Origin of the sequence: Actinomyces radicidentis (assembly GCF_001553565.1) — a bacterium.
Classification (GTDB): Bacteria; Actinomycetota; Actinomycetes; order Actinomycetales; family Actinomycetaceae; genus Actinomyces; species Actinomyces radicidentis.
In genome coordinates, this window is the sequence record NZ_CP014228.1 from 1,379,469 (window position 1) to 1,436,295 (window position 56,827).

46 protein-coding genes and 1 riboswitch (2 of these 47 only partly in view) are annotated in these 56,827 nt (G+C 73.5%); of the genes, 31 read left to right on the plus strand and 15 right to left on the minus strand.

Annotation, left to right across the window (positions count from 1 at the left end):
• The 5 genes in view from AXF14_RS05760 to AXF14_RS05780 are tightly spaced (at most 15 nt apart) and all read left to right on the plus strand, a layout consistent with a single transcriptional unit that may run on beyond the window.
• On the plus strand, positions 1-14 hold the 3' end of the coding sequence (locus AXF14_RS05760; RefSeq protein WP_067941590.1) for a TIGR03773 family transporter-associated surface protein. The gene continues 4,336 nt to the left of window position 1, outside the view; 14 of the gene's 4,350 nt are visible here — the last part of the coding sequence; the start codon falls outside the window, past its left edge; it ends in the stop codon at positions 12-14.
• A gap of 15 nt (positions 15-29) precedes the next feature.
• Positions 30-1,802 (plus strand): anchored repeat ABC transporter, substrate-binding protein, encoded by a 1,773-nt coding sequence (locus AXF14_RS05765; RefSeq protein WP_084355390.1) that lies wholly within the window; start codon positions 30-32, stop codon positions 1,800-1,802.
• The gene (locus tag AXF14_RS05770; RefSeq protein ID WP_067941592.1) at positions 1,799-2,869 is read left to right on the plus strand and encodes a choice-of-anchor M domain-containing protein; all 1,071 of its coding nucleotides are present in this window, start codon (positions 1,799-1,801) and stop codon (positions 2,867-2,869) included. Before AXF14_RS05765 ends, AXF14_RS05770 begins: the two co-directional genes overlap by 4 nt.
• The gene (locus AXF14_RS05775; protein WP_067941594.1) at positions 2,862-3,596 is read left to right on the plus strand and encodes an anchored repeat-type ABC transporter ATP-binding subunit; all 735 of its coding nucleotides are present in this window, start codon (positions 2,862-2,864) and stop codon (positions 3,594-3,596) included. The genes AXF14_RS05770 and AXF14_RS05775 overlap by 8 nt, the downstream gene beginning before the upstream one ends.
• The gene (locus tag AXF14_RS05780) at positions 3,596-4,579 is read left to right on the plus strand and encodes an anchored repeat-type ABC transporter permease subunit (protein WP_084355391.1); all 984 of its coding nucleotides are present in this window, start codon (positions 3,596-3,598) and stop codon (positions 4,577-4,579) included. Before AXF14_RS05775 ends, AXF14_RS05780 begins: the two co-directional genes overlap by 1 nt.
• Here AXF14_RS05780 and AXF14_RS05785 read toward each other — a convergent pair.
• The gene (locus AXF14_RS05785) at positions 4,573-4,926 is read right to left on the minus strand and encodes a heavy metal-binding domain-containing protein (protein ID WP_067941596.1); all 354 of its coding nucleotides are present in this window, start codon (positions 4,924-4,926) and stop codon (positions 4,573-4,575) included. The two genes, AXF14_RS05780 and AXF14_RS05785, sit on opposite strands and share 7 nt — an antisense overlap.
• Before the next feature lie 220 nt (positions 4,927-5,146).
• Between AXF14_RS05785 and AXF14_RS14430 the strand changes: the two genes are divergently transcribed.
• Complete coding sequence (locus AXF14_RS14430; RefSeq protein ID WP_236756053.1) at positions 5,147-5,479, plus strand: hypothetical protein; 333 nt, start codon at positions 5,147-5,149, stop codon at positions 5,477-5,479.
• A gap of 15 nt (positions 5,480-5,494) precedes the next feature.
• Here the strand turns inward: AXF14_RS14430 and AXF14_RS05795 are convergent, their stop codons facing one another.
• Positions 5,495-6,022: a SprT-like domain-containing protein gene (locus AXF14_RS05795; protein ID WP_067941598.1), complete on the minus strand. Its 528-nt coding sequence runs from the start codon at positions 6,020-6,022 to the stop codon at positions 5,495-5,497.
• Between the two features lie 141 nt (positions 6,023-6,163).
• Here AXF14_RS05795 and AXF14_RS05800 point away from each other — a divergent pair, with 141 nt between their 5' ends.
• From AXF14_RS05800 to AXF14_RS05810, 3 genes are all read left to right on the plus strand, one after another.
• A complete protein-coding gene (locus tag AXF14_RS05800; protein ID WP_067941600.1) occupies positions 6,164-7,078 on the plus strand; it encodes a PfkB family carbohydrate kinase in 915 nt (304 codons plus the stop codon).
• A gap of 66 nt (positions 7,079-7,144) precedes the next feature.
• The gene (locus AXF14_RS05805) at positions 7,145-8,194 is read left to right on the plus strand and encodes a hypothetical protein (RefSeq protein WP_236756055.1); all 1,050 of its coding nucleotides are present in this window, start codon (positions 7,145-7,147) and stop codon (positions 8,192-8,194) included.
• A gap of 375 nt (positions 8,195-8,569) precedes the next feature.
• Complete coding sequence (locus AXF14_RS05810; protein WP_067941602.1) at positions 8,570-10,102, plus strand: phospholipase D-like domain-containing protein; 1,533 nt, start codon at positions 8,570-8,572, stop codon at positions 10,100-10,102.
• Between the two features lie 235 nt (positions 10,103-10,337).
• Here AXF14_RS05810 and AXF14_RS05815 read toward each other — a convergent pair whose 3' ends face one another.
• A complete protein-coding gene (locus AXF14_RS05815; protein WP_084355392.1) occupies positions 10,338-15,155 on the minus strand; it encodes a DUF3418 domain-containing protein in 4,818 nt (1,605 codons plus the stop codon).
• A gap of 50 nt (positions 15,156-15,205) precedes the next feature.
• Positions 15,206-17,689, minus strand: coding sequence for a DUF4143 domain-containing protein (locus AXF14_RS05820; RefSeq protein WP_084355393.1), 2,484 nt, complete (start codon positions 17,687-17,689; stop codon positions 15,206-15,208).
• Between the two features lie 184 nt (positions 17,690-17,873).
• Between AXF14_RS05820 and AXF14_RS05825 the strand changes: the two genes are divergently transcribed.
• A complete protein-coding gene (locus AXF14_RS05825) occupies positions 17,874-19,061 on the plus strand; it encodes an endonuclease/exonuclease/phosphatase family protein (RefSeq protein WP_067941609.1) in 1,188 nt (395 codons plus the stop codon).
• A 143-nt stretch (positions 19,062-19,204) separates the two neighbouring features.
• Here AXF14_RS05825 and AXF14_RS05830 read toward each other — a convergent pair whose 3' ends face one another.
• Positions 19,205-20,029 (minus strand): alpha/beta hydrolase, encoded by an 825-nt coding sequence (locus AXF14_RS05830; RefSeq protein WP_067941610.1) that lies wholly within the window; start codon positions 20,027-20,029, stop codon positions 19,205-19,207.
• 152 nt (positions 20,030-20,181) lie between these two features.
• A riboswitch (SAM riboswitch) is annotated at positions 20,182-20,264 on the plus strand.
• Positions 20,265-20,273: 9 nt separating this feature from the next.
• On the opposite strand from AXF14_RS05830, the gene AXF14_RS05835 reads away from it, so the two are divergent.
• The gene (locus tag AXF14_RS05835) at positions 20,274-21,386 is read left to right on the plus strand and encodes a methylenetetrahydrofolate reductase (RefSeq protein ID WP_169798279.1); all 1,113 of its coding nucleotides are present in this window, start codon (positions 20,274-20,276) and stop codon (positions 21,384-21,386) included.
• A gap of 133 nt (positions 21,387-21,519) precedes the next feature.
• Entirely contained in the window at positions 21,520-24,000 is a 2,481-nt protein-coding gene (gene metE, locus AXF14_RS05840; RefSeq protein ID WP_084355394.1) for a 5-methyltetrahydropteroyltriglutamate--homocysteine S-methyltransferase, read from the plus strand.
• Between the two features lie 119 nt (positions 24,001-24,119).
• Here the strand turns inward: metE and AXF14_RS05845 are convergent, their stop codons facing one another.
• Entirely contained in the window at positions 24,120-25,040 is a 921-nt protein-coding gene (locus AXF14_RS05845) for a copper homeostasis protein CutC (protein WP_211260165.1), read from the minus strand.
• Positions 25,041-25,211: 171 nt separating this feature from the next.
• Entirely contained in the window at positions 25,212-25,505 is a 294-nt protein-coding gene (locus AXF14_RS05850) for a hypothetical protein (RefSeq protein WP_067941614.1), read from the minus strand.
• 152 nt (positions 25,506-25,657) lie between these two features.
• Here AXF14_RS05850 and AXF14_RS05855 point away from each other — a divergent pair, with 152 nt between their 5' ends.
• Together AXF14_RS05855 and AXF14_RS05860 are read left to right on the plus strand one after the other, a co-directional pair.
• Entirely contained in the window at positions 25,658-27,781 is a 2,124-nt protein-coding gene (locus tag AXF14_RS05855) for an ATP-binding cassette domain-containing protein (protein WP_067941616.1), read from the plus strand.
• Positions 27,778-29,610 (plus strand): amino acid ABC transporter ATP-binding/permease protein, encoded by a 1,833-nt coding sequence (locus AXF14_RS05860; protein ID WP_236756063.1) that lies wholly within the window; start codon positions 27,778-27,780, stop codon positions 29,608-29,610. Before AXF14_RS05855 ends, AXF14_RS05860 begins: the two co-directional genes overlap by 4 nt.
• Before the next feature lie 38 nt (positions 29,611-29,648).
• Here AXF14_RS05860 and AXF14_RS05865 read toward each other — a convergent pair whose 3' ends face one another.
• Positions 29,649-30,566 (minus strand): cation diffusion facilitator family transporter, encoded by a 918-nt coding sequence (locus AXF14_RS05865; RefSeq protein WP_067941618.1) that lies wholly within the window; start codon positions 30,564-30,566, stop codon positions 29,649-29,651.
• A gap of 181 nt (positions 30,567-30,747) precedes the next feature.
• On the opposite strand from AXF14_RS05865, the gene AXF14_RS05870 reads away from it, so the two are divergent.
• On the plus strand, positions 30,748-31,578 hold the full coding sequence (locus tag AXF14_RS05870; RefSeq protein ID WP_236756071.1) for a trimeric intracellular cation channel family protein: 831 nt from the start codon (positions 30,748-30,750) through the stop codon (positions 31,576-31,578).
• 156 nt (positions 31,579-31,734) lie between these two features.
• On the opposite strand, the gene AXF14_RS05875 is transcribed toward AXF14_RS05870, so the two are convergent.
• Positions 31,735-32,076 (minus strand): protoporphyrinogen oxidase, encoded by a 342-nt coding sequence (locus AXF14_RS05875; protein ID WP_067941620.1) that lies wholly within the window; start codon positions 32,074-32,076, stop codon positions 31,735-31,737.
• Between the two features lie 273 nt (positions 32,077-32,349).
• On the opposite strand from AXF14_RS05875, the gene AXF14_RS05880 reads away from it, so the two are divergent.
• Positions 32,350-33,237, plus strand: a complete 888-nt coding sequence (locus tag AXF14_RS05880; RefSeq protein ID WP_236756073.1) for a VIT1/CCC1 transporter family protein — start codon at positions 32,350-32,352, stop codon at positions 33,235-33,237.
• Between the two features lie 90 nt (positions 33,238-33,327).
• On the opposite strand, the gene AXF14_RS05885 is transcribed toward AXF14_RS05880, so the two are convergent.
• The 4 genes from AXF14_RS05885 to AXF14_RS05900 all read right to left on the minus strand — a co-directional run bounded on the left by AXF14_RS05885 (position 33,328) and on the right by AXF14_RS05900 (position 38,547).
• Positions 33,328-34,467, minus strand: coding sequence for an App1 family protein (locus tag AXF14_RS05885; RefSeq protein ID WP_067941622.1), 1,140 nt, complete (start codon positions 34,465-34,467; stop codon positions 33,328-33,330).
• Between the two features lie 9 nt (positions 34,468-34,476).
• Complete coding sequence (locus AXF14_RS05890) at positions 34,477-35,712, minus strand: glycosyltransferase 87 family protein (RefSeq protein WP_067944100.1); 1,236 nt, start codon at positions 35,710-35,712, stop codon at positions 34,477-34,479.
• A 277-nt stretch (positions 35,713-35,989) separates the two neighbouring features.
• Positions 35,990-37,270: an MFS transporter gene (locus tag AXF14_RS05895; RefSeq protein ID WP_067941624.1), complete on the minus strand. Its 1,281-nt coding sequence runs from the start codon at positions 37,268-37,270 to the stop codon at positions 35,990-35,992.
• A gap of 143 nt (positions 37,271-37,413) precedes the next feature.
• The gene (locus AXF14_RS05900; protein WP_067941626.1) at positions 37,414-38,547 is read right to left on the minus strand and encodes a variant leucine-rich repeat-containing protein; all 1,134 of its coding nucleotides are present in this window, start codon (positions 38,545-38,547) and stop codon (positions 37,414-37,416) included.
• A 244-nt stretch (positions 38,548-38,791) separates the two neighbouring features.
• On the opposite strand from AXF14_RS05900, the gene AXF14_RS05905 reads away from it, so the two are divergent.
• The 9 genes from AXF14_RS05905 (at position 38,792) to AXF14_RS05945 (ending at position 49,269) form a co-directional block, all read left to right on the plus strand.
• Complete coding sequence (locus tag AXF14_RS05905; RefSeq protein WP_067941629.1) at positions 38,792-39,646, plus strand: PP2C family protein-serine/threonine phosphatase; 855 nt, start codon at positions 38,792-38,794, stop codon at positions 39,644-39,646.
• Positions 39,643-40,683, plus strand: a complete 1,041-nt coding sequence (locus tag AXF14_RS13955) for an FHA domain-containing protein (protein ID WP_067941631.1) — start codon at positions 39,643-39,645, stop codon at positions 40,681-40,683. Before AXF14_RS05905 ends, AXF14_RS13955 begins: the two co-directional genes overlap by 4 nt.
• A gap of 88 nt (positions 40,684-40,771) precedes the next feature.
• Positions 40,772-41,593, plus strand: coding sequence for an FHA domain-containing protein (locus AXF14_RS05915; RefSeq protein ID WP_067941633.1), 822 nt, complete (start codon positions 40,772-40,774; stop codon positions 41,591-41,593).
• A gap of 98 nt (positions 41,594-41,691) precedes the next feature.
• Positions 41,692-42,459, plus strand: a complete 768-nt coding sequence (locus tag AXF14_RS05920; RefSeq protein WP_067941635.1) for an LmeA family phospholipid-binding protein — start codon at positions 41,692-41,694, stop codon at positions 42,457-42,459.
• Positions 42,460-42,552: 93 nt separating this feature from the next.
• The gene (hsdR, locus tag AXF14_RS05925; RefSeq protein ID WP_084355397.1) at positions 42,553-45,048 is read left to right on the plus strand and encodes an EcoAI/FtnUII family type I restriction enzme subunit R; all 2,496 of its coding nucleotides are present in this window, start codon (positions 42,553-42,555) and stop codon (positions 45,046-45,048) included.
• A gap of 75 nt (positions 45,049-45,123) precedes the next feature.
• Positions 45,124-45,750 (plus strand): type IV toxin-antitoxin system AbiEi family antitoxin domain-containing protein, encoded by a 627-nt coding sequence (locus AXF14_RS05930; protein ID WP_067941639.1) that lies wholly within the window; start codon positions 45,124-45,126, stop codon positions 45,748-45,750.
• Positions 45,747-46,622 carry a nucleotidyl transferase AbiEii/AbiGii toxin family protein gene (locus AXF14_RS05935; protein ID WP_067941641.1) on the plus strand — a complete coding sequence of 292 codons (876 nt, stop codon included), beginning with the start codon at positions 45,747-45,749 and terminating at the stop codon, positions 46,620-46,622. The genes AXF14_RS05930 and AXF14_RS05935 overlap by 4 nt, the downstream gene beginning before the upstream one ends.
• Positions 46,622-48,124 carry a class I SAM-dependent DNA methyltransferase gene (locus tag AXF14_RS05940; protein ID WP_067941643.1) on the plus strand — a complete coding sequence of 501 codons (1,503 nt, stop codon included), beginning with the start codon at positions 46,622-46,624 and terminating at the stop codon, positions 48,122-48,124. Before AXF14_RS05935 ends, AXF14_RS05940 begins: the two co-directional genes overlap by 1 nt.
• Positions 48,121-49,269, plus strand: a complete 1,149-nt coding sequence (locus tag AXF14_RS05945) for a restriction endonuclease subunit S (RefSeq protein ID WP_067941645.1) — start codon at positions 48,121-48,123, stop codon at positions 49,267-49,269. Before AXF14_RS05940 ends, AXF14_RS05945 begins: the two co-directional genes overlap by 4 nt.
• Here the strand turns inward: AXF14_RS05945 and AXF14_RS05950 are convergent.
• Entirely contained in the window at positions 49,254-49,955 is a 702-nt protein-coding gene (locus tag AXF14_RS05950; protein WP_257721781.1) for a JAB domain-containing protein, read from the minus strand. The two genes, AXF14_RS05945 and AXF14_RS05950, sit on opposite strands and share 16 nt — an antisense overlap.
• 200 nt (positions 49,956-50,155) lie before the next feature.
• Between AXF14_RS05950 and AXF14_RS05955 the strand changes: the two genes are divergently transcribed.
• From AXF14_RS05955 to AXF14_RS05980, 6 genes are read left to right on the plus strand one after another with little or no spacing between them, the layout of a single operon-like run.
• Positions 50,156-51,505: an AAA family ATPase gene (locus tag AXF14_RS05955; RefSeq protein WP_067941650.1), complete on the plus strand. Its 1,350-nt coding sequence runs from the start codon at positions 50,156-50,158 to the stop codon at positions 51,503-51,505.
• A 26-nt stretch (positions 51,506-51,531) separates the two neighbouring features.
• Positions 51,532-52,587: a DUF58 domain-containing protein gene (locus tag AXF14_RS05960; protein ID WP_084355398.1), complete on the plus strand. Its 1,056-nt coding sequence runs from the start codon at positions 51,532-51,534 to the stop codon at positions 52,585-52,587.
• 1 nt (position 52,588) lies between these two features.
• Complete coding sequence (locus AXF14_RS05965) at positions 52,589-53,110, plus strand: alpha-amylase (RefSeq protein ID WP_067941652.1); 522 nt, start codon at positions 52,589-52,591, stop codon at positions 53,108-53,110.
• Positions 53,104-54,168: a VWA domain-containing protein gene (locus tag AXF14_RS05970; RefSeq protein WP_067941654.1), complete on the plus strand. Its 1,065-nt coding sequence runs from the start codon at positions 53,104-53,106 to the stop codon at positions 54,166-54,168. The genes AXF14_RS05965 and AXF14_RS05970 overlap by 7 nt, the downstream gene beginning before the upstream one ends.
• Entirely contained in the window at positions 54,165-55,247 is a 1,083-nt protein-coding gene (locus AXF14_RS05975; protein ID WP_067941656.1) for a vWA domain-containing protein, read from the plus strand. The genes AXF14_RS05970 and AXF14_RS05975 overlap by 4 nt, the downstream gene beginning before the upstream one ends.
• Positions 55,244-56,257 carry a tetratricopeptide repeat protein gene (locus AXF14_RS05980; protein ID WP_067941657.1) on the plus strand — a complete coding sequence of 338 codons (1,014 nt, stop codon included), beginning with the start codon at positions 55,244-55,246 and terminating at the stop codon, positions 56,255-56,257. The genes AXF14_RS05975 and AXF14_RS05980 overlap by 4 nt, the downstream gene beginning before the upstream one ends.
• Before the next feature lie 110 nt (positions 56,258-56,367).
• Here AXF14_RS05980 and AXF14_RS05985 read toward each other — a convergent pair whose 3' ends face one another.
• A protein-coding gene (locus tag AXF14_RS05985) for a TetR/AcrR family transcriptional regulator (RefSeq protein WP_067941659.1) crosses the window boundary here: on the minus strand, positions 56,368-56,827 show its 3' portion. The gene runs 194 nt beyond the window's last position; 460 of the gene's 654 nt are visible here — the last part of the coding sequence; the start codon falls outside the window, past its right edge — the gene reads right to left on this strand; it ends in the stop codon at positions 56,368-56,370.

Consider the following 56,827-nt stretch of genomic DNA (forward strand, 5'->3'; position numbering starts at 1 on the left):
ACCGGGAGCAGTGAGGCAGTGACCTGCCAGTGACCTCCTGCCGCACCACTCGCCCCCGGCGGGTCGGACCCAGGGCGGCGGCGGCCCTCGCCGTCGCCGCCCTGGGCCTGGCGGGCTGCGCCGGGCCCGCCCGGCTCGGCGCCGTCGACCCCGCCCACGACGGCGAGCTCCGCGTCGTCACCACGACGGGCATCCTCGCCGACCTCACCCGCCACGTCGCCGGCGACCGCGCCACCGTCACGCAGATGGTGCCCGACGGCGCCGACCCGCACTCCTGGGAGCCGTCCCTGCGCTCCGTGCGCGACGTCGCCTACGCCGACCTCGCCGTCTCCAACTACCTGCTCCTCGAGGAGCACTCCATCATCCGCACCCTCGACGCCAACCTGCCTCCCTCCGCAGTGAGCGTCTCCGTGGCCGAGGCCGCAGCCAAGCAGGGCGCGACGATCCTGCCGCTCGTCGAGGACCGCTCCCTCGACACGATCTGGCTCGGCATGCGCGTCCTCGGCGACGGCGCCGCCCTCGGCGCCAACCGCTCCTCCACCATCGACCTCACCGCCACGAAGGTGGAGGGACCCGGCGACGCGAGCGCCTACCTCACCACCTCCTTCGGCGCCCCCGAGGTCGGCTTCTCCACCGACGACGGGCTCACCCCCGCCTCCGACGACGCCGACCCGGGCCCCGACACGACGGTCCTGCCCGCCGACGCCCACCAGCACATGAGCTGGGCCTTCACCCGGCCCGGCGTCTACCGCGTGACCTTCGCGCCGCGGCTCCACGCCGCCGACGGCACCACCAGCGAGCTGCGCCCCGCCACCGCCGTCTTCGCCGTCGGGGTCAGCGGGGACGAGGTCGCCGCCGCCGAGGGCCGCACCGTCCTCGACGCCGGCCACGCCGACGTCACCGTCGACCTCACGACCGGCGGCACGGACCTCGCCGTCGACGCCTCCTCCCTGCCCGAGGCCCTCAAGGCCGCCGCGACCCCCGTGAGCGCCGACGAGGACCCGGCCGCGCACGCCGCCGGCACGAGCACCGTCGAACTCGACGACGTCGTGCTCTCCGTCCCGCCACGGACCCTCACCCAGGTGCCCGGGACGAGCGGCTTCCGCTTCCTCGGGAAGCCCGGGGACCCCGTCTACGTCCTGCCGCAGGCGGTCCTCGGCAAGCACGTCCACGGCGACATCGACCCGCACCTGTGGCACGACGTCCACAACGCCGAGGCCTACGTCCGCGTCATCCGCGACGCCCTCATCGGCGTCGACCCCGACGGCGACGCCGAGTACCGCGCCAACACCGACTCCTACCTCGCGAGGCTCGACGCCCTGGACGCCGAGGTCACCCGCACCATCGACACGATCCCCGCCGGCCGGCGCCGCCTCGTCACGACGAACGACGCCTACGGCTACCTCGCCCACGCCTACGGCCTCGAGGTCGCCGGCTTCGTCGCGCCCAACCCGGGCGTCGAGCCCTCCGTCGCCGACCGGATCCGGCTCACCGCGACCCTCGAGGACCTGCGCATCCCCGCCGTCTTCCTCGAGCCCAACCTCGCCAGGACCCGTTCCACGCTGCGGACCGTCGCCGAGGAGTCCGGCGTCGAGGTCTGCCCCCTGTACGGCGACACCCTCGACGCCCGGGCGCCCGGGTACGAGGACATGATGCGCGCCAACGCCCGGTCCCTGGCCCGCTGCCTCGGCGGGGACCCCGACAGCCCCGGCGCCGCGCCGCCCGCCGCGACCTCCTCGGCCGCGCCCACCGCCACGGCCGACCCAGCCCCCGCCCGCCCCGACCCGATGGAGACCCCATGACCGTCCCCTCCCGCCCCGCACCGGCGGCCCGCGCCCGCTCGCGCCGCCCCGAGCGCGTCGTCGCCGTCGCGACCGCCGCCCTCCCCCTGTCCCTCGCGCTCCTCGTCGCCCTCGTCCTCCTGGCTCTGCCCGTCCCGCGGGCGGCCGCCGACGAGACCCCGGCCCCCGACCCCGCCCTCGCCCAGACCGTCACCGGCGACGAGGCCACCGCCCAGGGGCCCGCCGTCGTCGACGCCGGGCACGTCGACGTCGGCCCCCGCCTCGTCGACGGGAAGTGGCGCGTCATGGCCCGCGACGACTCCGGCTCCGAGCCCGTGTGGCGCGACCCGGACGAGCTCGTCCTGCGCGTGAGCGACGCCGCCCTCATGGACGCCCCCACCGACGAGGCCTACTCCTTCATGGGCGCCTCCGGCGGTGAGCGCTGGTACGTCATCCCCCAGACGCAGAACCAGCAGGTCGTCTGCCTGGGGTGGAACACCCAGGACCCGGGCGTCGTCGACGCCGTCGACCGCGGCGCCACCATGAGCATCGGCCCCGTCCAGGGCCCCGGCAAGAGCTGGCTCTTCCTCCAGAACGGCACCTTCGGCCAGCCCCTCCTCCTGGTCGACGGCCAGAAGGACGCCCCCCAGGACGTGTGGGTCGACGCCAACACCCACGTCCACGCCAACTGGGCCTTCACCGCCCCCGGCGTGTACACGGCACGCCTCACCTTCTCCGCCGACACCAAGGACGGGAAGCACGAGACCGCGACGACGACCCTGCGCTTCGCGGTCGGCGACGCCACCTCCACCGACGAGGCCCTCGCCGCCGCCGCGCCCGCCGCCCCGAGCGCCGCCGCGACCGGCAGCCCGACGAGCGGCTCGACGGCCGTCGCCACCGCCTCCCCGGGCAGCGCGGGCAACGCCGCGGACGGCACGGACGACGGCGCCACCGGCGTGCGCACGGCCGCCGTCACCATCGGCGTCCTCGCGCTCGCGGCCGTCCTCGGCGCCGTCCTCGTCGTCCGACGGCACCGGGTCGTCGCCGCCGAGCGCGCCCGGGCCCACGAGGAGGAGACCGGTGAGTGAGCCCGTCCTCGAGGTCGCCGGCCTCGCCGTCGACCTCGGCGGCCGTCCCGTGCTGCGCGACGTCGACCTCGCCGTCCGGCCCGGCGAGCTCGTCGGCCTCATCGGCCCCAACGGGGCCGGCAAGACGACCCTGCTGCGCTCCGTCCTCGGGCTCGTCCCGAGGTGCGCGGGCACGGTGAGGACCGCGGACCCGACCTCCCGCGTCGGCTACGTCCCCCAGCGCCACGAGCTCGCCTGGGACTTCCCGGTGAGCGTGCGCGACGCCGTCCTCGGCGCTGTCGCCCTGCGCCTGGGCCTCCTGCGCCGCCCCCGGCTCGCCGAGCAGCGGGCCGTCGAGCGCGCCCTGACCCGCACGGGCCTCCAGGACCTCGCCGACCGCCCTGTCGGCGAGCTCTCCGGCGGCCAGAGGCAGCGAGTCCTCGTCGCCAGGGCCCTGGCCCTCAGCCCCAGGCTGCTGCTCCTCGACGAGCCCTTCACGGGCCTGGACATGCCGACGCAGGAGATGCTCGGCGACCTCTTCCGGCTCCTCGCCGACGAGGGCTGCGCGGTCCTCATGACCACCCACGACCTCATCGCCGCCCGCGCCCAGTGCGACCGCCTCGTCCTCGTGTCCGGGACGGTCGTCGCCTCGGGGACGCCGGCCGAGCTGGGCGACGCCGAGCCGTGGCGCCGCACCTTCCGCGTCCGCCCCGACAACCCGCTCCTCGCCGCCCTCGGAGTCTCCTGATGCTCACCCCGATCGACTTCCTCAACGACCTGTTCAACCCCGTCCTCGCCTTCCTGCCGCGCGCCCTCCTCATGGCGGTCGTCTGCGCGGTCGTGTGCGGGGTCGTCGGCGTCCACGTCGTCCTGCGCGGCATGGCCTTCATCGGCGACGCCGTCGCCCACTCCGTCTTCCCGGGCCTCGCCGTCGCCTTCCTCGTGGGCGGCTCCCTCGTGGTCGGCGGCATGGTAGCCGGCGTGACGACGGCGGTCCTCGTGGCGCTGCTCTCCCAGAACCGGCGGCTCAAGGAGGACTCCGTCATCGGGGTGCTCTTCGTCGGGGCCTTCGCCCTCGGCGTCGTCGTCATCGCCCGGGCGCCCGGCTACTCGGGCAGCCTGGAGAGCTTCCTCTTCGGCTCCATCACGGGCGTGCCCGCCTCGGACGTTCCGGTGGCGCTGGGCGGGGGAGCGCTCGTCCTCGCCGTCCTCGCGCTCCTGCACCGGCCGCTCACCGCGGTGAGCCTGGACAGGGAGACGGCGCGGGCCGCCGGGCTGCCCGTGCTGGCGCTCGACGTCGTCCTCTACGTGGCGGTCTCGGTCTCCGTCGTCATCGCCGTCCAGACCATCGGGAACGTCCTCGTCCTCGCCCTGCTCGTCACCCCGGCGGCGACGGCGCGGCTCCTCACGGACAGGCTCACGACGATGCTCTGGCTCGCGCCCCTGCTGGGCTCCCTGGCCGGGGTCCTCGGGCTCTACCTGTCCTGGTCCGCGGACGTGCCCACCGGCGGCACGATCGTCCTCGTGCTCACCGCGGGCTTCGTCCTCGCCTGGGTCGGGGCGCCCCGGCACGGGGCGCTCGCGCGGATGAGGGCCCGCCGCCGGCCCGAGGGCGGGACGAGCGGCGTCGCGGCCGCGGCCTCCGCCCACGAGGAGCCGGAGGCCGCCGATCAGGTACCGGCGCCGGCACCGGCCGCCCTGCCGGCGGCGGCCGGCACGGCGGCTCAGTAACCGACGCTGGGCTGCTGAGCCTGCTGCTGGGAGAAGCGGACGGCGGTGCCGGAGGCGGTCACCATGAGCATGCCGTTGTCCGAGCCGAGCGTCTCGTAGTCGATGTCGACGCCGACGACGCCCTCGGCGCCGAGCTCGGCGGCGCGCTGCACCATCTCCGCCAGCGCGGTCTCGCGGGCCTGGATGAGCTCGCGCTCGTAGCCCTCGGCGCGGCCGCCGACCAGGTTGCGCAGCCCGGCGCCGATGTCCTTGAACATGTTGACCCCGGCGATCGTCTCGCCGCAGACGACGCGGAGGTACTGGGTGACGGGGTGGCCCTCGACGGTGGGGGTGGTGGTGACGATCATGGCGGGCCCTCCTGGCTCTCGGTGCTCGTCCCCGGACGGGCCGGGCGCCGCGGCGGGGCCGCCGTCGGCACGACCATCATCGGGGAGAGTGGCGGCGCGCGTCCTCGTCCTGGAGGGCGAGAGGTCCCCGACGGCGCCGACGAGCCGGGGCGCCCGCCGTCGCCTAGCCTGGCCGCACCCCTCGCGGCCGGCCGGCCGCGCCCCTCCCGAAGGCGAGACCATGACCGTCCAGAACCCCGAGCCCCAGCAGGTCCCGCAGGCACCCGCGGGCCAGTACCCCTCCGCCTACGACCGCGGCGTCTACCCCGTCGCCGTCCAGAACCCCGGCGCGACCGGCGACGGCGTCGGCTCCTGGATGCTCGCCCAGCTCATCTCCGCGATCCCGGTCGTCGGCTTCATCTACCTGCTCGTCGTCGCCTTCGGCGGCACGCCGTCGCTGTCCCGCCGCAACTGGGCCCGCGCCCTGTTCGTGTGGCAGATCATCGGCGTCGTCGTGGTCGTCGCCCTCGTGGTGGGCGGCGTGCTCAGCGCCAACGACCTCCCGCAGGGCTGACGGCCGCGCGGCGGCTCAACGGCGCCGGGCCGCCTCGCGCCGCGCCCGGCGCAGCGTCGCCGCGTAGCGCGGGCCGATCTCCTCGGGGCCCATCGCGACGCCGTCGCGCGTCCACGTGAGCAGGTGGTCGAGGCTGAAGCGCCGCGCGCACCGCGAGCAGGACAGGGGCGTGGCCGGGCGCCGCACCCGGTTGACCGTGTGCCCCGCCGGGCAGGTGCCCGTCCACCGGCCCTCGACGCGCGGCGCCTCCGCCGCGATGAGACGCCGACCGTTGGAGCCGAGGCGCCTGGCCTCGGCGGCCCACACGGCGTCGTGGCCGTGGGCGGCGCCGACGCGGGCGTGGGCGATCTCGTGGAGGACGGTCTCGCGGACCTCGGCCTCGTCGTAGAGGGCCATGAGGTGGCGGGACAGCGTGATCCGGTGACGGGTGTGGTCGGTCTGGCCCGCGCGGCGGCGCGCCCGGTCCAGACCGAGCCCCCAGTCCCCGACGCCGTGCTCGACCATGAGGGTGCGCGCCAGGTCGAGGACGTCGGGCAGGTTCATGCCGCGAGGGTAGCCGCGGCGGTCCCGGTGAGCGCACCCGGCCGGCGCCGGCTGTGGAGAGCGGCGGGCGGCCGAGGGCGCCGACGGCGCGGAGGGTGAGAGGATGGGCCCCGCACCGCCAACCGCTGCAAGGGAGCACTCGTGGGACGCGTCATCGTCGTCGGATCGATCAACCAGGACGTCACCGTGCAGGTCGACCGCCTGCCCGAGCGGGGCGAGACCCTCACGGGGCGCTCGGTGACCCACCGCCTGGGCGGCAAGGGCGCGAACCAGGCCGCCGCCGCGGCCCACGGCGGGGCCGAGACCCTCTTCGTGGGTGCGGTCGGCGGGGACGCCTCCGGGGCCGCGCTGCGCGAGGAGCTCGCCTCCCACGGGGTGGACGTCTCCCACCTGGCCGATGCCGACACCACGACCGGCACGGCCTTCATCACGGTCTCCGCGGACGGGGAGAACACGATCGTGCTCGAGGTGGGCGCCAACGGCCTGGTCGGCGGGGACGCGCTCGACGCCGTCGAGGGCCTCGGCGCCGGGGACGTGCTCGTCCTGCAGGGCGAGGTCCCTCCGGCCGCCAACGCCGCCGCCGTCGCCGCGGCCAAGGCCGCAGGCGCTCGCGTCGTGCTCAACCTGGCGCCCGTCTACGACGTCGCGGACGAGGTCCTCGCCGACGTCGACGTCCTCGTCGTCAACGAGACCGAGGCCGGCCTGACCGCCGGTGCGCCCGCTCCCGCGGGCCCTCAGGAGGCGCTGGACCTCGCCGCGACCCTCATCGGGCGCGGGCCCGCCGCCGTGCTCATCACCCTGGGCAAGCAGGGATCCGTGTGGACCGACGGCGACGAGTCCGGGGCCGTCCCGGCGATCGACCTCGGACCCGTGGTCGACACGACGGGTGCGGGCGACGCCTCGGTGGGCGTCCTGGCGGCGGCGCTGGCCGCGGGCTACCCGCTGGGCGAGGCGGTCGGGGCCGGCATGCGGGCCGGCTCCACCGCTGTGCTGGGCGCGGGTGCGGCCTCCTCGTACCGAGCCATCGAGCCGCTCGAGCCCGCGCCCGCCCGCTGAGCCCCGTACCGGCTGCGCCGTTGCCCGAGGCGGCGCCCCCGAGCACCCTGTGGCAGAGTAACGGCGATGTCACAGCGCCCGACGCCCCGCACAGGCGGGAGGCACACCGTCCCCCGGACCGCCCGCGCCGGCGGGGCGCGCGGCCACGGCGACCGCCTCGCCGCCGCCGGTCGCGGCGCGTCGAGAACCCGGGACGCTCGCGGCGCCTCGAGCCGCAGCGCCGGCGACGGGCGGTCCGCCTCCGCGCGCCGAGTCCGCGAGCAGCGCCGTCGCACCGTCCGGATCCTGCTCATCGCCTTCCTCACGACCGTCCTCGTCGGCGTGGCCGCCGTCGCGGTCCTCCATGAGGAGGAGCCCGCGAGCGTCGCCACCGCGAGCCCCACGCTCACCGCTCCCGTGCCCATCGAGCTCGACATGACCGGCTGGGACGCGACCCGCATCATCGACGACGACGTCTTCTTCGACGCCACCACCATGAACGAGGAGCAGGTCGCCGCCCTCATCGCCAAGGTCAACACCGGCTGCCGCGCCGGCCGCGGCGGCACCCCCTGCCTCGCCGACGCCACCTTCACGACCGCGGACGTCGCCGCGACCACCTACTGCCCCGGCGGCTACGAGGGCGCCCAGGACGAGCCCGCCGCCGCCGTCGTCTCGAAGGTCGCCGCCTCCTGCGACGTCAACCCGCAGGTCCTCCTCACGCTCCTGCAGAAGGAGCAGGGCCTCCTCACCGCCTCAGGGGCGCAGCTGACGGCCTCCGACTACGAGATCGCCACCGGCTACGGCTGCCCCGACGGCTCGGACTGCGACCCGCAGTACGAGGGCTTCTTCAACCAGGTCTACGGGGCCGCGAGCCTGTTCCAGCACTACCGCCTCTCGCCGGGCTCCTTCGAGGTGGTCGCCGGGCAGCCGGCCGACGTCGCCTACTCGCCGGACTCGAGCTGCGGCAGCGCCTCGCTCACCGTCCAGAACGAGGCGACCGCAGGGCTGTACAACTACACGCCCTACCAGCCCGACGCCGCGGCCGCCGACGGCGGTGACGACTGCACGAGCTGGGGCAACTGGAACTTCTACGGCTTCTTCCGGGCCCTCTTCGGCGACCCGACGCCGTCCGCCTGAGAGGCCGCGAGACGTCCGGGAGTGAGCACGGTCGCAGTTTCCAGGGTCTTCCCAGGGCGGTTCACGGGATTCTCCCAGGATCGACCGGCATACTTCTTCGTGCCGTCGGACAGCGGTGATCCTGAGGTACTGGGGAGTGCTGATGACGGATCGCCACTGAGCCCGGAGCCGCAGCCAAGGGAATGCGGACCGAGTGCCCGGCGAAGGAGTGCCAGCACCCGGCATGGGAACCGGGGCGCTGCCTCGACGCGAAGGGCCCGCCCGGATGATCCATTTCCGGTCGGGCCTTCGCCGTGCCCGGGACCCGCGCCGGATCGCCGCCTCCTTCCCCGAGCGGGCGTCCGGCCGTGGCACAACGCGTGACATCATGACCGCATGGAGCTGACGTGGGTCGAGGTCGCCACCCGGACGTGGGTGGTACTCGAGTACCTCATCAAGATCGCCGCGCTCGGCACCGTGCCCGAGAACCGGCGGCCGTCGTCGTCGACGGCGTGGCTCATGCTCATCTTCCTGCTCCCCGTCGTCGGCCTGCCCCTCTACCTCCTCCTCGGCTCCCCGTGGGTGCGCGGGCGTCGTTACCAGGAGCAGGTCACCGTCAACGAGTCCGCGCTGCGCCTCACCTCCCGGATGCCGCTCACCCCGCAGGGCGCGGACCCCTCGCCCGTCCTCGACTCGATCATCTCGATGAACCGCCGGCTCACCGGGCTGCCCTGCGTCACCGGCGAGACCATCGGCCTCCACGGCGACGCGGCCGAGACCTACGCGGCCATGGCCCGCGAGATCGACAAGGCCGAGCACCACGTCCACGTCGAGTTCTACATCCAGAGCTGGGACGAGATCACCGACGTCTTCTACTCCTCCCTCCAGCGCGCCGCCGCCCGCGGCGTCACCGTCCGGCTCCTCGTCGACCACCTCGGCTCCCGCAAGTACCCCGGTTGGCGCAGACTCGGGAAGCGATGGGACGACGCCGGCATCGAGTGGTACCTCATGATGCCCCTCCTGCCGCTCCAGGGCCGCTGGCGGCGCCCGGACCTGCGCAACCACCGCAAGATCCTCACCATCGACGGCCGCCGCGCCTTCATCGGCAGCCACAACGTCATCGACCCGACCTACAGGCTGCGCTCCAACCTCCGCGCCGGACGCACCTGGCACGACCTCTCCGTCGAGGTCACCGGAGAGGTCGTCATCGAGGCCGAGGCCGTCTTCGCCATGGACTGGTACTTCGAGTCCGGCGAGCAGCTCGAGGCCTTCGACCTCTCCGACGGCGACCTCTCCGAGCGCCTGCCCGAGATCCTCGGCGAGGCCGACGCCGTCGTCGGGGACCCCGCCCCGCAGCCCGAACGGCCCGACGCCGTCGTCAACGCCATGCAGCTCGTGCCCTCGGGCCCGGGGTACCCGACCGAGCCGAACCTGCGCATGTTCCTCGGTCTCATCCAGAACGCGACGCGGCGGGTCTCCATCACGAGCCCGTACTTCATCCCCGACGAGTCGCTCCTGTCCGCGATGACCTCGGCGTCCTACCGCGGCGTCGACGTCGAGCTCTTCGTCGGCAAGGAGTCCGACCACGTCATCGTCAACCACGCCCAGCGCTCCTACTACGGGGCGCTGCTCGCCGCGGGCGTGCGCATCTACCGCTACCCGGCCCCCACGGTCCTCCACGCCAAGTACATGACGGTCGACGACCAGGTGGGCGTCATCGGGAGCGCCAACATGGACTTCCGGTCCTTCGGGCTCAACTACGAGGTCATGCTCCTGGCCTTCGGCGGGGACCTCGACGACCTCCTGCGCCGCAACGACGACGTCTACCGCGAGACCTGCGTCGAGCTGACCGCGGAGGAGTGGGCGAAGGAGCCCTGGTACCGCCGCTACGTCGACAACGTGTGCCGCCTGGTCTCCGCGGTGCTCTGAGCGGGTCTGCGCCCGACTCACAGGCTCAGCACAGGTCAGCGCAACACCCGCTCAGACGCGGGGTGTTCTCTTGTTCCAGTGATCGGGGCGGGCGTCCCGGCGGGCAGGGAGACCCCCGCAGGAGGACGCCGGCCCCGATCTTCGCTGCTCACCGGCACCGTGCGCCGGGCAGGGGCGCCGACGGCGGTGCGGGGGCGCGACGCGAGCGGTCACCGCCCCCGGGCGGCGGGGCGCCTCAGACCTTGGCGAGGAGCTTGTTGACCCGCTGGGGGCTCACCTTGCGGCTCGTCCCGAGGGTCTGCGCGAAGAGGCTCACTCGGAGCTCCTCGATGAGCCAGCGCGCGTCCTCCAGGACCGCCTCCCGCTCCTCGTCCGCGGGCAGGGCGGCGGCGCGGGTGCGCGCCTTGTCCAGCGCCGCCTCGGCCTCGCGCACCTGGTAGGCGAGGGCAGCGTCCTGGCTCGGCGAGGACTCCGCCTTCTCGACCCGCATCGCCAGCGCCCGCAGGTACCGCGGCAGGTGGGCGAGCTCGCCCGCGGGAGTCTCCGAGACGAAGCCCGGGTGGACGAGGACCGCGACGTGCTCTCGGACCTCCTGCAGCGCGGACAGCAGCGCGAGGCTCGTGTGCGCGCCGACGGCCCGCTCCACCTCCCGCTGCGCGGCGAGGGTCTTGGCGACCGTCCGGGCGACGGCGTAGACCTCGTCCTCGAGCTCGGCGCGCATGGCGGTGACGAGCTCGCCGAAGACGCCGCGGTCGCGCACCTCCGCGAGCGGCTGCCCCGAGGAGGCCGCCCAGCGGGCCGCGACGACGCGAGCGGCGGCCAGCTCGACGTCCTCGACGAGGGCGTCCGTCGACCTGTACGGGCTGGCGGCCAGCGCCAGGGACTCCGTCGCGTTCCACCGGCTCGTCACCCGGCCCGTCGCCAGGAAGGTGCGCGCGAGTGCCAGCGCCGTGACGCCGGCGCCGTGCGAGCGGTGCTGCGCGGTCGCGTCCGGGAGGATCGTGAGGTCCGCGGTGCGCGCCGAGGCGGCGACGAGTGTCGGGTAGCCGCGCACGACCAGCCCTGCCGTCCCCGTGGACTCCACGGTCGCGGGGATCGTCGAGCCCTCCGGCTCGAGCAGCCCGGGCACCTTGCTCGGCCAGTCCGTGAGGCCCTTGCGCTCGGCCAGTCCCTTGCGGATCCCGCCGCTGCGCCCGGAGACGTCGACGCCGGCGCCCGGGACGCTGCCCGGGGTCGCGGAGGAGGCCCCGTCGCGGCCGCCCTGACGGACCTGCGCGGCGTCGTCGGATCGACCTGCGCGGCCCTTCCGGCCCTTCCTCCCGCGCTTCTTGGCACGGCTGCTCTCGCGGTCCTGGGCCTCCTGCATCGCCTGGGCGAGCGCGCCCTTGACGGCGGAGCGCACCGCCTGCTCGGTGCGACCGGACAGGCGCTTCTGCAGGGCGACGAGGTCCTTGCCGCGGCCGATCTCCCGGCCGCGGGCGTCCAGCGCCGCGAAGGAGACGCGCAGGTGGTCGGGCAGGCGCGCCTCGAGCTTCGCCCAGTCGGCGTCGGTGACCTCGACGTCCTTGAGACGGCGCACCGTCGCCGCGAAGGCCTCCTGGAAGGGGACGGCCGGGGCGGAGGCGCCCTCCGGCGTCGGGTACTCCTCGCGCATCGCCGCCCACACCTGGGCGCCGACGTCGGGAGCGGGCACGAGCTGGCGGCGCACCCGCTTGGGGAGCGACCGGATCGCGCCGACGACGAGCTCGGGGCGCATCCCGGGCACGAGCCAGTCGAAGCCACCCGGCTGCAGACGCCCCAGGACCTCGACGGGCACCTGGACGCTCACGCCGTCGTCGTGACGGCCCGGCTCGAAGACGTACTCGAGGCCGAGGGTGAGGTCGCCCTGGACCCACGTGTCCGGGTAGCCGTCAGCGTCGTCCCCGCCCGGCAGCAGCAGCTCGCGCGTGTAGTCGAACAGGTCGGGGCGGCGGCCCTTCTCCCGCTTCCACCAGGCGTCGAAGTCGTTCGCGCCGGTGACCTCCTCGGGGAGGCGCTCGTCGTAGAAGCGGAAGAGGGCCTCGTCGCCGGCGAGCAGGCCGTGCTCGCGGCGGCGGGACTCGACGTCGGAGAGCTCCTCGACGAGGTCGCGGTTGCGCTCGAGGAAGCCGTGGCGAGAGTGCCAGTCGCCCTCGACGAGCGCCGAGCGGATGAACATCTCCCGGGCGACCTCGCGGGCCGCGGGCGTGCCCACGGAGGCGAGCGTCGCCGGGCGGTCCGCGGCGAGCGTCATCCCGTAGAGGAGGACCTTCTCGTGAACCATCGCGGCGCCGGGCTTGGTCGACCAGTAGGGCTCGCCGTAGACGCGCTTGAGCAGGCCCGCGCGCTGGGCCGTCTCCTCCACCCAGCGCGGGTCCACCTTCGCCACCGTGCGGGCGAAGAGGCGGCTCGTCTCGACGAGCTCGGCGGTCATGACCCAGTCGTAGGTCTTCCTGCGCAGGCCCGAGCCCGGCCAGATGATGAACTTCGTGCCGCGGGCGCCGGCGTACTCGCGGCGCCGCTCGTCCCAGGAGCCGACGTTGGACAGGAGCCCGACGAGCAGGGAGCGGTGGATCGCGTCGGCGTCCGGGGTGTCAGCGCTGCGGCCGAGCGCGACGACGGCGGCCGCGACGTCCCCGTGGGCGATCTGCGCCGCGTGCGAGCCGGGCTCGAGCGCCTCGCCCGCGGCGCGGATGGAGCGCGCCGTCGGCAGCTCGACGGGGGAGGCGTCCAGGCCCAGCGGACGGGCCAGCTGGCGCAGCTGCTGGTGCACGTCCTGCCACTCCCGCACGCGCAGGTAGTGGAGGAACTCCGCCTTGCACATGCGGCGGAAGGCCGAGCCGGAGAGCTCGCGCTGCTGGGTGCGCAGGTAGCGCCAGAGGTTCAAGTAGGTGAGGAAGTCGCTCGTCACGTCGGCGAAGCGGCGGTGCATGGCGTCGGCCTGCTCCTGCTTGTCGGCCGGGCGCTCGCGGACGTCCTGGATGGACAGGGCGGCGACGATGACCATGACCTCGCCCGCGCAGCCGAGCTCGCCCGCCTCGAGGAGCATGCGGCCCAGTCGCGGGTCGATGGGCAGGCGCGCCAGGCGGCGGCCGACCTGCGTGAGGCGCGGACCCCGGCGCGAGGAGTGGGAGCCGCGGGACTCCGGCTCGTCGTCGTCGCGGGAGGCGCGCCGACGCCCCGAGTCCGGCTCGATGGCGCCGATCTCCGTGAGGAGCTGGACGCCGTCGCGCACGGCCCGCGGGTCGGGGGAGTCGATGAAGGGGAAGTCCTCGACGGCGCCCAGCCCGAGGCTCGCCATCTGCAGGATGACGCTCGCGAGCGAGGTGCGCAGGATCTCCGGCTCGGTGTACTCGGGGCGGGAGAGGTAGTCCGGCTCCGAGTAGAGGCGGATGGCGATGCCGTCGGCGACGCGGCCGCAGCGGCCGGCGCGCTGGTTGGCGCTGGCCTGGCTCACGGGCTCGATGGGGAGGCGCTGGACCTTCGTGCGGTTGGAGTAGCGCGAGATGCGGGCAAGGCCCGGGTCGACGACGTACCGGATCCCGGGGACCGTCAGCGAGGTCTCGGCGACGTTCGTGGCGAGCACGATGCGGCGCACGCTGTGGTGCTCGAAGACGCGGTGCTGCTCGGCGGCGGACAGGCGCGAGTACAGGGGGACGACCTCGACGGCGCCGACGCTGCGGGCCCGGCCGTCCGGGCTGTAGCGGGGACCGAGGTGGTCGATGAGCGCGGACTCGGTGTCGCGGATGTCCCGCTCGCCGGCGAGGAAGACGAGGATGTCACCCGGTCCGGCGGCCATGAGCTCGTCGCAGGCGTCGAGGATCCCGGTGACCTGGTCGTGCGGCTCGTCCTGGGGACCGGTGGAGCCGGAGCGACCGTGGCCCTTGCCGTGGGCGCCCTGGTTGCGCGGGGCGAGTGAGGCCGTGTCACGTGAGGACAGGCTGTCAGCACGCGAGCGGACCTGCTCGCGGCGGGCGCGGGCGGCGGCCCGGACGGCCGGGTCCGGGGAGGTGAGGGCCTCGAGCTCGTCGTCGGTGAGCTCGCCCGCCGGGGCGGTGCCGTGGGTGCGCTCGCGGGGCTCCGCGGATGAGGCGGAGGCGCCGCCTGCGCCGGAGGGGACGTCCTCGCCGTCGTCGGGATCGAGCGGGCGGTAGCGGATCTCGACGGGGTAGGTGCGCCCGGAGACCTCGATGACGGGGGCCGGCGCCCAGCCGGTGAGGGCGCCGCTGTCGGCGGGAGCGCTCTCGCCCGGGCCCTCGGGGGCCGCGCCGGACGCGGCGCCCGACTCAGCGCCGCGGGAGACCGGGTGGCCGAAGTGCTCGGCGAAGCGCTCGGAGTCGATCGTCGCGGAGGTGATGATGACCTTGAGGTCGGGGCGCTGGGGGAGGAGCCGCGCCAGGTAGCCCAGGATGAAGTCGATGTTGAGGCTGCGCTCGTGGGCCTCGTCCACGATGATCGTGTCGTAGCGGCGCAGCATCGGGTCGGACTGGATCTCCGCGAGCAGGATGCCGTCCGTCATGAGCTTGACGAGGGTGTTCGGGCCCGTCTCCTCGGTGAAGCGGACCTGGTAGCCGACGACGCCGTCGCGCCCGATCGGGGTGCCCAGCTCGCTCGCGATGCGCTCGGCCACGCTCCGGGCGGCGATGCGGCGGGGCTGGGTGTGCCCGATCATCCCGGTGACGCCCCGGCCGAGCCCCAGGCAGATCTTCGGCAGCTGGGTCGTCTTTCCCGAGCCGGTCTCGCCCGCGACGATGACGACCTGGTTGTCGCGGATCGCGTCGGCGATCTCCTGACGGCGCGAGGAGACCGGGAGCTCCTCGGGGTAGACGAGCGCGGGGACGCTCGCGGCGCGCTCGGCGAGCTGCTCCTCGGAGAAGCCCGACCACTCGCGGCGGCCCGAACGGCGCCCGCGTTCGGAGCGGCCCTTGCGCCCGTCGTGGCCGGACCGGCGTCCCCGGGCGCTGCCGCGGTGCTCGTCGGTGCGGCGGTCGTCCGCGGCGTCCGTGTGCGTCTCGGTGCTCGTCTCGTTGCTCATACGGCTGCCCATTCTCCCCCACGGTTGCCCGGGGAAGGATGCGGCGTCGATCAGGCGGAGAGGTTGTGGCTCCATGTCTCCGCCGACTGGCGCATTGACTGGACGGTGTTGAGCATCTTCCGCATGGTTGCCGCGGCGGGGCGGAGGGAGCGGGAGAGGACGGAGAGTTGCCCGATCTGCACGTCGAGCACCGGGATCTGGGCGTCGAGCTCGCCTAGCTTGACAGAGCCCGCGACGGCTGACACGGCCTCCAGCATCGCCGCGGTCAGTCCTGGATCCTGAGCGACGCGGGTCAGGGTCACCGCTCGCGTGAGGTCCTCGTCAAGTTGCGCCCACGCGTTTGACAGTTGGTCCGCTGCGCTGTCGGCGGCGCGGCGGCTCGGCTCGATCCGATGCGCCGCCGAGGTCAGTGCCGCGCTTGAGACCCCGTTCTGCGGAATGGATTGGATCGCCTCCTTGAAGCGTTCCATGAACGCATCGGAGGTGGAGGCGAAGGCGTCAGCACTCGCCTGGAGCGCTCGCATGTCGGGCCCCTGGAGATTTTCCATTGTCGTCACGAGGTCGGTCTGCGCAGGCGAGTCGTCCTCCTGGGTCTCGGGCGACGAGACCTCATCCGTTCTTGGAGCCTCGTCGCTCAGTGCGCGGACCCGACTCGCAAGGGCGCGAGCCACCTTCTCCGCTGTGGCGCGGAAGGCCGGAGAACCCGGCACGAGCTCGTAGAGAGGCGTGTCTGCCTCCAGCCACTGGTGAGCGGCGATCTCCTCGCGCATCTGTGTGACGACGGCGTTACCCGCGAGGTCGGGCTCATCCCACACCGGGTCGAGCACGAGGAGCGTGAGGAGGCCGTCGTACCCGGCCGCGCTCGTCGTCGTCCTGAAGGTCGTGAACTCGCGCTGGCACGCCGCTGACCGGACGTACTGAGGCGTCACCATGGCAAGGAGGAAGGCAGTGCTCGCGACCTCACGGTCCAAGCGCTCCTGCCACCGTTCCCCCCACCCCAGCGCGTCATGGTCGATAAAGAGTTCGATCGGACTGCCGAGGAACCTGCACGCGCTCTCGACCTGCCGTGCGAAGGCGGTCAGGAGCCCGTCAAGATACTCGTCGTCGTCGTGCACGTAGCTCAAGAAGACCCTAGGGCGCTCCAGTGGTGCGGGTGAGACGGGGGCTTCGCGGTGCGGTGCGGCTGGGCTTGGTAGTTCCTGTGAGGCTGGGGTGGTCTTGGGGCTCGCTGGTGCAGATGGTGGTGTCATGATGGTCTCCAATGTTGTGGCGCGTATCAGAGCGGACATGGGTAGGGCCCAGATGTTGTCGCCAAGTTGCTTGAGTGTGCTGCCGGTGTAGACGACGAAGCCGCGTTCCAATCCGCCGTGCTCACGGGCGGCCCGCAGCCCTCGAAGGTCAGACGGAGACACCGATGAGGCGAGCTTGACCTCGAAGCCGACACGACGATCGCGGTCGTCCCGGAGGACGAGGTCGACCTCTCTCTGGGACTTGGCGTCCCTCCAGTAGAAGGCTTCCGTTCGTAGGCTCGCCCAGTCCTGTGCTGCAACAATCTGGTTGACGACCCAGCTCTCGAGCACCTGGCCGAGGAGCTCGGTTTCGGCGCCCACGTTATGTCCAGCCCGGTCGAGCGACTCGCACGAGCTCGACGTGTCCACGGGGTGGATCTTGGGTGGATGCTTGGTCGTCCGTGAAGCTCCGGCACGGAGGTTCGGTAGCTCGTGCACGAGAAAGCGTCGTCGAAGGACATCGACGTATCGGCGTGCCGTCCCTGTGTCGATCGCGAGGTCTTGGGCGACGCGCGTGTAGTTGAGGATCCCGCCTGGCGTGCGCAGGACGTCGTCGAGGACTCTGAGTGCGAGGCCGGCGTCGACGCGCCCGTCCGAGGGGAGGACCTGGTCGCCCAAGATGGCGAGATGGTCGGATGTGATCCTGGCGTAGAGCGCTCGCGTGTCCAGGGGGAGTGACGGCAGGGCGTACGAGGGGACCCCTCCGGTCCGGAGGGCTTGAATGATCGTAGTGCGCGGTGTTGGCTCGACGTCGCCCGGGTGGAGCACTCCGTCGAAGCAGAGGTCGACGAAACTCGGAACGGGCTGACCTGCTGGAGTGGTGAGCTCGACTGAGCTGAAAGGGTGTAGCCGGAGTCGCGATGAACGACCAGCTAAGGGGTCGCTGCCTGCCATGGTGCCCCGCCCGACTGAGGCGGAGCCGGTGAGGAGGAGGTGGTGTCCTTCTGGGAGCTGGTCGACGAGGTCCTTGGCGGCGATGCTGACCTCGGGAACGACCTGTGCCTCGTCAATGACGGCTGGGAGGCTGAGCCCCTCTAGCCAGCCTGCAGGATCAGCTTCGGCCTGTCGACGTGTGCTGGGGTCGGTCAAGGTCTCGTACGAGGCGTAGACACCTTCGTGCTGAAGGTGACGAGCGAGGGAGGACTTGCCGACGGCGCGCCGCCCTTCAAGGATCACGACCTGGTTGTTAGCGCGCAGGGACAGGGTCTGTTCGATGGCGCGGGGGCGGTAAGAAAACGACGACATGATCGATAGGATAGCTTATCGATAGGGAAGTTAGCGGGTTGCGGCAGCGAAAATTCGATGGCTAACACTTTGTTATGCCTTTCGCAGTAGTGAAGTACTGGGGAGTGCATCTACGATTCGGCCGGCACGCGCCGCACCGGTCGCGGTCATCCCGCTGACACGTGCCGCGGGCCAGCATGTCCCCATGAGCGCCCACGACGACGGCACCGAGCCGCTCCTCGACCTCAAGGAGGCCGCACCCGCCCCGCGCCCCACGGTGTGGCAGCGCCTGCGCCGCGGCACCGGCTGGTTCCTCGCCCTCGTCCTGTCCGCCCTCGCCGTCATCAGCCTCTGGCCCGACCTCCTCGCTCCCCGCCTCGCCCTCTCGGAGATCTACCCCCTCACCCAGGTCATCGCCCTGCGCAGCGTCATGGCGCTCGGGCTCGCCGTCCTCGGCGTCATCGTCACCGTGGCGGCCGTCGTGCGCACGGTGCGCCGGGAGGGAGGCCAGCGCACGAGCGTCGTCGGCATCGTCCTCGTCATCGTCGCCGGCATGCACCTCTGGGCCCTCGACCAGCGCGGCCTCGACCTCCACGGAGCCCTCCCCGAACGCGACGTCGCCACGGACTCCGCCTCCTGGGACGGGGAGGTCACCGTCTACTCCTTCAACACCTACAAGTCGCAGGCCGGCCTCGTCGACCTCGGCGTCTCCGTGCGCGGGACCGGCGCCGACGTCGTCGTGCTGCCGGAGACTGACGCCTCCTACGGCGTCCGCCTCGCCCAGCTCCTGGCCCAGGACGGCTACCGCTTCCGCGTCTTCAGCTCGATCGGGGACACGACCTCCGGCATCGACCCGACGACCGTGACGGACCCGAGCGCCCTCGGCTCGGACACGGTCGCGACGACGGTCCTCGTCTCCACGGGCCTGGGCGACTACGAGCGCGCCGATCGCCCGGCGGGCCTCGGCGCCGGGAACCTCGTTCTCGCCCCGGTCGGCGGCGCCGCGCTCAACGGGCGCACCCGGCCCACCATCGTCGGGATCCACACCGTCGCCCCCGCCGGGGACGGGACCCGCGCCGGCTGGCTGTCCTCCGTGAGCGCCGCCGCGGCGCAGTGCACGAAGCAGGGCAGCGCGACGATCGTCGCCGGCGACTTCAACGCCACGCTCGACCACGAGCCCATGCGCGACCTCGACGGCTGCTCCGACGTCGCCTCGGCGACCGGGACCGGGGGCCTGGCCACCTGGCCCGCGTCCTCTCGCACGGCGCTGCTCGGCGCCACGATCGACCACGTCATCGTCAACCGGACGACGTGGCTGCCCCAGTCCTCGAAGGTCCTCGACGTCGAGGGATCGGACCACCGCGCCGTCGTCGCCGTCGTCAGCCCCCGCTGACCGCGAGATCGGGACATCCTGATCCTGAGGTCGGGACATCGTCACCGTCAAGCCGGGAGCTGTGGATAACCGCCCGATCTCGAGGTCAACACGTCCCGATCTCGGCGAGGGGGAGGGGAGGGGGGTGAGTGGACGGGTGCGGCTCAGCGGAGGCGCTGGGCGACCCAGGCCGTGCCGAGCCGGGCGACCTCCGCCTGGGCGGCGTCGACGTCGTCGGCGTGCACCTGCACGAGCCTCGAGCCGTCGCGCAGCAGCGCGAAGCCCTCCGCGGCGGCCGAGGCGGTGTCCGGGAACTCGTCCGTGAGCGCTCCGTGCAGCATGAGCACCTGCCAGGGCAGGTCCTTCATCGTCGTCTCGACCTTCTGGAGGGAGACGTCGGCGAGCGTCTGCTTGGACAGGACGTTCCACTCGCGCGCGTTCGGGTTGTCGTCGACCAGGCGCGTGAGCCCGTGCCTGTCGAGCTCGTCGAGCTGGTCCGGGGAGAAGACGTTCTCCCACAGGATCGACTGCGGTCCGACGACGGCGCCGACGAGAACCGCGGTGAGCACCCGCTCCGGGCGGGCGAGCAGGGCGGCGGTCGCGCCGAAGCCGTTGGCGTGGACCGCCTGACGGCGCCAGCCGTGCTCGTCGAGCCAGCCGGAGACGGCCTGGAGGTCCTCGACCTCGCCCGCCAGCGTGATGACGTCGTCCTCCGAGTCGCCCAGACCCGAGAAGTCGAACTGGAGCGTGGCCAGACCCGCCTCGCGGTAGGCCGCGGAGATGAGGTCGAGACGGTGCGACAGCCCGTGACGGTCGGTGAGGAAGTCGTGGCAGAGGATGACGACGCCCTCGCGGCGGTGCGGGACCGGCGATCCGGCGGCTAGGAGGGCGTCGACGGCCTCGAGGTCGACGGGGTCGGCGCCGTCGGGCAGCAGCATCGTGGCCGCGAGCGAGACGCCGCGGGTGGTATCGATGCGCAACTCGGTCATGACACCAACCTATGACGGGTCAAGCGGCAGGTCACGGGCATGACGGGTCCGTAAGACGATTGCGCTGCCAGCGTGAACCGCCCTTCCGATTGGTTTCTCGCGGTTCGGTCAGGTGCGTCGTGGTGTGAAGACAGGGGTTACGGTCGGCCCCGGTTCCATCCAGAGCGACCGAGAGACCTGGCTCGTCGACGTCGCAGCAACCCTGCGAGGGTGCTTCCGCCAGGATCGATGGAGTGACACCGTGATCCACCCTTCCACGCCCGAGGGCACTGCCCCCGGCGCCCCCTCTCCCGACCGCCCCAGCCTCTCGCTCGAGCTCTTCCCGCCCCGTCCCGGCCCCCACGCCTCCCAGACCTGGGGCGCGCTCGACCGGCTCCTCGCCACCGGGCCGGACTTCGCCTCCGTCACCTACCGGCCGACCTTCATCACGACCGTGGGCGGTGCCCCGCGCGCGGAGGCGCCCACCCGGCCCGCCGACGCGGACGAGCGCGCCCGCGCCGTCACCCGCGTCCACGTCAAGCGCGAGCACAACCCGTCCGAGGACGTCGTCGCCCACGTCCTGGCCACCTCCGACGTGCCCCTCATGGCCCACCTCACCTGCATCGGCTACCGGAAGGCCAACGTCGTCGAGATCGTCCGGATCTTCCTCGACATGGGCGTGCGCCGCTTCCTCGCCCTGCGCGGAGACCCGCCCCGCGGCGTCGACGCCGACGACGTCGTCGGCGAGCTGCGGCACGCGGACGAGCTCGTCGCCGTCATCCGCGAGGTCGAGGCGGAGTACTTCGGCGACGGCGAGCGCCACGTCCACGTCGCCGTGGCCGCCTACCCCGCCGCGATCGACCACGGGCGCGAGGTCGAGGTGCTCGCCGCCAAGCAGGCCGCCGGCGCCGACTCCGCCATCACCCAGGTCTTCTACGACGCCGAGGACTACCTCGCGCTCTCCCGCGCCGCCCGCTACTGCGGCGTCGCGCTGCCGATCCTGCCCGGCATCATCCCCCTGACGGACCTGCGCCGCCTCACCCGCCTCGAGGCCCTGTCCGGGGTCCCCGTCCCCGAGGAGCTGCGCGACGCGCTCGAGAGCGCGCACGGGGCGGGGACCGTCTCGACCGGCATCGACGCCACGCTCCGCCTGGCCACGGCGGTGCTCGAGGGCGGGGCCCCGGGAGTCCACCTCTACACCTTCAACCGCACCAGGCCCGCCCTCGACGTCATCTCCCAGCTCCGGCTCGGGCGGATCCTCGACGGAGCCGCCCCGGACACCCGCACTCAGAGCGAGGTCCGGCGCGCCTACCTCAACGCGACGCCGGGCTCGTCCCCGCTGCGCACCGGCCGAATGCCGGTGGCGACGCGGGCCTGAGGTCCGCGGGGCGCCCCCGCCCCCGGTCGGACCAGCCCGACGCCGCAGCCGCGCCGCCCCGGCGCGGCACCGCGCTCCCGCACCGTGCAGCGCGTCCCCGAGACCACCTTCCGCCCGTACCACGAGGAGACCCATGACCGCCCCCACCAGCACCACCTCGACCACCGACGCCGCCGCCCGCCCGGGCCTGCGCGCCGGCGGCCCCACCGACACCGTCCCCACCGCCCCGCTGCCCGACGCCACCATCCTCGGCTACCCGCGCATCGGGCCCGACCGCGAGCTCAAGCGGGCCGTCGAGGCCCACTGGCGCGGACGCCTGGACGAGGCGGGCCTGCGCCGGGCCGCCGCCGAGCTGCGGACCGCCACCCGCGCCCGCCTGCGCTCCCTCGGCCTCACCGGGGCCAGCGCGGTCCCTGCCGACTTCACCTACTACGACCAGGTCCTCCAGGTCACCACCGCCTTCGGCGCTTTGCCCGAGCGCTTCGCCGACCTGCGCGGCGGCGCCCTGTCGGCCGACGGGAGCTCCGGCGACTACCCCGGCACCTCGTTGGACGGCTACTTCACGGTCGCCCGCGGCCGCGGCGAGGACGCCGCCCTCGAGATGACCAAGTGGCTCGACTCGAACTACCACTACCTCGTTCCCGAGATCGATGAGCGCACCGTCCTCGACTACGTCCCCGGCTTCGGCGCCGTCGACCCCGCCGACGGCCCCGTCGCCCAGGTCCTCGAGGCCGCGCGCGCCGGTGAGCAGGTCCCGCGCCCCGTTGTCGTCGGGCCCGTCACCTACCTCCTGCTCGCCAAGCCCTCCGACGCCGCCGCCGACGGCTTCGCCCTCACCGACCGCCTTGCCGACCTGCTCGCCGCCTACGGGCACCTCCTCGCCGACCTCTGGGCCGCCGGCGCCGAGTGGGTCCAGTTCGACGAGCCAGCCCTCGTCTCCGACGCCTGGTCGCTGCCCCGCGAGGAGGTCCTCCGCCTCGTCCACGACGTCTACACCTGGGTCGCCGCCATCACGGAGCGCCCCCAGGTGCTCGTCGCCGGGAGCTACGGCTCGCTCGGCGACGCTCTGCCGGTCCTGGCTTCCACCGGTGTCGACGGCGTCGCCCTCGACCTCGTCGCCGGCGGCCTGCCGAGCGCCGAGGACCTGGCGGGCCTCGCCGGGCGCAGCGTCGTCGCCGGTGTCGTCTCCGGCCGCAACGTGTGGCGCACCGACCTCGACGCCGCCCTCACCGCCCTCGAGTCGCTGCGCGAGCGCCTCCCCGAGGACGCGCGCCTGAGCGTCGGCACCTCCACCTCCCTCCAGCACGTCCCGCACGACGTCGAGCGCGAGACGGACCTCGACCCGGCGATCCGCTCCTGGCTCGCCTTCGCCGACCAGAAGGTCGCCGAGGTCCAGGTCCTCGCCCGCGGCCTCGCCGAGGGCCGTGACGCCGTCGCCGAGGAGCTCGCCGAGGACGCCCGACTGCGCGCTGAGCGCGCCGCCCACCCCGGCGTCGCGCGCGCCGGGGTTCGCGACGCCGTCGCCGCCCTCACCGGCGCCGACCGCACGCGCGCCCCCTACGAGGAGCGCCGCGCCGCCCAGACCGAGCGGTTCCATCTGCCACTCCTGCCGACGACGACGATCGGCTCCTTCCCGCAGACGGCCGAGATCCGCCGGGACCGCGCCGCCCACCGCCGCGGCGAGCTCGATGACGCCGGCTACGAGCAGGCGATGCACGCCGAGATCGAGCGGGTCGTCCGGCTCCAGGAGGAGCTCGGGCTCGACGTCCTCGTCCACGGCGAGGCCGAGCGCAACGACATGGTCCAGTACTTCGCCGAGCTCCTCGACGGTTTCGTCACCACCCAGCACGGCTGGGTCCAGTCCTACGGCTCGCGCTGCACCCGGCCCTCGATCCTGTGGGGGGACGTCGCCCGCCCGGCCCCGATGACGGTCGCCTGGTCCCAGTACGCGCAGTCGCTCACCGACAAGCCCGTCAAGGGGATGCTCACCGGTCCGGTGACGATCATGGCGTGGTCCTTCGTGCGCGACGACGTCCCGCGCTCCCTCGTCGCCGACGAGCTCGGCCTCGCCCTGCGCGAGGAGGTCGCGGACCTCGAGTCCGCGGGCATCGGCATCATCCAGGTCGACGAGCCGGCCATCCGCGAGACCCTGCCACTGCGGCTGGCGGACCGCGAGTCCTACCTGACCTGGTCCGTCGGCTCCTTCCGGCTGGCGACCGGCGGCGCCGCTCCCGCCACCCAGGTCCACACGCACCTGTGCTACTCCGAGTTCGACGTGGTCATCGACGCCGTCGACCACCTCGACGCGGACGTCACCTCGATCGAGGCCTCGCGCTCGCGGATGGACATCCTGCCCGCCGTCGCGGAGCACGGCTTCGAGAGGCAGCTCGGGCCCGGCGTCTGGGACATCCACTCGCCGCGCGTGCCGTCGACCGACGAGTGCGCCGAGCTCCTCGAGCGCGCCGTCGCGGCCCTCGGCATCGAGCGCCTGTGGGCCAACCCGGACTGCGGGCTCAAGACCCGCGCCTACGAGGAGACCGTGGAGTCCCTGCGGCACCTCGTCGACGCCGCCCACCGCGTCCGCGCCGAGAACGACGCCCGGCACGAGGGCTGAGACCGGCGCCCGCGTGCGCTGACGCACGCGGACGGGACGAGCAGGACCTCCCCGGACGAGCACGACGCCGACGGCGCCGGAGTCGTCCGGGGAGGTCCGGTCGGCCAGGGGCGAGCCCCTCAGCCCTCCTCGGCGTGCAGCGGCAGGGAGCGCGCGAGGCCGACGACCTCGCGCACCATCGCCTCGTCGGTCCGCTGCGACTCGCCCGGCACGGAGTCCTTCCGGGAGCAGCGCAGGTGGATCTCGCGGACGCCGGAGCGCCGCACGACCTCTTCGGCGTTCTCGGGGCGCACCGTCCCGGAGGCGATGACGCGCGGGCCGCCTGTGGAGACCAGACCGCGGAGGACGTCGGCGCCCTCCAGGGCCGTGGGCGCGCCGCCGGACGTGAGGACGTACTCGACGCCGAGGCCGCCCAGGTCGCCGTAGGCCTCGACGAGGTCGCGGGTCTCGTCGATCGCCTTGTTGAAGGTCATGGGCGCGCCGTCGGCCTGGTCGATGAGGAGACGGAGCAGGCCGCGGTCGACGACGTGCTCCTCGGTGAGGACGCCGACGACGAAGCCGATCTCGACGGCGGGCGGCAGGCTGCCGCGGGCGCCGGCCGTGGGCTGCGGACGGGTGAACTCGCTCATCTCGCGGGCGAGGGCGGCGATGCGACGCACGTCCGCGACCATGGCGCGGCCCTCGTCGTTGTCGAAGACGAAGGAGCCGCCGCGGGGACGGATCATGACGCGCAGACCGAAGGGCGCGGCGCCGGGGGCCTCGAACCACCGGGGGCCGGCCACGGCGCGGTGCTCGGCGACCTCCTCCGCGGCGGCGAAGATCGCGGCCTCGACGGCGCCGGTCGACGGCGTCGTGCCGTGAGCGCCGAGGTTGTCGCAGAGCTCGGCGCGGTCGGCGCCGGCGCGCGCGGACAGGCGCACGCCCTCGACGTTCTCGACGCAGGTCTCGACGGCGACGTGGGGCAGGTCGTGCCAGGGGAGGGAGGAGTGGGGAGGGGTGGAGTGGCCGCGCAGGGAGGGCGCGGAGCCTGTGAGCCGCATCGCATTCATGGTGCGAGTCTCGCACGACCGGGGCGCCCGGGACGCCGCTTCACGACCCCGACCTGCGTTGACGCGCCCCTCCGGCGCAAGCGCGACCGGGGCCGGGACGCGACGGCGTCGTGGCCCCGGTGGAGGCGGTGCTCGGCCCGGCGGCGGACCGGGGCCGGTGGATCAGTCCTCGCGGCTCGTCGTGACGTCGACGCGCTCCTCGGCCGTGGTGCCGGTCGTGGTGACGACGGCGACGGGCTGCTGGACGAGGCCTGCGCCGTCGGCGGCGGCGACGAAGCAGCGGCCGCCGAGGAGGGCGCCCATGAGGACGAGGAGGGTCGTGGCGACGAGCGCGAGCGCGGCCAGGACGGAGGCGACGGCGCGCCGGGTCGCCGAGGACGACTCGGCCTCGAGCCCGGCGCGCAGGCCGGCGGTGCGGGCGAGGGTGCTGCTGAGGGTGGTGATCGTGGCGCTCATGTCTGCCTCCAGAACGGTGGGGTCGGGTGTCGTCCCCGACGTGTCTCCTAGGTAACTCTCGGCCTCTGGGCTCCTCGCAGGGTCGCGCTGTGGCGTTCCTGTGAGCGCTCCTGAGGGCGTGCGCGGGCGTCCGCTGGTGCAGGATGCGGGGTGTGACGACGTCCCAGCACTCCGCCCCCACCGCCGGCCGACCCTCGTCCACCGGACCCCGGTCGGGCGCGGCCTCACGGCCCCGTTCCGGCGCGGCCGCCGGACCGCTCGCGGGCCTGCGCGCCGGCCGGGTCCTCACCGGTCCGACGGCGGGGCGCGCGAACGCCGTCGCCCTCATGCTCCTGCTCCTCGCCTCGCTGGCCCAGGCCTGCTGCCTCATCGAGGTCGGTCGTGCCCTCGGCCTCCTCGTCGCCGGAGCGGGCGGCGCCGGCAGGATCGCCGTCGCGGCCTGGGGCAGTGCTGGCCCGGGCTTGCTCCTTCGCGCGCTGCTCGCCGCCGCGGTCTCCGCGCTCGCGGCCGGCGCCGCCGACGGCGTCTCCCGGCGCTCCGCAGCCCGCGAGGAGGGCGTCATCCGCGGCCGTGTCCTCGCCGCGCTCCTGCGGCTCGGTCCCCTGCGCTCCGACTCCGGACCGGGCGGACCGGGCGCCGTCCCGGGCGGCCCGGGCGCGGCGGCGACCACCCGCGCGGGCGCCGCCGTCGGGCTGCTCACCGACGGCGCCGAGCGCGTCTCCCGCTACCGGCAGACCTTCCTCGCCCCGACGGCGGCCGCTGCCCTCGCGCCGATCGCGGTCCTCGTCCTGGCTGCCGTCGCCGTCGACTGGCTGAGCGCCCTCGTCCTCGCCGCGGCCGTCGTCGTCGTGCCCTGGGCCGTGGTGCAGGTGCACCGACGGACCCGCTCCTCCTCCGGGGCCTCGCGGCGGCGCCGCGCCGTCCTCTCGGCCCGCTACCTCGAGGTCATCCAGGGCCTCGAGACGCTCGTCCTCGCCCGCGCCGGGGACCGTGCCGTCGCCGAGCTCGAGGAGGCCGGAGAGGAGAACCGGCGCGGCCTCATGCGCCTGCTCGCCGGTAACCAGCTCGTCATCCTCCTCACCGACGGCCTCGCCTCGCTCCTGCTCGTCGTGGGCGCCGCCGCCCTGTCCCTGGTCCGCGTCCGCTCGGGCGCGATCACGGCGGGCGACGCGATCGCCCTCGTCCTGGTCAGCGTCGTCCTCCTCGAGCCGCTCGACCGCGTCGGCTCCTTCTTCTACGTCGGCATGTCCGGCCGGGCGAACGAGCGGCTCATGACGGGGCTGCTGCGCCGCGCCGGTGACGGGACCGTCCCCGGGACGAGGACCGCGGAGCCCGACGGCGTCGCGGGCGCCGACGGGGCCGCGGACGTCGACGGCGGGATCGCGCCGACGGCTGGCTCGCCCGGCGCCAGGGTGCGCCTGTCGGCCGTGACGGCCCGCTGGCCCGAGGCACCGGTCCTCACCGCCCGCCACCCCGGCGGCCACCCGGGAGGGCGCCCTGCCGGTTACGGTGGTCCCGCCGGCCAGGGCGCCCCGACCGCCCCAGCCCACGGTCGCCCCGCCGTGCCCGCGGCCGGGTCCGGGGCCGGGTCCGGGGCCGGAACTGGGACCGGGACCGGCCGCCCGGCCGCCCACGGTCGTCCCGACGGCCGTCCCTCCGGCCGCGACGTCCTCACCGGCGTCGACCTCGACATCGAGCCCGGCGAGCACGTCGCCGTCGTCGGCCCCTCGGGCGCCGGCAAGTCCACCCTCCTCGCCCTCCTCGACGGCGAGCTGCTCCCGACCGTCGGCACGGTCGCCGTCGACGGGGTCACCGCCGCCCGCGGGGACGAGGCGGCCCGCGACGCCCTGCGCGCCCGCAGCGCCGTCGTCACCCAGAGCACCTGGCTCTTCACCGGGACCGTCGCCGACAACCTCCGCCTCGCCCGCCCCGACGCCACCGACGACGAGCTCTGGGCCGCCCTCGCCGCCGCCGGCCTCGACGACGAGGTCCGCGCCACGCCCGACGGCCTCGCCACCGCCGTCGGCGAGCGCGGCACCGCCCTGTCCGGCGGGCAGGCGCAGCGCGTCGCCCTCGCCCGCGCCTTCCTCGCCGACCGCCCGCTGCTCCTCCTCGACGAGCCCACGAGCCAGGTCGACCTCGCCAGCGAGGCCGTCATCGTCGAGGCCCTGGGCCGCCTCGGTGAGGGACGCACCGTCGTCACCGTCACCCACCGGCGGGCCGCCGCCGACGACGCCGACCGGGTCCTCACCGTCGAGGGAGGGAGACTGCGATGAGAGCCCACACCGCCTCCACCTCGCTCGGCTCCGGCCGCTCCGGTGCCGCGGCACCGACGATGTCCCACCCCGTCGGACGCGAGGCCCGACGAGGCCTCGTCCGCTGGCTCCTGCGCACGACCGCGCCGGTTCTCCCTCCGCTCGCCGCCTCGACCCTCCTGCGCGTGCTCGCCCAGCTCCTCGGCGTCGGCCTCGTCGCCCTCGCCGCCGACGCCGTCGCCCGCACCGCCCTCGCGGCCACCGGTGCGCCCGGCACCACCGCTCCCGGCGTCGCCGGAGTCCTGGCGCTCATGGTCCTGCTGGCCCTGCTCAAGGCGGCCGCCCGCTATGGCGAGCAGTTCCTCGGGCACCTCGTCGCCTTCAAGGCCCTCGAGCTCCTGCGCGTCCGACTCGTCTCCTCCCTCCTGCCGCGCGCCACCCGGCAGCGCCTCGGCTCCGGAGACCTCCTCGCCCGCGCCACGAAGGACGTGGACCGCGTCGAGACCTTCTTCGCCCACACCATCGCGCCGGTCATCGGCGCCGTCCTCGTCCCCGTCACGACCGTCCTCGTCATCGGCGCGACCGCGTCCTGGCCGGTCGCGCTCGCCGGCGCCGCCGTGCTCCTCGTGGCGATCGCCGTCGTGCCCCTCCTCGGTGCTGGTGCCGCCGCGCGCTCCGCCCGCGCCACGGCTGCTGAGCGCGCCGCCCTCACCGCCCACCTCACCGACACAGTCCAGGGGATGCGCGAGGTCCTCGGCTACGGCCTCGCCCCGCAGCGCCTCGCCGGCACCCGCGCCCTCGACGACGCCCTCCTGGCCGCCACCGCCCCCGCGGACCGGCTCGCCGTCGTCCGCCACGGCGCCGTCCAGCTCCTCGTCCTCGCCGCGCCCCTCGCCGGCCTCGCCGTCGGCGCCCCCGAGGCGGCTCGCGGGGAGCTCACCCTCCCGGCGCTGGCAGCCGCCGTCGCCGCCCTGTGGCGTCTCGGGGAGACTGTCCGCGGCGTCGAGGGCGTCGCCGGGACCCTCGCCACCGCCCTGGCCGCCGCCGAGCGCGTCAGGGAGGTCGTCGAGGTCCCCGTCGAGCTGCCCGACGGCGACGCCCCCGTCCCGCGTGCCGCCTCCCACGAGCTCGCCTGGGACGGCGTCGTCTATACCCACCCCGGCGCCTCCCGGCCCGCCCTGCGCGGCGTCACCGCCGTCGCCCGGGCCGGCGAGCGCACCTGCCTCGTCGGCGCCTCCGGCTCAGGCAAGACGACCCTCCTGCGCCTCGCCCTGCGCGCCGACGACCCCGACGACGGAACCATCGCCCTCGACGGCGCCGACCTGCGCCGCCTGCGCGCCGACGACCTGCGCCGCGAGCTCGTCCTCGTCCCCCAGGAGGCCCGCCTCTTCCACGGCAGCCTCGCCGAGAACCTCCGCCTCTCCGCGCCGGAGGCCACCGACGACGAGCTGGAGGAGGCGCTCGCCGTCGCCTGCGTCCTCGACGAGGTCCGTGCCATGCCCGGCGGGCTCCGCACCGTCGTCGGTGAGCGGGGCACCACCGTCTCCGGCGGCCAGCGCCAGCGGATCGCCCTCGCCCGGGCGCTGCTCGCCCGGCCCGCGCTCCTCGTCCTCGACGAGGTCGGTGCTCACCTCGACCCCGCCCTCGACGTCCGGGTCCACGCCTCGCTCGCCGAGTGGTCCGCGCGTACCGGTGCCGGGATCCTCGAGGTCACCCACCGCCTCACCGGCCTCGAGGAGGCCGACCACGTCATCGTCCTCGACGACGGCGCCGTCGTCGCCGACGGGGCCCCCGCCGAGCTCGTCGCTGACCCTGACGGACCGCTCGCCCGCCTCTCCGCCCGCGCCTGAGCCGAGGCCGCCGAGCCTCCGGACGGTGCTGGGCGGGCTCAGATGTCGTCGATGTCCTCGTAGGACAGCGGGTCCTCGATGGGCTCGAGGTGCGCGGAGACGTACAGCGCGGGGTCCACGGCCACGAGGGCGTCGATGACCTCCTCGGTGAGGTCGTGCCCCTTCTTCACGGTCCACTCGCCCGGGACGAGGACGTCGAGGTGGGCGAAGCGGCGGTTGCCGGCCTCGCGCACGCGCACCGCGTGGAAGTCGATCCGCCCGTCCTGCCGGTAGGAGTCGAGGACCCCGTCGATGCGTGCCAGGGCCTCGTCGCTCGGGGCGACGTCCATGAGCCCGCCGATGGAGTCCTTGATGAGCCTGTAGCCGGTCCACATGATGTTGACGCCCGCGAGGAGCGCGACGACGGCGTCGAGGACGGGGGAGTGGAAGACGGCGACGAGGCCGACGCCGACGAGCACCGCCGCGGAGGTGACGACGTCGGTCGCCAGGTGCTTCGCGTCCGCGATGAGGGTCTTGGAATTCTCCTCGACGCCCTTGCGGTGCAGGACCCAGGCGACGGCTCCGTTGATGACCGAGGCGCCCACGGAGATGAGGAGGCCGACGCTGAGCGACTCGGGCATGACCGGGCTGATGATGCGGCCGATCGCCGAGTACACGATGAAGGCGGCTGCCACGAAGATCATGACGCCCTCGAAGACCGCGGAGAAGTACTCGGCCTTGGAGTGGCCGAACTGGTGGTCGTCGTCGGCCGGGCGGATCGAGATCTTGAGGACGATGAGGGCGATGATCGCCGCGACGAGGCTGACGAGGGACTCGGCGGCGTCGGAGAGCAGGCCGACGGAGCCCGTGAGCCACGCGGCGTAGGACTTGAGCGCGATGGTGGCCAGGGCGGCGGCGATGGAGAGCCAGGCGTAGCGGCTCAGGTCCTTGGGCGGGGCGTAACGGAGCGATGACACGACCGGCAGTCTCGTCCCGCCCGGTGAACGGGGCGAACCCAGGTTTCGGCGGGCCGTAAGTCCTGCCGCGCCCGTCGGTACGCGACGGCTGCACGGCGGCGCCGACGGCTCTGCCCGACAGCCCGGTGGCCCCTCCGCCGGCGGGTCGGCCGTTCGACGCTCCCCCGCTAGGGTGGTCGGCGTGCTGACCGGCCTCCCCCTCGAGCTCGCCGTCCCCGACGCGCTGCCCGACACCTTCCGCGCCCTCGACCTGTCCGGGGTGCTGCTCAACGGGATCCTCGGCGGCCTCATCGCGCGCCGCAAGAACTTCGACCTCGTCGGCTTCGTCGTCCTCGCGATCCTCACCGCCACCGCCGGCGGCATCCTGCGCGACGTCATGATCCAGGCGGGCCCGCCCTTCGCCCTCACCGACCCGTACTACCTCTACACGGCCTGCGTCGGCGCGGTCATCGCCTGGTTCGCGCCCTTCCGCACGACCTTCGCCCGGCGCTTCCTCGTCGTCGCCGACGCCGTCGTGCTCGGCACCTGGGCCGCCACCGGCGCCTCGAAGGCCCTCACCAACGGCCTCGGCGTCATGCCGGCGCTCCTGCTCGGCTGCCTCACGGCGGTGGGAGGCTCCATGATCCGCGACGTCTCCGTGGGGGAGACCCCCGCCGTCTACGGAGGCAACAAGCTCTACGCCGTGCCCGCCCTGTGCTCGGCCCTCACCGAGGTCCTCCTCGTGCGCGGGGGCCTGCCGGACGCCTACGCGATGCTCGTCGCGACCGTCGTCGGCGCCGGCACCTGCCTCCTGGCCTACTGGCGCGAGTGGCGGCTGCCCGTCGCCGAGGACTGGGAGCGCCGCCGCGCCGAGTGGGTCGCCGCCGGCCGCGTGCTGGGCGCTCGTCGCGGTCGTCCGGCCACCGACGTCGAGCGGGTCGGCTGGCGCCGCGCCCTCATGACGAGGCCGCGAAGGACCACCCGCCGACCCGCGCGCCGTCGCCGCAAGCCGCTGGACCCCGCCGACCTCTGAGCCGTGCCGGCGGGGTGGGCCGGGCGTCGGCGCCGGTCGCCGTCGCCGGTCGCCCCAGGGCGGCGCCTCGGGGCGGTCCCTCAGGACGACGAAGGGGCGCGGCCCCGTGGGACCGCGCCCCGCGCGTCAGGATCCTCGGGTCCCGAGCTGCGAGCCTCAGTCCTCGACGGGGCGGACCTCGGCGTCGTCGACGGTCACGGGCTCGTAGCTCGGCGTCTTGACGTTGCGGGTCGGGCCGTCGGCCTTGCTGCGCGAGGAGGAGCCGGAGAAGACGCGCTCCTTGACGGCCTCGACGACGCGGTCCGTGAGGACCTCGCCCTGCTCCTTGGCGAAGGCGGTGGCGCGGGCGGAGGCGGTGTCGACGGTCTCGCGGACGCGCGGCTGCTCGGCGATCTTCGTGGCGGTGGCCTTGATGCGCTCGTACTGGGCGCGGCCGGCGCGGGTGCCGAGGACGTAGCCGGCGCCGAGGCCGAGGACGAAGGGGATCTTGCTGGCCATGAGGGCCTCCTGCGGGTCGAGTGTTCGGTCACGATCCGGTCCGGGGTGCGGGATCGTCGACGCCCCGCGGGCCGGTGCCCGGGGCTCGCCGTGGGATCAGGATCGTGCGCTGCGTTTCAGCATAGGGCTCTGACCTGCGGTGTCGTCGCTCGAATCGGGGTCATTGCGCCGTCGGCGGAGGCGGTGAGGGGCGGTCGGCTCAGGCAAGGGGCCCTTCCTTAGGTAAGACTTCCTTTGCTATACAGCGGAATTGATTGGATCTACTGTGGCGGCATGAACGCCACCGAGACGCCCCGAGCGGGCCGCACGCCGCGCCGCCTCACCGTCCCCGAGCACGTCGGCACCGAGCTGCCCCAGCAGCCGACGTCCCGGGTCGTCCCGCCGTGCCCCACGGCCGTCTCGCTCGCCCCCGCCCCCGAGCCGCTGACCGCGCCCGCCGGGACGAGCGCCGACGACACCCCCTCCGACGCCCGCGAGGCCGCCTCCTCGCTCGCCTCCCGCCTCAACTGGCTGCGCGCCGGGGTCCTCGGCGCCAATGACGGCATCGTCTCCGTGGCCGGCGTCGTCATCGGCGTCGCCGCCGCCAGCCCGAACGGCAACGGCGCGGTCCTCACGGCCGGCGTCGCCGCCGTCGTCGCGGGCGCCCTGTCCATGGCGGCCGGCGAGTACGTCTCGGTGTCCACCCAGTCCGACACGGAGAAGGCCATGGTCGCCCGCCAGCGCGCCGAGCTCGCGGACGACCCCGAGGCCGGGATCGAGGAGCTCGCCTCCCACTACCGCGCCAAGGGCCTCACCGCGGCCACGGCGCTCACGGTGGCCCGCGAGCTCACCGCGCACGACGCCGTCGGTGCCCACCTCGAGGCCGAGCTCGGCCTGCGCGAGGACGACTACACGAACCCATGGCACGCCGCCGGGTCGAGCGCCGTCGCCTTCACGCTCGGCTCGCTCCTGCCGATGCTCGCCATCATGCTGCTTCCGCTCCCGGTGCGGATCCCGCTCACCTTCGTCGCGGTCCTCCTCGGCCTCGCACTCACGGGCGGCGTCTCCGCCCGCCTCGGCGACGCCCCCGTCCGCCCCGCGATCGTGCGCAACGTCGTCGGCGGCGCGCTCGCGATGGCCGTCACCTGGGGCATCGGGCACCTCGTCGGCACCGCCGTCTGACGACGCCCCGCACGCACCGGCGCCGCCGGCCGGGCCCGTCCGGGGGCCGGCCGGCGGCGCCGTCGTCGTGCCGTGGTGGGTCGGCCGCGCTCAGGCGGTCCCGTCCTCGGGCTCGCCGCCCTCGGTGATCCAGGACGGCAGGAGCCGCGCGAGCTCGTAGCCGTCGCGACCGACGACGACGGGCACGTCCGCCTCCGCCAGGGTGCGCGCCTCCGGACCCAGGCCCATAGGGTGCGCGATCTGCGAGCCGGCGAGCACCTGCTCGCGCTCGCTGAGCTGCCGGATCGCGACGGCCGCGACGCGGTCGGAGTGCTCGCGGACGGCCTCGGAGTAGATGAGCGGGTCGTGCTGGCCGTCGTCGCCGATGAGGAGGAACTCCAGGTCCGGCAGGTCGATCATGAGCCGGCGCAGCTCGGTGCGCTTGTGCTCGATCCCGGAGCGGAACCAGCCCGTGTTGGTCGGGCCCCAGTCCGTCATGAGCTTGGGCGCCTCGGGGAAGCCGTTCTTGCGGAAGAAGGAGCGCAGGGTCGGCACGGCGTTCCAGGCGCCCGTCGACAGGAAGATGACAGGGGCGTCCGGGTGGGCGTCGCGGACCTTCTCGAGGAGCTCGGCCATCCCGGGGACCGGCTCGCGGTTGGAGGCGTTCTTGATGAGGAGGTTCCAGGCCGCCAGGAAGATGCGGGGGACGTCGGTGACCATGGCGGTGTCGTCGATGTCCGAGACGATGCCGAGGTGGTGCCCCGGGGCGATGACGTTGACGCGGGTGGTGACCTCGCCGGCGCCGGCGGCGTCGATGGTGACGTCCTGCCAGCCGGGCTCGAGGCCGTGGTCGCGCACGACGACGTCGACGTAGCCCTGCCGGTCGGCGCGGGTGCGCACCCGGACGTCGCCGACCGTGATCGTCACCGGCAGGTAGGGGACGGGGACGTCGATGAACTGGCGCCAGCCGCGCTGGGCGTCCAGGAGCGTGTCGAGGGCGACCTCGCGGACCGCCTGAGCGGACGTCGGCAGCTCCTCGGGGATGGAGCGGAAGAGCGGGCCCTCGGCGGGGGCGTCCGGCGGGCGCATCACCATGCGGGCCAGGACCCGGGCCATGGAGCCCTTGGCGCCGGCGGAGCCGTATCCGTCGTAGGCGATGACGCGCGGGCGCCAGCCCCGGGCCTTGAGGGCCGGGATCGTCTCCCGGTACAGGCGGAGCTCGGCGGCGCGTGCGATGTCGGAGAAGGGCACGGAAGGATCCTACGGGGAGGCCTCCGGCTCGGCACCCGGACGGGGCTCCACGCGCGGGTGCTCCGCGGCCCGCCAGAGGACCGCCCCGGCGCCCAGTGCCCAGAAGGTGTACGAGGAGCCGACGACCGTCGCCCAGAAGGGCCAGTCCTGCTCGACGTGGTTCTGCTCCGGGAACCACCACTGCATGGCCAGGCCGAAGACGGCGAGCCCGGCCGCCGCCGCCGTGACGAGGCCGGGGGAGCGCCAGCGCAGGCCGGCGGCCGTGAGCGCCATGAGAGCGGGCAGGCACCACACCCAGTGGTGGGACCACGAGATGGGGGAAACGAGGAGGCCCGTCACCATGGTGACGGCGACCTGCACGGCGAGGACGGTGCCGTCGCCGACGGCGACGTCGTCGGAACGGTCGTCGTCCGCTGCCGGGCGCAGCGCGTCAAGCCGCCGCAGCAGCAGCCACGCGCCCCCGAGCACCGCCAGGACGAGCACCCCCCACACGGGCGTCCAGAGGCTCTCCGGCAGCCAGCGCGCCACGAGGCCCTTGAGGTTCTGGTTGCCCGAGTAGTCGGAGAACCCGGCGCGGCTGGGGTCCCACATCGCCGAGAGGAAGAACTGGGAGGACTCGCTCGGGGAGAGGACCCAGCACAGGGCCGTCACGCCGAGGGCCGTGCCGACCATCGTCGCGGCCGCGCGCCACTCGCGGCGGGCGAGGAGGACGAGGACGGCGATCGCGGGGGTGAGCTTGAAGGCCGCCGCGAGGCCCGAGAGGACCCCGCGCCAGCGCGAGCGCTGAGGCACGGCGAGGAGGTCGAGGGCCACGGCCAGCATGAGGACCGCGTTGACCTGCCCGTACTCCATCGTCTTGTAGACCGGCTCGAGGACGACGGCGCCGAGCAGCCCCAGCCAGGGCGCGGCGCCCCACGCGAGCCGCGAGGAGGCGCCCAGCGCCCGGGCCGTCGCCCAGCCGGTGACGGCGACGCACAACGGGGTGAGGAGGACGAGGAGGACCTGGGCGGCGCGGTCCGAGCCGAGCGTCAGCGGCGTCATCGCCCAGGCCGCGAAGGGCGGGTAGGTGAAGGGCCACAGGTGCTGAGCCGGGTTCGCGTACCAGTCGTAGAGGCTGCCGCCCTCGTGCCACTGCGCGACCGCGTGGTAGTAGATCCAGGCGTCCAGCTTGAAGGAGGCGGTGCCGTCCTTGCCCCACAAGGAGGGGTAGGCGGAGACGAGGAGCCCGACCCACCCGAGCAGCATCGCCGCCGGCGAAGCGAGGGCGTCGGTGACGGTGCGCTTGAGCTGGTCGATCTGCTCCACGAGCCGGGATTCTAGGGCCGGGCGGTCGACCGGCCCCGGGGCGTCCGCCTGCTGCGGCGCGGTGCCGAGCCCGGATGCCGCCCCGATGGCGCTCGGACCGAGCCTGGACCGCCGCCGAGCAGGGCGCCGGCTTCGCTGCCGCCCCGATGGCGCTCGGACCGAGCCCGGACGGAGCCCGGACGGCACCCGCACGGGGCGGGACGACGCCGGGTACCGCTCAGGCGGCGTCGATGCTGCGGTGCGGCTTGGCGCGCTGGATGACTCGCAGGCCCCCGAGCAGCCCGACGACGCTGAGCCAGCCGCAGGCCGCGACGAGCAGGTAGCCGCCGTGCGAGCCGCCGGCGTCGACGGCGTGACCGGCGAGGACCGAGCCGAGCGAGACGCCGACGTTCATCGAGGTCGACAGCCACGCGAGCCCCTCGGTGAGCTGGCTCGGCGCGACGACCGCCTGGACGATGTTGTTGCCGGTCGTGACCGTCGGCGCGATCGACATGCCCGTGAGGACCATGAGGACCGACAGGACGACGAGGTTCGGCGCGAACATGAAGGTCGAGGCGCCGACGGCGAGGACGACCGTGCCCAGGGCGATCTGCTTCCACATGGGCCAGGACCACGTGCGCGAGCCGTAGACGAGCGCCGCCGTGAGCGAGCCGACTCCCCAGGCCGCCAGGATGACGCCGGAGGCCGACTTCCGCCCGGCCTCGGTGGCGAAGGCGACGACGGCGACGTCGTTCGCGCCGAACATGGCCCCGGAGGCCAGGAAGATGGCGATGACGGCGATGACGGCGCCGTTGCGCACCACCGGCGTCAGGGGCGCGGCGGCCAGGGCGATGAGGTCGCCCTCGCGGCCCGGCGCACCCTCGGCGAGGCGCTTGCGGCGCCGGCTCGGCCGCGGGTGGGGCGCGGGCTCGGTGGAGCGCTGCGCGAGGAACCACAGGGACCCGACGGTCTGCAGGGTGATGGCGGCGATCCAGCCGCTCGTCACGGGCAGGGCCGGGGTCGTGCACAGGGCGGTGGTGAGGACCGGGCCGATGATGAAGGCGACCTCGTCGAAGGCGGCCTCGAGGGAGAAGGCCGTGTGGATCTCCTCCGGCTTGGACAGGACGATCGTCCAGCGAGAGCGGACGAGCGAGCCCATGGAGCCGGCGAGCCCTCCGCCCAGGGCCGTGAGGACGATGAGGAGCCACAGGGGCGCGTGCTGCGTCGTCGCGATGACGAGTGCGACCTCCGCGGCGATGGACCCGAGGACCGCGGGCAGCATGACGCGGGACTGGCCGTGGACGTCGACGAGGCGGGCGAGGACCGGGGCGCCGACCGCGGCGGCGACGATGTTGGCGGCGGAGACGGTGCCGGCCGCGGAGTAGTTCCCGTACAGGCCCTGGATGGCGAGGATCGTCGAGATGCCGAACATGGACATCGGGAAGCGCGCGATGAGCCCGGCGATCGAGAAGCTCGCCGCGCCGGGCTTGGACAGGATGCGTCCGTAGGTCGAGGCCATCGGGTGGTCCGGGTCCTTACTGGAGTCTGGTCTGGGAGTGGTCTCCGGCGCCGCGACCGGGGTGCGGTCGCGGCGCCGGGCCGTGGGATGCGTGGTGGGGTGCTGGTGGCTGCGCGGGGCCGGGAGCCCCGCGCCGGGCCGCCTCAGCGGCTGGTGGCGCTGGCCTCGGTGCGCGAGAGCGTGAAGCCCTTGCCGGAGACCTGGCTCCAGCACTCGATGCCGGACTCCGAGGAGGTGCAGGCGAAGGAGCCGTTCTTGGCGCTCGCCCCGTAGCTGAGGGTCGCGCCGGAGGTCGAGTACCCGCTGTCGCAGTTCCCGGAGGCCCCGGAGTCCTTCCCGACGGAGACGGTGAAGGGCTTGTCCGCGCTGTCGTCGCAGGAGCCGTCGGTCGGGACGAAGGAGTGCTCGTCGATGGAGCAGGACACGGAGTCCTGGCCGAGGTTGCAGGTGATGTTGCCGCTGGGGGCGGTGAAGGAGCTCATCGTGTCGGCGTCGTTGGGCGCCGGGTACTTGATGGCGTCGCTCGCGGTGGCCGACGGCGTCGGGCTGGCGGACTCGGGCGCCGAGCTGCTCGCCTCCGCCATCGGCACGGAGGCCGCCGGGCCGGCCTGCGTGGAGACGGTGCCGTGCGTCGCAGACGAGGCGGGCTCGGAGCCGCCGTGGTTGGAGGACAGGAACCAGACGACGAGCGCGACGACGGCGACGACCGCGATCGCGCCGAGGACCCACAGCCACGTGCTGGAGCGGTGCTCCTCGTCGTGCTCGGGGGTGCCGACGCCGAAGAGGGTCTCCTCGGAGGCGGGCTGGGCCGGCTGCTGCGCGGTCTGGTACTGGGGCCGGGCCTCCTGCTGGTACTGCGGCTGGGGCTGCTGGGCGTACTGCTGCTGGTACGAGGGCTGCGCCGGCTGCTGGTACTGCGTCTGCTGGTACTGGGGCTGCACCGCCGCGCCGGCGGCGGGCATGGCGGCGGTGGCCGCGGGGTCGACCGGCGGGAGCCCGCCGGGGAAGGCCTGGGTCGCCTGCGGGTCGCGGCCGCGCAGGCGGTGCGCCGTCTCCATGGCGGCGTCGGTGCCGCTCTCGGTCCGCGAGGCCAGGACGGCGTTGACGTCGGCGTCGCCGAGTGAGCCGAGCCAGTCGAGCAGCGCCGGGTACGTGCGCGGGTTCGCGGCGATGAACGGGCGCAGGCCCGGGTAGTTCTGAGCGAGCTCGTGCAGGGTCGACAGCTCGGCGTTCGGGTCCGTCGCGCGTGCGACGAGCTCATCCTGGGCCTGAGACATGGACGTCCTTCGGGGTCTGCGAGGCGCGCACGGCGTCAGGGGCGCGGCCCTCCGAGGCCCTGGCCGCGGTACGGGGTGCGCCCCGCCGAGCGCTGTCCTCGACGGGTACCGGTCCCCATGAGGGTACCCGAGGGGTGGCGCCGCCGACCCCGGCCGGTATCTTGGGGATCGCTGAGCGACGGCGGGGCCGCGTCGTCGCCGCCCGCACCCGCGACCCGCCGCCGGCCCGAGAGGAGGAGGCCCCATGACGGAGACTGCGTCCGACCCGTCGACCGGCGCGACCGCGGGCGCGGCCGCTCCCGCCCCGGCCGCCCTCGAGCGCGCGGGTCTCGCCCCCGTCGCCGGGGCCGCGACCGACGTCGGCCGCCTCCGCCCCGTCAACGAGGACGGCTACCTCGCCCTGGCCCCCGCCTTCCTCGTCGTCGACGGGATGGGCGGGCACGTCTCGGGCCGGGCCGCCACCCGCGCCGCCCTCGGCGAGCTGCGCGCCCTGGCCGGGACCGCCGTCACCAGCGAGGCGCAGGTCGTCGACGCCGTGACCGCCGCCGCCCGCGCCGTCGACGCGATCCCCTCCGAGGCCCTCAACCCGCCCGGCTGCACCGTCGCCGGCGTCGTCCTGGCCGAGCTCGACGGCGAGCCCGCCTGGATCGTCCTCAACATCGGCGACTCCCGCGCCTACCTCCTGCGCGACGACGTCCTGCGCCAGGTCACGGTCGACCACTCCCAGGTCCAGGAGCTCATCGACGCCGGCCGCCTCACCGAGGCCGAGGGGCGCCTCAGCCCCCGTCGCCACGTCATCACCCGCGCCCTGGGCGGCGGCACCGACGACTCCGGCGTCCCCGCGCTCCACCGCCTCGACGCCCGCCCCGGCGACCGCTTCCTCGTCTGCTCCGACGGCGTCTCCGACGAGCTCGACGACGAGGCCCTCGCCACCGTCCTGGGCGCGGGCCTCGGCGCCCAGCGCACCGCCGAGCTCGTCGTGGCCGCTGCGCTCGAGGCCGGCGGTCACGACAACACGACCGCCCTCGTCGTCGACGGCGCCCCCTCTCGGCCGGTCGTCCGCGCGAGCGACCCGCACGCCGAGGAGCCCCGGGCGTGAGCGCGCGCGAGGTCGTCGGACGGCTCGGCACGGCCCTCCTCACGGAGGAGGCCACCGAGGACGACGCCGCGCGCGTCCTCGTCGCCCTCGGCGGCCCCGTCCCCGGGCCGGCGGACCCGTCGGCGACCCCGGACGCCGCGACTCCGGACGCCACGGGCCCGGACGCCGCAGCGGCCGGGGGAGTCCCGGCCGCCGGGGCCCCCGCCGTGACGCTCGGCGCGGGCTCCACGGACCTCGCCCCCACCGGCGTCTGGGTCGACCCCGACGAGCTCGCCCGCGCCGCCTCCCCAGCCGGTGTCACCGGTGAGCGCGAGGAGGGCGAGGGCCGCTCCGCGCCCGCGCCCGCGCCGGCCGCCGCCACCGCCGACGAGACGGACCTCGAGCTCACCGAGGCCGCCGCCGAGGCCGCCGTCCTGCACGCCGAGGCCAGGCGCTACCCCGAGCCCGAGCCCGGCTCCGGCCGACGGCGCCGCCGCCCCGGAGCCGACCCGCTCCTGCCGCGCACCGGCGCCACCGCCACCGCCTCCTCCTCCGCCTCGGCCGCCTCCGCGGCCACCGGCGGCTACGGGACCTCCGGCGGCCCCCGCGCCACCGCCGTCCCGCGGGACCCCGAGGAGCTCGCGGCCCGCCTCGTCGGCGCCACCGAGACCGTCGAGGGGACGGTCCAGCAGCCCGCCGCCCGCCCCGTCGTCGCCGTCCTCCTCGTGTCCACCGGGGAGACCATCGAGGTCCGCGGCGACGTCGTCGTCGGACGGGCCCCGCAGCCCCTCCCGGGGATCCCGCCGCAGCGCACCGCCGCCACCCGCCTCGTGGCCGTGCCGAGTCCCACCCACATGGTCTCCCGCTCCCACCTGGCCCTCACGACCACCGGAGCGAACGTCCTCGCCCAGGACCTCGGCTCCTCCAACGGCACGGTCCTCGTCCGCGACGGCATCTCGCCGGTGCTGCTCGCCACCGCCCTGCCGACGCCGCTCCTCGTGGGAGACTTGCTGGACGTGGGTGACGGCGTGACGCTGCGCGTCGCCCCACCGCGCTAGCCCCGTCCCGCCCGGCGCCCGGCGCGCCCGCCGGAACCGACCGGCCCAGCACCGCAGACCGTCCGAGACACGACCCGAGGGAGACGCGATGAGCGACCTGACCTGGACCGACCTGCCCGAGGTGGACCCCGCCGAGCCCGATCAGCTGGTCCTCGACTTCTCCGGCGAGGTCCACCGCGTCCCCGCCGACGAGACCTTCGTCATCGGCCGCGGCGGCGACCTCGACATCGACGACAACCCCTACCTCCACCGCCGCTTCCTCGTCCTCAGCCACGACGCCGACCTGTGGTGGATCACGAACGAGGGCTCCCGCCTGTCCGCGGTGCTCACCGACGGCGACGGGCTCGTCCAGTCCCGCCTCGCCCCCGGCGCCCGTATGCCGCTCGTCTTCCCGCGCGTCATCCTCACCTTCTCCGCCGGCCCCACCACCTACGAGATCGACCTCATCACCGCCGGCGAGGACCGCTTCACCGGCATCGAGGGCGCCCGCGAGTCCACCGGCCGCACCACCATCGGCGTCACCCCGATGACTCGGTCCCAGCTCCTCCTCGTCCTCGCCCTGTGCGAGCCCGTCCTCAAGCGCGCCGGCACCGGCGCCGCCGAGATCCCCTCCTCCGCCTCCGCCGCCGCCCGCCTGGGCTGGCCGCTCACCAAGTTCAACCGCAAGCTCGACAACGTCTGCGAGAAGCTCGACCGCGTCGGCGTGCGCGGCCTGCGCGGCGGGCGCGCCGAGGGCGCCGCCTCCAACCGCCGCACCGCCCTCGTCGAGCACGCCGTCTCCACCCTCATGGTGACCGCCGAGGACCTGCCCATGCTCGACGAGGAGTACGCCGCCAACCAGGCCGCGAAGCAGGAGTCGACCGTCCCCGTCGACGGCGCAACCGGCGAGATGCCGGCCGTCGAGGCGTGAGCGCCGCAGACCGCTCCGCGCGCCGGGGCGCCGTCGCGCGACCGGGGCGGAGGGCCGGCCGCCGGGTCGCGGGGACGCCGAGACGGCGGGGCCGCCCGATGCGGCGAGGCCGCCGGGCGCTGTCCCTCCTCCTCGTCCTCGTGCTCCTCGCCGCGGCCTGCGTCGTCGGCGAGCTCTACGCGCGCTCGCGGGTGGCCGCGACGGTCCGCGACGCCGTGCCCGGTCTCAGCGCCGACGCCTCCGTCACGACGCAGGGGCTCGTCCTGCCGCAGCTGCTCGGCGGCGAGCTGGACTCCCTCGACGTCGACGCCTCCTCCCTCGAGCTCGACTCGAGCACCACGGGCGGCTCCTCCGCGAGCGACGGGACCGGAGCCGTCACCACCCTCGAGCTCTCCGACGTCGACGCCTCCCTCACCGGCCTCGGCGTCCGCGCGCCCCACCGGGCGGGCGCGCTCGCCGCGACCGGCACCGTCTCCTGGGACTCCCTCGCAGCCCTCGTCGCCGCCCAGGTCCCCGACCTGCCCGCCCTCAGCCTCGCCCGCGCCGGCAGCACCGACGACCTCACCGCCTCGGCCACGGTCCTCGGCGTCGACGTCGCCCTCACCCTCGCCCCCTCCGCCAGCGACGCCGGCGGGATCGACCTCGAGGTCACCGGCGCGAGCCTCGCCGGGCAGGAGGTGGACCTCGTCGGCGAGGTCGGCGGACGGACCCTCGCCTCCTGGCTCGGCCTGTCCTCGACGACCATCTCCGTGCCCGCCGACGCCCTCCCGGACGGCCTCACCGTCTCCCGGGCCGCCGTCGCCGATGACGGGCTGCGGCTCACCCTCGCCGCGCAGGACCTCGCCCTCGACTCCCTCGGCTCCTGACTGCGTGTCCTGGACAGTAGCGTGGGTTCTGTCAGGAAGGGCGGCTGTAGAGATTCCGGCTGATGACCGCTGCTTCCGGGTACGCTCAAGAGCATGAGATCTGGACCACGTGAGGACGACACCTGCCGTGAGCTCGTGCTGCCGGCGCTGGAGTCTTCAGGTTGGGAGATCGACCCGGGCAATCCCAAGGCGATGGTCCGCGAGCAGTACTACCTTCGAGCGGCGACCGCCGCGGGTGCTGCTCGCGGAGTGCTCGACGCCAGGAAGGGGTTCGTCGACTACGTCCTCATGGCGGCGCCGACAGTCCCTGGCGCAGTCGTCGAGGCGAAGCGGGAGTGGGCGAAGCCTGCAGCCGGCCTCGAGCAGGCGGTCGAGTATGCCAGCAGGCTGGACCTGCCACTGGCCTACTCGACGAACGGCGTCGGCATCGTGGAGCATGATCTCCGCACAGGGACCGTCCGTGAGGTCTCGTCGTTCCCGGCTCCCGTCGAGGTCTCGCTCGCCTATCGCGAGCACGCGGGTATCGACGACGACGCCCTCGTGTTGCTCGGGCAGTCCTTCAATCGCGAGAAGCACGGCGCGGACGGGAGCATCCACGAGCCCCGGTGGTACCAGGTCGAGGCCGTGCACCGCGTCCTGCGCGCGGTTGCCCAGGGGCGCACTCGCATCCTCCTGCTCATGGCGACGGGGACCGGCAAGACCTTCACCGCGATGCAGCTGGTCGCCAAGCTCCGGGCCTACCACGATGCACGCCGAGAGTCGTTCCGAGTCCTCTACCTGGCCGACCTCGATGCTCTCCTCTCGCAGCCCATCGACAAGCAGTTCCGACCGGCCTTCGGCTCTCAGCCCGTCGCCAGGGTCAAGGGCGGGGCTCTCACTCTGGCGAAGGACATCTACTTCGCCAGCTACCAGGCGCTGACGACGGGGTCGGAGGACGAGGGGGCGGAGGTCGTCGAGTCCGACGACGTCACTCGGCTCCACGACTTCGCCCCTGACTTCTTCGACATGGTGATCGTCGACGAGTGCCACCGGGGCTCCGCCGCGGAGACGTCTCGCTGGCGCAGCATCCTCGATCGGTTCTCGTCCGCAGTTCAGGTGGGCCTGACGGCGACGCCCGTCCAGGCGGATGACCGCGACTCCTACGAGTACTTCGGGGAGCCGGTCTTCACGTACTCGCTCCGCCAGGGGATCGAGGACGGCTACCTCGCCCCGTACTCCGTGAGGAAGGTGCTACTGACCCCCGACGTCGAGGGAGTCGAGGTGGAGGCCGGGGACCTGGATGAGGCCGGCCTCGCGATCCCCGAGGGGACATACACCACCCGTGACTTCGAGCGGACCCTGTCCACGCCCGAGCGCACCGCGCTCATGGCGAAGCACCTCATGGGGGTGCTTGAAAAGGACCTCACCGCGAGGACCGTGGTCTTCTGTCGCAGCATCGATCACGCGCTCGACGTCCAGATAGCCCTGCAGAACCTATACGCGGAGCGCGTCGATCCCGGGGCCCGTGACGAGCAGTGGTCCGTCAGGATCGTCGGTGCTGAACGGAACAAGCAGAGTCTTCTCGACCGCTTCTGCGACCCGACGACGACCAGCCCGGTCGTGGCCACGACGTCGCGACTTCTCTCCACAGGGGTCGACATCGAGGACCTGCGATACGTCGTGCTCTTCCGGCCCGTCGGCTCAGACATCGAGTTCAAGCAGATCGTGGGGCGCGGGACTCGCCTGTACCCCGACAAGGGGAAGACATCCTTCGAGGTCATCGACTACGTCGGCGCCTCCGCCCACTTCAACGACCCCGACTTCGACGGCTTCGTTCCCGTCCGCACGGTGGTCGCCGATCCCGAGACCGGAGACGAGACGCCCATCGGCGGCGGTGATGACACGTCAGGCCCGCGTGTTGCGGAGCCGGACGAGGGCTTCGACGAAGGAGGCTCAGGAGATCTCTCGGGCGTGCCCGAGTACGAGAACGGGCGCGGGGAGGCTGCAGCAGGTCCTGATGCATCGGCGGGGGAGCAGCCACGGATGCCGGTGCTGCCTGTGCGGGGAGACATGGCGGTCCTCTCGGACGCGCGTTTTGCCGTCGACACCTCGACGGGGCGCCTGGTCCTCACGGAGATGGAGGCCTACGCCGGCGAGAGAGTCCGCCGGTTGGTCCCTGACATGAAGGTGCTTGCTCGACGTTGGGCTCGTCGGCAGAGCAGGGACGAGCTGCTCGCCGATCTCCGGGCCCAGCACGTCGACCTCGATGCCGTTCGCGAGCGTTTTCCCGACGGGACGGATGATCTGGACGTGCTGCTCCAGCTCGCCTGGAACGTCGAGACGCCGACGCGCTCGGAGCGGGTGCGCCGCGTGAGGGAGCAGCGCAGTGAGGAGCTCCAGGCCATGGCGGAGGGGGCTCGGCGCGTGCTGGAGGGACTCCTGGATCGATACGTCGACTACGGGCTCGATGACATCACCTCGCCTCAGGTGCTGACGATGGAGCCGCTGTCACACATCGGATCCGCCGTCGAGATCGCCCGGTCCTTCGGTGGCGCGGAGCAGTGGCACGCCGCGGAGGAACGCCTCGTGGAGTGGCTCTACTCAGCTTGACCTTTAGTTTCATGTGGATGGAAGGTGCACAGAACTCAAGGTTAAGATGAGGTGGCCCTCTGGTAGGATCGCCTCATGACAGCCCGGAATGACCTGCGTCGTGCGCTCGACGCGATCGCGTTCCGGCAGCGCGGCTACTTCACCGCAGCCCAGGCTCGCGACGTCGGGTACTCCTACCAGGCGCAGAAGCATCACGCGGACCGTGGTAACTGGACGCGCGTCGAGCGGGGCCTCTTCAGACTCCCTGGCTGGCCGGTGGCCGAGGGGGATGAGTACGTGCGCGCCTGCCTCGCACTCGGAGAAGCGGCTGCGATCTCGCACGAGTCCGCCTTGGCCGTCCACGGACTCTCGGACCTCATACCGTCACGCATCGACGTGACGGTACCCGGTGGGCGTCGCCGAGCTGACGGGGCACTTCGCCTGCACGTCGGGCTGCTCCCACAGGGTGATCGGGAGGAGCGGGACGGATGGCGCGTAACCACACCCGAGAGGTCGTTGGCGGACGTTGCGGCGTCGTCGACGTCTCAGGAGCATCTCGACGCCGCTGTTGCGGAAGCTCTTGAGCGCGGCCTCGTGACTGTCCGGCGCCTTCGGCGACGAGCGGCCAACCAATCGGACCGGGCGGCGCTGCGTCTGGAGCGCGCCGTGACGGCGGCGGTCGAGCGCTCCGAGGGTGCCGGACCGGGAGGGCTGGAGTCATGAGCGGAAGCGCCTACAAGAACTCGGTGACCCAGCGGCTCGCCCAACGTGCCCGGGTGCTTGGGCTCGACCCGAACGTCCTGCTGAAGCGCTTCGCCTTCCAGCGGATCCTGGCGCGCCTCGCGCTCGATGAGCGGTGGGTCCTCAAGGGCGGCTTCGTGATGGAGCTGCGCCTCGGGCTCGCCGCGCGCACCACCAAGGACTTGGATCTCGTCCTTCGTGACGAGGGAACGCGGTGGACGCCGCAGACCGTCCAGGACCTCATCGACGAGGCGCTGGACGTCGACCTCGACGACCGGATGACCTTCGAGGTGTGGGTGCCGAAGGCGATCGTCGTCGATGGTGTCGCCGGGAGGACGTGGGGCGTCTCGGTCCGGGTCCTTCTCGACGGAACGGAGCTGTGCGTCGTGAGGCTCGACGTCATGACACGCGCCGTGGACATGGGCGAGGCGCGTGACGTGCTCCGCGTCGATCCGGTGCTGCCGGGTCTGGAGGGGTGCGGCCCCGTGGCCGTGGCTGCGGTCGACCCGGCCCAGCACGCTGCTGAGAAGCTCCACGCCTGCGTCCGTACCTACGCGCACGACCGGCCCTCGTCCAGGGACAAGGACCTCGTGGACCTAGTGCTTCTCGAGGAGGCGGGGCTCGTGGAGCGGCGAGCTCTCGGCGTCGCTCTCGATCGCGTCTTCCGAGTCCGGGATGGTGAGGCGCCGCCCGCCACCCTGCCCGCGTTGCCCGCCGGCTGGCGCTCGCCCTACGAGGCGAAGGCTGAGGAGATGGAGCTGGCGGCGCGGAACTTCGACGACGCGGTCCGCGCGGTGACAGTGATGTACGAGGACGCCGTGCGCGGACTCGATGATGAGAGGAAGGACGGCTGATGGCAGCTCGCAGCAAGAAGGACATGACGACGCGGGCGCGACTCCAGTCCGTCATCAAGGAGTGCCGCGACACGATGCGGAAGGACGCCGGGCTCAACGGTGAGCTCGACCGGCTCCCGCAGCTCTCGTGGCTGTTGTTCCTGCGCGCCTTCGACGAGCTGGAGGAGGTCCGCGAGATCCAGGACGCGGGCTACCGGCGGATCATCGTGGAGCAGTACCGGTGGTCGACGTGGGCGTCGGAGCAGGGCCTCACGGGACCTCAGTTCCTCGACTTCGTCAACAACGATCTCCTGCCCTACCTCGCCGGCCTCCAGGGCACGGGCGAGCCCGGGGACCCGAGGGACACCCTCGGTCAGATCTTCTCCGAGGTCTCGAACAGGATGCTGTCCGGGTATCTCCTCAAGGAACTCGTGCTCAAGCTGGACTCGATCCACTTCACCAGCACGGACGACGTGCACACCATGGCGGTCCTGTACGAGTCCATGCTCAAGGAGATGCGGGACGCCGCCGGGGACTCGGGTGAGTTCTACACGCCGCGCCCGCTCATCCGCTTCATGGTCGAGATGACGGATCCGCGGCTCGGCGAGATCGTCATGGACCCTGCCGTGGGCACCGCGGGATTCCTCGTCGAGACCTACGAGCACCTCTTGAAGGAAGCGCGCCAGGGCTCCGCCCATGACGTGGAGCGCGTCGCGCCGAGCCTGCGCGGCACCGAGAAGAAGCCGATGCCCTTCCTCCTGGCGCAGATGAATATGCTCCTGCACCGGATCGATGACCCCCAGATCACGCGGGGAAATTCCCTGGAGCACACGATCGCGGAGATGCGCCGGCCGGCCGCCCAGGCTGATGTCATCCTCACCAACCCTCCGTTCGGCGGTGAGGAGGAGAAGTCGGTCCAGGAGAACTTCCCGACAGAGCTCCGGACCGCGGAGACCGTGTGGCTGTTCCTCCAGGCCGTCATGGCAAGGCTGCGTCCCACCGCCAACGCGCGCTGCGCGATCGTGGTGCCGAACTCCGTGCTCTTCGACCAGGGGGTCGGCGCTCGGATCAAGAAGAAGCTGATGGAGGACTTCAACCTCCACACCGTCCTGCGTCTGCCGAACGGCGTGTTCGCGCCGTACACCATCATCCCGGCCAATGTTCTCTTCTTCGAGCGCGGCGAGCAGCAGGAGGACGTGTGGTTCTACGAGCACCCCCTGCCTGAGGGGCGGAAGAACTACACCAAGACGAAGCCGTTGCTCTTCGACGAGTTCGGACCGTGCCGCCAGTGGTGGGGCGGGCGTGAGCGTACCGGTCGCGAGGAGACCTCCCAGGCCTGGACGGTCAAGGCCTCCGACATCGTGGCGACCGGCTACAACCTCGACCTGAGCAACCCGAACCGGGAGGCGGACCCGTCCCAGCGGCCCGTCAAGGAGGTGCTCGCCGAGCTCGTGGACGCCGAGCGGGAGATGCTCGGTCTGCTGGAGCAACTCCAGCGCGAGGTCGAGGAGTTCGAGCTGTGAAGGTCGACTGGGTGCCGATCGGAGCAGTCATGTCCGTGGCCAGGCGCTCCGTGACGGTCGATCCGGACGAGTCCTATGTCGAAGTCGGTGTGCGGTCGTTCGGCAAGGGGGTCTTCCTCAAGTCGCCAGTGGACGGTGCCTCCCTCGGCAATAAGAAGATCTACCGGATCGAGCCTGGTGACCTCGTGGTTTCGAACATCTTCGCCTGGGAGGGGGCAATCGGAATTGCCGGGGCCGACTGTGACGGGACGGTTGGGTCGCATCGCTTCATCACCCTTCGTCCCAACGATGGGGCTGGGGTCGTGCCGCGCTACGTCTCCCACTACCTCTTGTCGGAACAAGGGCTTGAGGCGATCCGAAGGGCCTCACCGGGCTCGGCTGGTCGTAACCGGACGCTCTCACTGAAGGCTCTTGATCGGATCGCGATCCCGCTCCCGACTCTTGCGGATCAGCGCCGCATCGCCGATCAACTGGACGCGGTCGTTGCAGCGCAGACCCGTGTCGCCGGCTCCGGCCGGAGTCTGGACTTGGTCGGTGTGACCGAGTCACTCCTGGACATGATCTGGGGGTCGTGCCCGACGATTGCGCTGTCCTCCATTCTCACGCCGAGCATGGACGTTGTCGATGTCGTCGATGATGAGGTCTATCCGATGGTCGGTGTGAAGTCCCACGGACGGGGCGCCTTCCACAGTGGATCACTCTCCGGAGGATCCACGCGGTACACAAGACTTCGGCGTCTTACGCACGGGCAGGTCATCTATCCGAAGCTGATGGCCTGGGGCGGTGCCTTTGACGTCCTCGGCCCAGAGTTCGAAGGGGACTACGTGTCACCCGAGTTCGTCACATTCGACCTCAGGTGCGACGACGTGTCACTGGCGTATCTTCGTGCTCTGCTCCAGTCGGAGCGCTGGCGACGTATCGCAGAGGACGCGTCGCGGGGGACCAATGTGAACCGGCGCAGGCTCCATCCGGACGGCTTCCTCGCTCTTGAGGTGCCGCTACCCACGTCCGATCAGGTGCTAAAGATCAACCGGGTGCTCGCGCTGGCGAGGAACAGCGATGAGGCTTCCCGGAAGGTCGTCGAGGTCGGGAGCATGTTGATCTCAACATCCCGCAACGAGGTGTTCTCTCAGCTCACCCGGTGAGGACCTCGGCGGTCAGTCGCAGGGGCGTGATCGCCGCCGGGGCTTGGTACCGCCGCCTCCCACCGTGTGCCGGCGAGCACGACGTGCCCCAGCCACCGCAGGCCCACGGTCTCGCACGCTCGCCTGACGGCACGCGAGGTCTTGACGTCCGCAGTGCTCGGCGTCGGGTCGCCTGACGGATGGTTGTGCGCCAGCGCGATCCCACCCGCGTCGCACCGCAAGGCCGTCGCCACCACCTCACGAATCGGGACCGCGCACGAACCCTGGCCTCCTGTGGCGACCGGTCGCACGGAGAGGACGCAGTTCCGCTGATCGGTGAGGACCAGCACGACGCGCTCCGCGCGCTCCCGGCGCAACCAGGGCGCCGCCACCCGAGCTACGTCGCCGGAGGACCTCAGTTGTACGCGCTCGCCCTGCCGAGCTGTGCCCGCCCGGTCGGCGAGGGCGAAGGCGGCCACAAGGCGTGTCGCCTTCGCCGGGCCGAGGCCAGGGACGCGCACGAGGTCCTCGAATCCCGCGCAACTCAGGCCACCGACGCCCTCGAACGCATCGAGAAGGGACTGGGCGAGTCCCAGGACGTTCTGACCCGTCCGTCCGGTGCCGAGATGGATGGCGACGAGCTCGGCGTCGGAGAGCGCGCTGGCACCCAAGGTCATGAGTCGCTCTCGGGGGCCGTCGCCGTGCACGGGTCCACGGTTGCACGGACACCCGTGGCCGGGGAGTGCAGTGCGTCGGGGCTGTGGAAAACCGTCTCTTGGCTGCTCCGAACGGCCGGTCCTCTGGTTCCAAGGGGCGTGATCCCCATCGCGGGCCCTGGGGTCTCACGGCCGCCTCGTATAGCCTGCCGGTGCGCCGAGCGCCAGGCCCGGTGCGCGCGAGGAGGACCATGAGCACCCAGCCCGAGCAGCCCTACGGCGTTCCCGCACGCCCCGCCGCGCCCGCGGACGGCGGGCAGGTCCCGCCCTCGATCCCGCCGTCCGGCACCGGCCGCCGCGCCCACCGCCCCGAGCAGCGCGCCGCCTTCGAGCTCGCCCCCGACGCCGGGCAGCAGCAGGCTCCGGCGGTCCCGTCCGCTCCCGCCCCGTCGTCGGCCCCCGTTCAGGCCACCGGGGGCGGCATCGCCACCGGCAACCACGCCTTGGGCCTTCCCGGCACGCCGTCGGGCGAGTCCTACCCGGCGCCCACCGGCTCCCTGCCCAGCCGCTCCGAGCTCGAGCGCGAGGCCAAGCGCAGCGCCGCCGCCGACAGCCGCGAGTCCTCCCCGGAGGCGGACCTCGAGCGCGCCGGCGAGCTCCTCTCCCGCGTCACCAAGACCTTCTCCCAGCGCGTCGTCGGCCAGCCGCAGCTGCGCGTCGCCCTCGTCTCCACCCTCGTCGCCGGCGGGCACATCCTCCTCGAGTCCGTCCCCGGCCTGGCCAAGACGACCGCCGCGCAGACCCTCGCCTCCGCGGTCTCCGGCTCCTTCCACCGCATCCAGTGCACCCCGGACCTCATGCCGAACGACATCATCGGCACCCAGGTCCTCAACTACTCCACCGGCGAGATGACCACCCAGCTCGGCCCGGTGCACGCCAACATCGTCCTCCTCGACGAGATCAACCGCTCGAGCGCCAAGACCCAGTCCGCGATGCTCGAGGCCATGCAGGAGCGCCAGACCTCCATCGGCGGTGTCGTCTACCCGCTGCCCAAGCCCTTCATGGTCCTGGCCACCCAGAACCCCATCGAGGAGGAGGGCACCTACGTCCTCCCCGAGGCCCAGATGGACCGCTTCCTCATGAAGGAGGTTCTCACCTACCCCAAGCCCGCCGAGGAGGCCGACGTCCTCGACCGCATCTCGAAGGGCACCTTCGGCAAGCCGATCACGACGCCCCCGATCTCCACCGACGACGTCCTGTGGCTCCAGGGCGCCGTCGAGCGCGTCTACGTCGACCCGGTCATCAAGCAGTACATCGTCGCCCTGGTCAACACCTCGCGCGGCGGCGGCCCCCGCCCCGTCCAGGGCCTCGAGCGGCACGTGCGCGTGGGCGCCTCACCCCGTGGCGGCATCGCCCTCATGAGGGTCGCCCAGGCGATCGCCCTCCAGGCCGGCCGCACCTACGTCACCCCGGACGACGTCGGCCTCCTGCGCCACGCCGTCCTGCGCCACCGCCTCGTCCTCACCTACGACGCCCTCGCCGACGACGTCGCGCCCGAGTCCATCATCGACGCGATCTTCGCGGCCGTCCCGACCCCGTGAGCCGGCAGCAGGCGACGAGGACGACGATGAGACGCAGGCGCGCCCGCGAGCGGGCGGAGCAGGCCGAGCGCACGGAGCGCGGTGAGCGCGCGGAGCCGACGGGCCCCGGCGGCGAGCGCCGTCGCGGCTCCCGCCTGGCGCGCGTGCGCGGGCGGCTGTCCCTGCCCACGCTCCGCCGGGCCACCGGCCTGCTCGACGGGCGCCACAAGTCGGTCCTCCTCGGCCACGGACAGGACTTCGACGACCTGTCGGCCTACCGTCCCGGCGACGACGTCACGGACATCGACTGGAAGGCCTCCGCGAGGATCGGACAACCTGTCATCAAGCGCTACCAGCGTGAGTCCAACCTCCCCCTCGTCCTCGCCGTCGACACCGGCCGCACCATGGCCGCGCAGGCCCCCTCCGGTGAGGACAAGCGCGAGCTCGCCCTCGGCGTCGCCGAGGTCCTCGCCTACCTCGCCCGCATGCGCGGTGACACCGTCGCCCTCGTCGCCGGCGACGCCGAGCGCACCGTCCACCGCCCGCCCCGCGCCGGTTCCGAGCACTCCGAGACGCTCCTCGCCCTCCTGGCCCGCCAGCTCGACGGGCTCACCGTCACCCGGGAGCGCCACGGCCACGAGACGATCGAGATCGCGCCCGGCGCCCCCGCCTCCGACCTCGGCGAGCTCCTCCACAACGTCTCCACGTGGCACCGCCGGCGCAGCCTCGTCGTCCTCATCACCGACACCTCGCACCCCGACGCCGCCACCGACCCCGCCGTCGCCGACTGGATCCGCCGCCTGTCCGCACAGCACGAGCTCGCCGTCGTCCAGATCTCCGACGACGTCCCCCTCGCCCCCGGCCGCGGCCGAGCCCGCGACATCGAGATGGACGGCGAGGTCCCCGCCTTCCTCCGTGAGGACCTCGACCTCGCAGCCCGGGCCGGCGCCGCCGAGCAGGCGCACCGCGACGCCGTCGACGCCCTCCTCGACGCCCGCCACATCGAGCACGTCGCCATCGAGTCCGACGAGGCCCTCGTCGACTCCCTCGCCTCGCTGCTCGCCCGCCAGAGGCTCGCCTCCCGACGCCGGGGGAGGCGCTGAGATGCAGCTCAACGCGCCCGTCCTCATGCCCGTGTGGATGACCGTCATCGCGATCGTCGGCGCCATCCTCGCCATCGCCTTCATCCTGCGCGCCGTCCTCGTGACCCTGCGCGACCGCTCCCGCACCATCGGGGACGTCCCCATGGCGCCCGACGAGCGCCGCCAGTGGTCCGGCAAGGTCGACGAGGCCGCCCGCCGCTACCGCGACGGCGAGACCGACCTGCGCGGCCTCCACCTCGAGCTCGCCGAGGTCCTGCGGGGCTTCGCCTCCGCGCGCTCCGGCGAGGACATCGACACCGCCACCGCCAGGGAGATCCTCGACATGGCCGACACCACCGGCCCGCGCTCCATCGAGGAGCGCCTGCGCATGGTCCGCCGCGGCGGACGCCCGCTCGACACGAACCCCCTCGGGCACGTCGGCGAGCTCCTCACCGTGTGGGAGCAGCCCTCCTTCGACCGCGACCCGAGGGCCGCCGCCGACCAGGCGATCAAGGAGGCCGGGGAGGTGGTCCACCGATGGTGATGCCCTGGCTCTTCGCCCTCCTCCTCATCCTCGTCGCGGTCGCCGTCGGCCTCGCCCTCGCCGGACGGATCGGCTACGCCCCGCTGCGGCGCCGCAGCCGCGCCGCCGACGACGGCCCGCGCCGCGTCGCCAACTCCTCCTCGCTCCTGTCCAGCCCGCTCGTGCGCGCCCGGATCCGCCGTCGTCGCCGTCTGCACGCCGCCCTCGGCGCGCTCCTCGTCGTCGCCGTCGTCGCGGCCTCCGCGCTGGCCGGCCGGCCCGTGGACCGCCACGTGCGCAACGAGGCCCTCGCCAGCCGCGACATCGTCCTGTGCCTGGACGTGTCCACCTCGATGCTCACCACCGACGCGAAGATCCTCGACACCTTCTCCGAGATGCTCGACTCCTTCGACGGCGAGCGCGTCGCCCTCGTCGCCTGGAACACGACGGCTCAGACGATGGTGCCGCTCACCGACGACTACGACCTCCTGCGCAGCCAGCTCACGAAGATCGCCGACGTCCTCGACTTCGAGCCCTACTACGGCAACCCGAAGCTCGAGCCGTACTACAAGACCTTCTCCGGCGTCTTCGACACCGACCTCGAGGCCTCCTCCCTCGTCGGCGACGGCCTGGCCTCCTGCACCGGCGCCTTCGGCGACCCGGTCAAGGACCGCTCCCGCTCCGTCCTCCTCGCCACCGACAACCAGGTCCTCGACCCCGACGGCCAGCAGATCTACAGCCTCTCCGAGGCCGCCGACCTCGCCACCGCGCGCGGCGTGCGCATGTTCTCCCTCTACGGCGCCGACCCGTCCCTCCAGGACCCCGGCACCACCCAGACCGACCTCGACCGCGCCCGCGACGAGCTCAAGGAGGTCACCACCTCCCACGACGGCCGCTTCTACCAGGTCGACGACGCCGACGCCGCCGGCGCCATCGTCGAGGAGCTCGAGAGCGATCAGGTCGCCGAGCTCACCGACGACACCCAGGTGCGCGTCTCGGACACGCCCCGGCTCGCGGCCGGCGTCCTCGCGGTCGCGCTGCTGCTCCTGCTCGGACTGGGCGCGTGGAGGCGGGCATGACACTCGAACCGCTCTTCGGCTGGGTCCTCACGGTCCTCTTCGCCCTCGCCGCCGCCGGCCTCCTGTGGTGGGCGCGTCGGGCCGCCTTCGCCCCCACCGCCGACGCCGGCGCACGCGCCTCCTGGTGGCGGCGCGTCGCCCTCGCCGCGGTCGTCCTGCTCGTCCTCGCCGGGCCGAGCGTGCCCGTCACCGAGTCCGTCGCCGTCTCCAGCCTCGAGATCTACCTCGTCGTCGACCGCACCGGCTCCATGGCCGCGGAGGACTGGGACGGGGGCAGCGGGACCCGCCTCGACGGCGTCCGCGCCGACCTCACCGCCATCAAGGACGCCCACCCCGACGCCCGCTACTCGATCATCGCCCTGGACTCGACGGCCAAGACCGAGCTGCCGCTGACGAGCGACGTCGACGCCGTCACCGCCTGGATCAACGCCCTGCGCCAGGAGACGACGGACCGCTCCGGCGGCTCCAGCCTCGAGCGCGCCCTGCCGCTGCTGGCCCAGACGCTCTCCGCCTCCCAGGAGTCCGCGCCGGAGGACGCCCGCGTCGTCTACGTCCTCTCCGACGGCGAGGCCACCGACGACGGCGCCGCCGCGACCGAGGCCGCGGAAGCGGGCGTCACCTGGAAGCAGGTCGGCGCCATGGTCGACGGCGGCTCCGTCCTCGGCTACGGCACGGACGAGGGCGGGCGCATGCGCGAGTCCGACGGCTCCGGCGCCACCGACGCCCCCTACATCCAGGACCCCACCACCGGGAAGGACGCCGTCTCCGTGCCCGACACGAAGGAGCTCAAGATGGTGGCGGACGACCTCGGCGTCTCCTACTACCAGCGCACCGGCGGCTCCGACGACGTCCCCACGAAGGACTTCACGACCCTCCACGTCGACGCTGGCCTCACCGACGGGCGCGAGCGGAAGAGCTACCGGCGCTACCTCACCTGGCCGCTCGGCCTCGTCGCCGCCGCGATCCTCGGCTGGGAGGCGATCGCCCTGGCCCGCACGGACCGGCAGCTGCGCCGCCTCGCGCGGGGTACCACCGCAGCCACGACCACCGGCCGCACGAGCGCGGGAGGCCCCCGATGAGCACCTGGAACCCGTCCGGCCCCGGCGACCCGACCGGTGACGCCCGCTTCCGCCCCGGCGGCACGAGCGAGGACGAGGCCCGCTCCTACGGCGAGTCCGTCGGCGTCGTCCCCGAGGGGGCCGGCGACGGCACCGCCGACGACACCGAGGACACCGCCGCCCGCGCCGCCCGGCTCCGCCGACGCCGTCGGCTCCTCACCTGGGGCGGTGCACCCGCCGCGGTCGTGCTGCTGGTGTGCGCCTGGCTGGGGGCCGTCAGCCTCCTCACCCTGCTCGGCAACCGCGCCGCCGTCCACGAGGACTACACGACCGCCGTGTCCCGCTACTCCGCCGTCGAGATGATCAACCCCGTGCTCGAGCAGTGGCGCGTCCACTACAACCTCGGCACCGCCCAGCTCTTCGCCAACGACCTCGACGCCGCCGCGAGCGAGCTCGAGGAGGCGCTCACGACAGCGCCCGAGGCGGACACGATCACCGCCCAGGGATCCGACGGGCACACCGTGAGCACCCTGGACCCGACGGCTCCCGAGTGCCTCGTGCGCGTCAACCTCTACGCGGCGCACCTCGGGAAGGCGGCTGCTGCTCAGGAGGACGGGGACAGCCGGACCGCCTCCGACGAGCAGGCCGCCGCGACGAAGGCCGCGGGCGACTGCAGCGTCCCGCCGCGGGACCCGTCGAGCGACCCCTCCGCCACGCCGTCGGGCACGCCGTCGTCGCCCCCGAGCCAGCAGCCGAGCCAGGACTCCAGCACGACGGCGTCGGCCGAGCCCAGCGGCTCCGCGAGCCCGACGGACGACCCGTCCTCCAGCGCCTCGGCCACGCCCAGCCAGGACCCGAGCGCGCAGGCCAGCCAGTCCGCCTCCGCCGAGCCGACGTCGAGCCCGTCCGTGAGCGAGGGGCCGACGAGCACGCCGAGCCCGGTTGACGAGAAGCAGAAGGAGCTCGACGAGCGTAACGGCGACGCCAATGACGACGGCGGCTCGTCCGTGGGCGGCACCAAGAACTGGTGAGCCCGGCCGGCCCCCCGGGCGGCGTTCGCTCCGGGCGACGCCGCGGGCGTCGTCGTCGGAGGGGTGGCCGAGGGGGAGGGCTCAGGAGACTGAGCCCTCGCCGGTGAGGCTCAGGCCTCCGCGTCCTGGGTCGCCTGCGGCGCGGTGACCGCCGGGACCGGGTGGTCCGGCGCCGTGGCGCCGACCGCGCGCAGGACGAAGAGGTCGAGGGCCGTGAGGTACTCCTCGCGCGCCGCCGCGTCCGTCGGGGTGGGGCGCCCACCCATGACGCAGGCGTGGACGAGGGGGATGACCTGGTTCAGGTCCTGCTGCGGGATCTCGCCGGCCCTCATGGCGTCGGTGAGGATCTGGGCGAGCATCTGCGCCATGAGCCCGCCGTGGGCGCGCAGTCGACCGGCCGTGCCGCGGGAGACCGAGGAGGACAGCGGTCCCGTCGTCGGGAAGTGGAACTGCCGCTTGATGAGGGCCTGCTGGCGCACGTAGACGCGGAGACGGTCGATGGGGTCCTCGGTGCCCTCGAGGGCGCGGGTGAGCTCAGCGGCGTAGCGCTCGACCTCGTCCTCCATGAAG

What these genes read in the sequence shown, in the direction of transcription:
- AXF14_RS05770 (WP_067941592.1), top strand. Translation starts at nt 1,799, where the DNA reads ATGACCGTCCCCTCCCGCCCCGCACCGGCGGCCCGCGCCCGCTCGCGC.
- AXF14_RS05890 (WP_067944100.1), bottom strand. Translation starts at nt 35,712, where the DNA reads ATGCTGCTCGGGTGGGTCGGGCTCCTCGTCTCCGCCTACCCCTCCTTG.
- AXF14_RS05915 (WP_067941633.1), top strand. Translation starts at nt 40,772, where the DNA reads ATGAGCGACCTGACCTGGACCGACCTGCCCGAGGTGGACCCCGCCGAG.
- AXF14_RS14430 (WP_236756053.1), top strand. Translation starts at nt 5,147, where the DNA reads ATGACCGTCCAGAACCCCGAGCCCCAGCAGGTCCCGCAGGCACCCGCG.
- AXF14_RS05805 (WP_236756055.1), top strand. Translation starts at nt 7,145, where the DNA reads ATGTCACAGCGCCCGACGCCCCGCACAGGCGGGAGGCACACCGTCCCC.
- AXF14_RS05960 (WP_084355398.1), top strand. Translation starts at nt 51,532, where the DNA reads ATGAGACGCAGGCGCGCCCGCGAGCGGGCGGAGCAGGCCGAGCGCACG.
- AXF14_RS05825 (WP_067941609.1), top strand. Translation starts at nt 17,874, where the DNA reads ATGAGCGCCCACGACGACGGCACCGAGCCGCTCCTCGACCTCAAGGAG.
- AXF14_RS05965 (WP_067941652.1), top strand. Translation starts at nt 52,589, where the DNA reads ATGCAGCTCAACGCGCCCGTCCTCATGCCCGTGTGGATGACCGTCATC.
- AXF14_RS05845 (WP_211260165.1), bottom strand. Translation starts at nt 25,040, where the DNA reads ATGCGGCTCACAGGCTCCGCGCCCTCCCTGCGCGGCCACTCCACCCCT.
- AXF14_RS05815 (WP_084355392.1), bottom strand. Translation starts at nt 15,155, where the DNA reads ATGAGCAACGAGACGAGCACCGAGACGCACACGGACGCCGCGGACGAC.
- AXF14_RS05820 (WP_084355393.1), bottom strand. Translation starts at nt 17,689, where the DNA reads ATGTCGTCGTTTTCTTACCGCCCCCGCGCCATCGAACAGACCCTGTCC.
- AXF14_RS05830 (WP_067941610.1), bottom strand. Translation starts at nt 20,029, where the DNA reads ATGACCGAGTTGCGCATCGATACCACCCGCGGCGTCTCGCTCGCGGCC.
- AXF14_RS05975 (WP_067941656.1), top strand. Translation starts at nt 54,165, where the DNA reads ATGACACTCGAACCGCTCTTCGGCTGGGTCCTCACGGTCCTCTTCGCC.
- AXF14_RS05795 (WP_067941598.1), bottom strand. Translation starts at nt 6,022, where the DNA reads ATGAACCTGCCCGACGTCCTCGACCTGGCGCGCACCCTCATGGTCGAG.
- metE (WP_084355394.1), top strand. Translation starts at nt 21,520, where the DNA reads ATGACCGCCCCCACCAGCACCACCTCGACCACCGACGCCGCCGCCCGC.
- AXF14_RS05930 (WP_067941639.1), top strand. Translation starts at nt 45,124, where the DNA reads ATGACAGCCCGGAATGACCTGCGTCGTGCGCTCGACGCGATCGCGTTC.
- AXF14_RS05810 (WP_067941602.1), top strand. Translation starts at nt 8,570, where the DNA reads ATGGAGCTGACGTGGGTCGAGGTCGCCACCCGGACGTGGGTGGTACTC.
- AXF14_RS05970 (WP_067941654.1), top strand. Translation starts at nt 53,104, where the DNA reads ATGGTGATGCCCTGGCTCTTCGCCCTCCTCCTCATCCTCGTCGCGGTC.
- AXF14_RS05785 (WP_067941596.1), bottom strand. Translation starts at nt 4,926, where the DNA reads ATGATCGTCACCACCACCCCCACCGTCGAGGGCCACCCCGTCACCCAG.
- AXF14_RS05880 (WP_236756073.1), top strand. Translation starts at nt 32,350, where the DNA reads ATGAACGCCACCGAGACGCCCCGAGCGGGCCGCACGCCGCGCCGCCTC.
- AXF14_RS05780 (WP_084355391.1), top strand. Translation starts at nt 3,596, where the DNA reads ATGCTCACCCCGATCGACTTCCTCAACGACCTGTTCAACCCCGTCCTC.
- AXF14_RS05895 (WP_067941624.1), bottom strand. Translation starts at nt 37,270, where the DNA reads ATGGCCTCGACCTACGGACGCATCCTGTCCAAGCCCGGCGCGGCGAGC.
- AXF14_RS05905 (WP_067941629.1), top strand. Translation starts at nt 38,792, where the DNA reads ATGACGGAGACTGCGTCCGACCCGTCGACCGGCGCGACCGCGGGCGCG.
- AXF14_RS05940 (WP_067941643.1), top strand. Translation starts at nt 46,622, where the DNA reads ATGGCAGCTCGCAGCAAGAAGGACATGACGACGCGGGCGCGACTCCAG.
- AXF14_RS05935 (WP_067941641.1), top strand. Translation starts at nt 45,747, where the DNA reads ATGAGCGGAAGCGCCTACAAGAACTCGGTGACCCAGCGGCTCGCCCAA.
- AXF14_RS05980 (WP_067941657.1), top strand. Translation starts at nt 55,244, where the DNA reads ATGAGCACCTGGAACCCGTCCGGCCCCGGCGACCCGACCGGTGACGCC.
- hsdR (WP_084355397.1), top strand. Translation starts at nt 42,553, where the DNA reads ATGAGATCTGGACCACGTGAGGACGACACCTGCCGTGAGCTCGTGCTG.
- AXF14_RS05850 (WP_067941614.1), bottom strand. Translation starts at nt 25,505, where the DNA reads ATGAGCGCCACGATCACCACCCTCAGCAGCACCCTCGCCCGCACCGCC.
- AXF14_RS05900 (WP_067941626.1), bottom strand. Translation starts at nt 38,547, where the DNA reads ATGTCTCAGGCCCAGGATGAGCTCGTCGCACGCGCGACGGACCCGAAC.
- AXF14_RS05875 (WP_067941620.1), bottom strand. Translation starts at nt 32,076, where the DNA reads ATGGCCAGCAAGATCCCCTTCGTCCTCGGCCTCGGCGCCGGCTACGTC.
- AXF14_RS05955 (WP_067941650.1), top strand. Translation starts at nt 50,156, where the DNA reads ATGAGCACCCAGCCCGAGCAGCCCTACGGCGTTCCCGCACGCCCCGCC.
- AXF14_RS05920 (WP_067941635.1), top strand. Translation starts at nt 41,692, where the DNA reads ATGCGGCGAGGCCGCCGGGCGCTGTCCCTCCTCCTCGTCCTCGTGCTC.
- AXF14_RS05860 (WP_236756063.1), top strand. Translation starts at nt 27,778, where the DNA reads ATGAGAGCCCACACCGCCTCCACCTCGCTCGGCTCCGGCCGCTCCGGT.